At 64.0% G+C, this 56809-nt stretch carries 52 protein-coding genes (1 of these 52 cut by a window edge); 33 read left to right on the top strand and 19 right to left on the bottom strand.

All coding sequences use genetic code 11. The annotated features are described in order from the left end of the window. The 5 genes from ilvD to EHH60_RS34770 all read left to right on the top strand — a co-directional run. Positions 1-1005: the 3' portion of a dihydroxy-acid dehydratase gene (gene ilvD / locus EHH60_RS34790; RefSeq protein WP_124163721.1), read on the top strand. It extends 690 nt beyond the left edge of the window; only the last 1005 of its 1695 coding nucleotides appear in the window; the start codon falls outside the window, past its left edge; its stop codon occupies positions 1003-1005. 94 nt (positions 1006-1099) lie between these two features. Next, complete coding sequence (locus tag EHH60_RS34785; RefSeq protein ID WP_124163720.1) at positions 1100-1945, top strand: ABC transporter ATP-binding protein; 846 nt, start codon at positions 1100-1102, stop codon at positions 1943-1945. Next, complete coding sequence (locus tag EHH60_RS34780; RefSeq protein WP_124163719.1) at positions 1942-2727, top strand: ABC transporter permease; 786 nt, start codon at positions 1942-1944, stop codon at positions 2725-2727. Before EHH60_RS34785 ends, EHH60_RS34780 begins: the two co-directional genes overlap by 4 nt. Then, positions 2724-3491: an ABC transporter permease gene (locus tag EHH60_RS34775; protein WP_124163718.1), complete on the top strand. Its 768-nt coding sequence runs from the start codon at positions 2724-2726 to the stop codon at positions 3489-3491. Before EHH60_RS34780 ends, EHH60_RS34775 begins: the two co-directional genes overlap by 4 nt. A gap of 33 nt (positions 3492-3524) precedes the next feature. After that, positions 3525-4571 carry a 2,5-dihydroxypyridine 5,6-dioxygenase NicX family protein gene (locus tag EHH60_RS34770; RefSeq protein ID WP_124163717.1) on the top strand — a complete coding sequence of 349 codons (1047 nt, stop codon included), beginning with the start codon at positions 3525-3527 and terminating at the stop codon, positions 4569-4571. On the opposite strand, the gene EHH60_RS34765 is transcribed toward EHH60_RS34770, so the two are convergent. Genes EHH60_RS34765 through EHH60_RS34745 form a run of 5 tightly spaced genes read right to left on the bottom strand, consistent with a single transcriptional unit; the run spans position 4568 to position 10304 of the window. After that, positions 4568-5560, bottom strand: coding sequence for a 3-hydroxybutyryl-CoA dehydrogenase (locus EHH60_RS34765; RefSeq protein ID WP_124163716.1), 993 nt, complete (start codon positions 5558-5560; stop codon positions 4568-4570). The genes EHH60_RS34770 and EHH60_RS34765 overlap by 4 nt on opposite strands. A gap of 3 nt (positions 5561-5563) precedes the next feature. Beyond that, positions 5564-6652, bottom strand: a complete 1089-nt coding sequence (locus EHH60_RS34760) for an NAD/NADP-dependent octopine/nopaline dehydrogenase family protein (protein WP_124163715.1) — start codon at positions 6650-6652, stop codon at positions 5564-5566. Then, a complete protein-coding gene (locus EHH60_RS34755; protein WP_124163714.1) occupies positions 6649-8184 on the bottom strand; it encodes a class I adenylate-forming enzyme family protein in 1536 nt (511 codons plus the stop codon). Before EHH60_RS34755 ends, EHH60_RS34760 begins: the two co-directional genes overlap by 4 nt. 2 nt (positions 8185-8186) lie before the next feature. After that, entirely contained in the window at positions 8187-9476 is a 1290-nt protein-coding gene (locus EHH60_RS34750) for an acyl-CoA dehydrogenase family protein (protein WP_124163713.1), read from the bottom strand. Positions 9477-9488: 12 nt separating this feature from the next. Next, positions 9489-10304, bottom strand: coding sequence for an alpha/beta fold hydrolase (locus EHH60_RS34745; protein ID WP_124163712.1), 816 nt, complete (start codon positions 10302-10304; stop codon positions 9489-9491). A 195-nt stretch (positions 10305-10499) separates the two neighbouring features. Between EHH60_RS34745 and EHH60_RS34740 the strand changes: the two genes are divergently transcribed. The 4 genes from EHH60_RS34740 (at position 10500) to EHH60_RS34725 (ending at position 15892) form a co-directional block, all read left to right on the top strand. After that, positions 10500-11261: an SDR family NAD(P)-dependent oxidoreductase gene (locus tag EHH60_RS34740; RefSeq protein ID WP_124163711.1), complete on the top strand. Its 762-nt coding sequence runs from the start codon at positions 10500-10502 to the stop codon at positions 11259-11261. 43 nt (positions 11262-11304) lie between these two features. Then, complete coding sequence (locus EHH60_RS34735) at positions 11305-12141, top strand: enoyl-CoA hydratase family protein (protein ID WP_124163710.1); 837 nt, start codon at positions 11305-11307, stop codon at positions 12139-12141. Positions 12142-12238: 97 nt separating this feature from the next. Further along, complete coding sequence (locus EHH60_RS34730; RefSeq protein WP_124163709.1) at positions 12239-14590, top strand: bifunctional salicylyl-CoA 5-hydroxylase/oxidoreductase; 2352 nt, start codon at positions 12239-12241, stop codon at positions 14588-14590. Positions 14591-14641: 51 nt separating this feature from the next. After that, the gene (locus EHH60_RS34725; protein ID WP_124163708.1) at positions 14642-15892 is read left to right on the top strand and encodes a flavin-dependent oxidoreductase; all 1251 of its coding nucleotides are present in this window, start codon (positions 14642-14644) and stop codon (positions 15890-15892) included. A 9-nt stretch (positions 15893-15901) separates the two neighbouring features. Here the strand turns inward: EHH60_RS34725 and EHH60_RS34720 are convergent, their stop codons facing one another. Next, complete coding sequence (locus tag EHH60_RS34720) at positions 15902-16357, bottom strand: cupin domain-containing protein (protein ID WP_124163707.1); 456 nt, start codon at positions 16355-16357, stop codon at positions 15902-15904. A 30-nt stretch (positions 16358-16387) separates the two neighbouring features. Further along, positions 16388-17563, bottom strand: a complete 1176-nt coding sequence (locus tag EHH60_RS34715) for an ABC transporter substrate-binding protein (RefSeq protein WP_124163706.1) — start codon at positions 17561-17563, stop codon at positions 16388-16390. 251 nt (positions 17564-17814) lie between these two features. Between EHH60_RS34715 and EHH60_RS34710 the strand changes: the two genes are divergently transcribed. From EHH60_RS34710 to EHH60_RS34700, 3 genes are all read left to right on the top strand, one after another. After that, positions 17815-18333: a MarR family winged helix-turn-helix transcriptional regulator gene (locus EHH60_RS34710; protein ID WP_199752412.1), complete on the top strand. Its 519-nt coding sequence runs from the start codon at positions 17815-17817 to the stop codon at positions 18331-18333. Positions 18334-18478: 145 nt separating this feature from the next. Next, positions 18479-20170 carry a benzoate-CoA ligase family protein gene (locus tag EHH60_RS34705; protein WP_124163705.1) on the top strand — a complete coding sequence of 564 codons (1692 nt, stop codon included), beginning with the start codon at positions 18479-18481 and terminating at the stop codon, positions 20168-20170. A gap of 15 nt (positions 20171-20185) precedes the next feature. Next, on the top strand, positions 20186-20650 hold the full coding sequence (locus EHH60_RS34700) for a RidA family protein (RefSeq protein WP_199752410.1): 465 nt from the start codon (positions 20186-20188) through the stop codon (positions 20648-20650). Positions 20651-20703: 53 nt separating this feature from the next. Here the strand turns inward: EHH60_RS34700 and EHH60_RS34695 are convergent, their stop codons facing one another. Both EHH60_RS34695 and EHH60_RS38365 read right to left on the bottom strand, forming a co-directional pair. Next, the gene (locus EHH60_RS34695) at positions 20704-21432 is read right to left on the bottom strand and encodes a CBS domain-containing protein (protein WP_124163704.1); all 729 of its coding nucleotides are present in this window, start codon (positions 21430-21432) and stop codon (positions 20704-20706) included. Between the two features lie 75 nt (positions 21433-21507). Continuing rightward, positions 21508-21837: a hypothetical protein gene (locus EHH60_RS38365; protein ID WP_245454668.1), complete on the bottom strand. Its 330-nt coding sequence runs from the start codon at positions 21835-21837 to the stop codon at positions 21508-21510. On the opposite strand from EHH60_RS38365, the gene EHH60_RS34690 reads away from it, so the two are divergent. Beyond that, positions 21821-23494, top strand: coding sequence for a PHA/PHB synthase family protein (locus tag EHH60_RS34690; protein ID WP_245454667.1), 1674 nt, complete (start codon positions 21821-21823; stop codon positions 23492-23494). The two genes, EHH60_RS38365 and EHH60_RS34690, sit on opposite strands and share 17 nt — an antisense overlap. Here EHH60_RS34690 and EHH60_RS34685 read toward each other — a convergent pair. From EHH60_RS34685 to EHH60_RS34675, 3 genes are read right to left on the bottom strand one after another with little or no spacing between them, the layout of a single operon-like run. Beyond that, entirely contained in the window at positions 23491-24465 is a 975-nt protein-coding gene (locus EHH60_RS34685) for a CHAD domain-containing protein (protein ID WP_124163702.1), read from the bottom strand. The genes EHH60_RS34690 and EHH60_RS34685 overlap by 4 nt on opposite strands. Positions 24466-24476: 11 nt before the next feature. Then, positions 24477-26027 carry a bifunctional aminoglycoside phosphotransferase/ATP-binding protein gene (locus tag EHH60_RS34680; RefSeq protein ID WP_502697432.1) on the bottom strand — a complete coding sequence of 517 codons (1551 nt, stop codon included), beginning with the start codon at positions 26025-26027 and terminating at the stop codon, positions 24477-24479. An 11-nt stretch (positions 26028-26038) separates the two neighbouring features. Next, positions 26039-27022 (bottom strand): zinc-dependent alcohol dehydrogenase family protein, encoded by a 984-nt coding sequence (locus EHH60_RS34675; protein ID WP_124163701.1) that lies wholly within the window; start codon positions 27020-27022, stop codon positions 26039-26041. Between the two features lie 171 nt (positions 27023-27193). On the opposite strand from EHH60_RS34675, the gene EHH60_RS34670 reads away from it, so the two are divergent. Together EHH60_RS34670 and EHH60_RS34665 are read left to right on the top strand one after the other, a co-directional pair. Beyond that, the gene (locus EHH60_RS34670) at positions 27194-28027 is read left to right on the top strand and encodes a universal stress protein (protein WP_124163700.1); all 834 of its coding nucleotides are present in this window, start codon (positions 27194-27196) and stop codon (positions 28025-28027) included. 63 nt (positions 28028-28090) lie between these two features. Next, positions 28091-30784: a bifunctional acetate--CoA ligase family protein/GNAT family N-acetyltransferase gene (locus EHH60_RS34665; RefSeq protein WP_124163699.1), complete on the top strand. Its 2694-nt coding sequence runs from the start codon at positions 28091-28093 to the stop codon at positions 30782-30784. Positions 30785-30836: 52 nt separating this feature from the next. Here the strand turns inward: EHH60_RS34665 and EHH60_RS34660 are convergent, their stop codons facing one another. Continuing rightward, complete coding sequence (locus tag EHH60_RS34660) at positions 30837-31325, bottom strand: phage holin family protein (RefSeq protein ID WP_124163698.1); 489 nt, start codon at positions 31323-31325, stop codon at positions 30837-30839. Beyond that, positions 31326-31595, bottom strand: a complete 270-nt coding sequence (locus EHH60_RS34655) for a hypothetical protein (RefSeq protein WP_124163697.1) — start codon at positions 31593-31595, stop codon at positions 31326-31328. A gap of 175 nt (positions 31596-31770) precedes the next feature. Between EHH60_RS34655 and EHH60_RS34650 the strand changes: the two genes are divergently transcribed. From EHH60_RS34650 to EHH60_RS34640, 3 genes are read left to right on the top strand one after another with little or no spacing between them, the layout of a single operon-like run. Then, entirely contained in the window at positions 31771-32907 is a 1137-nt protein-coding gene (locus EHH60_RS34650) for an ABC transporter permease (RefSeq protein ID WP_124163696.1), read from the top strand. Positions 32908-32909: 2 nt separating this feature from the next. Then, the gene (locus EHH60_RS34645) at positions 32910-33677 is read left to right on the top strand and encodes an ABC transporter ATP-binding protein (protein WP_199752408.1); all 768 of its coding nucleotides are present in this window, start codon (positions 32910-32912) and stop codon (positions 33675-33677) included. Between the two features lie 3 nt (positions 33678-33680). Next, positions 33681-34784 carry an ABC-type transport auxiliary lipoprotein family protein gene (locus tag EHH60_RS34640; protein ID WP_124163694.1) on the top strand — a complete coding sequence of 368 codons (1104 nt, stop codon included), beginning with the start codon at positions 33681-33683 and terminating at the stop codon, positions 34782-34784. A gap of 6 nt (positions 34785-34790) precedes the next feature. Here the strand turns inward: EHH60_RS34640 and EHH60_RS34635 are convergent, their stop codons facing one another. Then, positions 34791-35108 carry a c-type cytochrome gene (locus tag EHH60_RS34635; RefSeq protein ID WP_124163693.1) on the bottom strand — a complete coding sequence of 106 codons (318 nt, stop codon included), beginning with the start codon at positions 35106-35108 and terminating at the stop codon, positions 34791-34793. Between the two features lie 154 nt (positions 35109-35262). Here EHH60_RS34635 and EHH60_RS34630 point away from each other — a divergent pair, with 154 nt between their 5' ends. The 3 genes from EHH60_RS34630 to EHH60_RS34625 all read left to right on the top strand — a co-directional run bounded on the left by EHH60_RS34630 (position 35263) and on the right by EHH60_RS34625 (position 37161). After that, complete coding sequence (locus EHH60_RS34630; RefSeq protein ID WP_124163692.1) at positions 35263-35976, top strand: helix-turn-helix domain-containing protein; 714 nt, start codon at positions 35263-35265, stop codon at positions 35974-35976. 93 nt (positions 35977-36069) lie between these two features. Further along, positions 36070-36198: a hypothetical protein gene (locus EHH60_RS38615; RefSeq protein ID WP_283811879.1), complete on the top strand. Its 129-nt coding sequence runs from the start codon at positions 36070-36072 to the stop codon at positions 36196-36198. Positions 36199-36432: 234 nt separating this feature from the next. After that, positions 36433-37161 carry a Crp/Fnr family transcriptional regulator gene (locus EHH60_RS34625; protein ID WP_124163691.1) on the top strand — a complete coding sequence of 243 codons (729 nt, stop codon included), beginning with the start codon at positions 36433-36435 and terminating at the stop codon, positions 37159-37161. A gap of 10 nt (positions 37162-37171) precedes the next feature. On the opposite strand, the gene EHH60_RS34620 is transcribed toward EHH60_RS34625, so the two are convergent. After that, positions 37172-37948, bottom strand: a complete 777-nt coding sequence (locus EHH60_RS34620; RefSeq protein ID WP_124163690.1) for a cyclase family protein — start codon at positions 37946-37948, stop codon at positions 37172-37174. Positions 37949-38231: 283 nt separating this feature from the next. On the opposite strand from EHH60_RS34620, the gene EHH60_RS34615 reads away from it, so the two are divergent. The 6 genes from EHH60_RS34615 to EHH60_RS34590 all read left to right on the top strand — a co-directional run bounded on the left by EHH60_RS34615 (position 38232) and on the right by EHH60_RS34590 (position 45137). Continuing rightward, positions 38232-39203: a TRAP transporter substrate-binding protein gene (locus EHH60_RS34615; RefSeq protein WP_124163689.1), complete on the top strand. Its 972-nt coding sequence runs from the start codon at positions 38232-38234 to the stop codon at positions 39201-39203. Positions 39204-39269: 66 nt separating this feature from the next. Next, positions 39270-39821 (top strand): TRAP transporter small permease, encoded by a 552-nt coding sequence (locus EHH60_RS34610; protein WP_124163688.1) that lies wholly within the window; start codon positions 39270-39272, stop codon positions 39819-39821. Next, complete coding sequence (locus EHH60_RS34605) at positions 39812-41104, top strand: TRAP transporter large permease (protein ID WP_100232777.1); 1293 nt, start codon at positions 39812-39814, stop codon at positions 41102-41104. The genes EHH60_RS34610 and EHH60_RS34605 overlap by 10 nt, the downstream gene beginning before the upstream one ends. A 22-nt stretch (positions 41105-41126) precedes the next feature. Next, positions 41127-41933 carry an SDR family NAD(P)-dependent oxidoreductase gene (locus EHH60_RS34600; protein WP_124163687.1) on the top strand — a complete coding sequence of 269 codons (807 nt, stop codon included), beginning with the start codon at positions 41127-41129 and terminating at the stop codon, positions 41931-41933. Positions 41934-42136: 203 nt separating this feature from the next. After that, a complete protein-coding gene (locus tag EHH60_RS34595; protein ID WP_124163686.1) occupies positions 42137-44224 on the top strand; it encodes a molybdopterin-dependent oxidoreductase in 2088 nt (695 codons plus the stop codon). A 130-nt stretch (positions 44225-44354) separates the two neighbouring features. Further along, complete coding sequence (locus tag EHH60_RS34590) at positions 44355-45137, top strand: enoyl-CoA hydratase/isomerase family protein (protein WP_124163685.1); 783 nt, start codon at positions 44355-44357, stop codon at positions 45135-45137. 315 nt (positions 45138-45452) lie between these two features. On the opposite strand, the gene EHH60_RS34585 is transcribed toward EHH60_RS34590, so the two are convergent. The 3 genes from EHH60_RS34585 to EHH60_RS34575 all read right to left on the bottom strand — a co-directional run bounded on the left by EHH60_RS34585 (position 45453) and on the right by EHH60_RS34575 (position 49702). Further along, positions 45453-45881 carry a GlcG/HbpS family heme-binding protein gene (locus tag EHH60_RS34585; RefSeq protein WP_036007469.1) on the bottom strand — a complete coding sequence of 143 codons (429 nt, stop codon included), beginning with the start codon at positions 45879-45881 and terminating at the stop codon, positions 45453-45455. Further along, positions 45874-48849, bottom strand: a complete 2976-nt coding sequence (locus EHH60_RS34580) for an FAD-binding and (Fe-S)-binding domain-containing protein (RefSeq protein WP_124163684.1) — start codon at positions 48847-48849, stop codon at positions 45874-45876. The genes EHH60_RS34585 and EHH60_RS34580 overlap by 8 nt, the downstream gene beginning before the upstream one ends. A 103-nt stretch (positions 48850-48952) precedes the next feature. After that, positions 48953-49702 (bottom strand): GntR family transcriptional regulator, encoded by a 750-nt coding sequence (locus EHH60_RS34575; protein ID WP_124163683.1) that lies wholly within the window; start codon positions 49700-49702, stop codon positions 48953-48955. Positions 49703-49835: 133 nt separating this feature from the next. On the opposite strand from EHH60_RS34575, the gene EHH60_RS34570 reads away from it, so the two are divergent. The 6 genes from EHH60_RS34570 to EHH60_RS34545 all read left to right on the top strand — a co-directional run bounded on the left by EHH60_RS34570 (position 49836) and on the right by EHH60_RS34545 (position 56599). Beyond that, entirely contained in the window at positions 49836-51038 is a 1203-nt protein-coding gene (locus EHH60_RS34570) for a pyridoxal-phosphate-dependent aminotransferase family protein (protein ID WP_124163682.1), read from the top strand. Between the two features lie 138 nt (positions 51039-51176). Then, positions 51177-52376 (top strand): pyridoxal-phosphate-dependent aminotransferase family protein, encoded by a 1200-nt coding sequence (locus EHH60_RS34565; RefSeq protein WP_199752399.1) that lies wholly within the window; start codon positions 51177-51179, stop codon positions 52374-52376. Between the two features lie 30 nt (positions 52377-52406). Next, the gene (locus EHH60_RS34560) at positions 52407-53204 is read left to right on the top strand and encodes an enoyl-CoA hydratase/isomerase family protein (RefSeq protein ID WP_124163680.1); all 798 of its coding nucleotides are present in this window, start codon (positions 52407-52409) and stop codon (positions 53202-53204) included. A 146-nt stretch (positions 53205-53350) separates the two neighbouring features. After that, positions 53351-54337 (top strand): Bug family tripartite tricarboxylate transporter substrate binding protein, encoded by a 987-nt coding sequence (locus EHH60_RS34555; protein ID WP_124163679.1) that lies wholly within the window; start codon positions 53351-53353, stop codon positions 54335-54337. Positions 54338-54525: 188 nt separating this feature from the next. Next, positions 54526-55068: a tripartite tricarboxylate transporter TctB family protein gene (locus EHH60_RS34550; RefSeq protein WP_124163678.1), complete on the top strand. Its 543-nt coding sequence runs from the start codon at positions 54526-54528 to the stop codon at positions 55066-55068. Positions 55069-55081: 13 nt separating this feature from the next. Next, positions 55082-56599, top strand: a complete 1518-nt coding sequence (locus EHH60_RS34545) for a tripartite tricarboxylate transporter permease (protein WP_124163677.1) — start codon at positions 55082-55084, stop codon at positions 56597-56599. The last annotated feature ends 210 nt before the right edge of the window (positions 56600-56809 follow it).

Here is a 56809-nt window from a genome sequence, read left to right as displayed (position 1 = left end):
TCGCGTCGCGCCGGACGGCTGATCATGGAGATGCTGGAGCGTGGTGGACCGCTGCCGCGCGACATCGTGACGCGCAGATCCCTTGAAAACGGCGCGGCGATCGTGGCCGCGACGGGCGGCTCGACAAACGCCGCGCTGCACCTTCCTGCCATCGCGAACGAGGCCGGCATTGCATTCACGATCGACGATGTGGGCGAGGTATTTGCCAGGACGCCGCTGATCGGAAATCTACGGCCTGGGGGCAAATACACTGCGAAAGATGTCTACGACATCGGCGGAGCGGCGGTGCTGATCCGCGAGCTCATTCAGAGCGGGCATATCGATGGCAGCTGCATCACCATCACGGGCCGGACGCTTGCCGAAGAATATGGTGCGGCCAATGCTCCCGATGGCGAGGTCGTTTACGCGTCTCGTGCGCCTATCATGCCAGATGGGGGCGTTGCAGTTCTGAAGGGCAACCTCTGTCCGGACGGTGCGGTGATCAAGGTTGCCGGTTTGAAGAGCCAGTTCTTCGAGGGCGTCGCGCGCGTTTTCGAGGATGAGGAGGCCTGCGTCAAAGCGGTCCGTGACCGCAGCTACAAGGCGGGCGAGGTTCTCGTGATTCGCAACGAAGGGCCGGTCGGCGGTCCCGGCATGCGTGAGATGCTCGGCGTCACCGCGCTGATCTACGGACAGCGCATGGGCGAAAAAGTTGCCCTGATCACCGACGGGCGGTTCTCGGGGGCGACCCGCGGCATGTGCATCGGCTACGTGTCTCCCGAGGCGTTTGTTGGCGGTCCATTGGCGCTTGTTCGCGACGGCGACAGGATCCGGATCGATGCGGCGAATCGGCGGATGGATGTGCTGCTCGACGAGCAGGAGTTCACCGCACGGCGGCGTGATTGGAAGCAACGCCCGCCGCGTCACCGTGCAGGTGCGCTCGCAAAATATGCGCGGCTGGTCGGTCAAGCGCCGGGCGGAGCCGTTACGCATGAAGGCCCGGCAGAATGGCCGTGGTTCGAATGACGCACCGCACGTCTGCGAAGGCGACGGTCTGTCTGGCAGGTTTCTTGCTAAGCTCGTGCTGCTGAATGTTCGCGCGAGTGAGACGAGATACGGAATGACGGTAGTGGCTGCGAGATCGAGCGAATGGATGAGACCGGTGACATCACAAGAGCCGGCTTCCGCAATCATCGAGATCGATCGCGTCTCGCAGGTCTTTCAGACCTCGGCGCGCAAGGATCATTTGGCGCTGTCGGACATCTCGCTGACGATCGAGGAGGGCGCCTTCGTCTCAATTCTCGGTCCGTCCGGCTGCGGCAAGTCGACACTGCTCTATATCGTCGGCGGCTTTGTCAGCCCGACCAGCGGCATGGCGAAGATCAAGGGGCATGCGATTACCGGGCCCGGTCCGGATCGCGGACCGGTGTTCCAGGAGTTCGCCTTGTTTCCGTGGAAGACCGTGCTGGGAAATGTGATGTATGGCCCACGCCAGCAAGGTGTGCGCGCTGCCGAAGCCGAAGCGCAGAGCCGGGCCTTGATCGAGATGGTCGGCCTCAAGGGGTACGAGAATTTCTACCCCAAGGAATTGTCGGGCGGCATGAAGCAACGCGTGGCGCTGGCGCGGACGCTTGCTTATCATCCCGAAGTTCTGCTGATGGACGAGCCGTTCGGAGCGCTCGACGCGCATACCCGGACTCGTCTGCAGAACGATCTTCTGACCATCTGGGAGCGCGACCGCAAGACAGTGCTGTTCGTCACCCATTCGGTCGACGAAGCTGTCTTCCTCTCCGACAAGGTCATCATGATGTCGAAATCGCCTGGTCGGATCCGGCAGGTCATCGACATCGATCTGCCGCGGCCGCGCCGCCGCAACGAGCTGTTGCTCGACCCGCGTTATCAGAAGTACGTGGTCGATATCGAGCGCATGTTCGACGACAGCGATGAAGCCGGGCCCGCCCTATGACGTCGTCGGCTGCCATGGCCAAGCGCGCGGCCCCGGTGTTCGCCTGCATCGGATTGCTGGCGATGTGGCAGGTCGCGTCACTGGTGTTGAAGAACGATAGCTTTCCGACGGCGATCGAAGCGATCAGGGCAGTCCCGAGCATCCTCGGCGACAAGGAATCCCTGATCAACATTTTTGCTTCGCTCCGGCGCATGGCGACGGGATTTGGCGCGGCCATGCTCGTGTCGATCCCACTTGGGCTGTTGATGGGACGTAGTGCTGCGGTGGCAGCCTTTTTCAATCCGCTCCTGATGGTGATCTACCCGGTACCCAAGGCAGCGTTGATGCCGATCATCATGCTGTGGCTGGGGGTTGGCGATCTCACGAAGACACTCGTGATCTTCCTCGGGGTCAGCCTGCCCGTGATCTACCACAGCTTCCAAGGCGCCAAGGCGGTCCAGGAGAAGATGCTGTGGTCGGGTGCTGCGATGGGGCTCTCGCCGCTGCAACGCCTGGTGCGCATCGTGCTGCCGGCCGCGCTGCCGGAGATTCTGACAGGGTGCCGCACTGGATTGGTGCTGGCGCTGATCACAATGATCACCAGCGAGATGATTGCCCGTCAGTCGGGCGCCGGGAACATCCTGTTCAACGCGCTCGACATGGGCCAATACGACACGGTCTTTGCGATGATCATCATCGTGGGAGCGATGGGAATCTGCCTCGATGCGATCTTCGAGCGGGTCCGCGCAAGGCTGGTGCGCTGGTCCGAACCTCAGTTCGACATACCGCTGAGTTTCTCATGATGTCACGGTTTCTCTCCCCAAATGTCGCTCTTGGGATCGCCCCGATCGCACTGGTGATCGCGCTGTGGCAAGGCTTGGTGTCTTTCGGCTTCGCGCCGGCAGTTCTGCTGCCGCCGCCGGCCTTCGTCTTCGGCCGGCTGCTCCAGCAGCTTGTGACTTCAACATTCCAGCAGGAGATCGCGGCAACCCTGATCAGGCTGTTTGCCGGTTTCGCGATTGCTGTCGTGGTCGGTGTCAGTGTCGGCATCGCCGCTGCCGCCAGCCCAGCGATCAACGCCGTTGTCCGGCCGATCGTGCGGGTCTTGGCCCCTTTGCCCAAGGTCGCGCTCTATCCGGCATTGCTGCTCCTGCTTGGATTTGGCCACGGATCGAAGATCACCCTGGTGGCTGCCGATGCTCTTTTCCCCATCCTGCTGTCGACATATTACGGTGCATCGACTGTCGAGCAGAAGCTGATCTGGTCGGCCATGGCGGCGGGAACGCCGCGCCGTGAAATCCTCTTCAAAGTGGTGCTGCCGGCAGCCATGCCATCGATCCTGACTGGGTGCCGGATCGGCCTTGTCATTTCCTGCATCGTGGTGTTTCTCGCCGAAATGATCACGTCGACGGATGGACTTGGGCACGAGCTGGTGACGGCCGCCAGAACCTTTCAGGCCGTAGACATGTTCGTGCCGCTGATCACGATCTCGTTGCTGGGATTGATCCTGAACGGGCTGCTGGGAGTGGTGCGCTCTTACCTGCTCCGGGGCTTCCCCGAAGCGTAACAAACAAGAACCTAGAAGACCGGGGAGTAGACCATGCTGGCTGATCGCATCGAAGCAAAATGGATCGACGCGTTTTGCGAGATTTTTGAACGTTGCGCCGTCAAGGCTGGTGATACCGCCGCGATCCTCTCGGAAACCCAGTCGCGCGCCCTGAACGTACATCTTGCGGAGCTGGCCCTGCTGCGGATGGGCGCGCGCCCGTTTCACGTGGTGATGCCGACCCCGCGTAACCGCAATATCGTCCCGGTACGCTCGACCGGGGCGAGCGAGGCGATCCAGCGCCTTGGACCGGTGATCAGCGCGCTGCAGCAAGCCGGTTTCGTGGTGGATTGCACCGTCGAGGGCTTGATGCATGCCGTTGAGACGCCCGAGATATTAAAGGCCGGGGCGCGGATTTTGGTGATTTCCAACGAGCATCCCGAAGCGCTTGAGCGCATGGTGCCGGATTCCGCGCTCGAGAAGCGCGTTCGCGCGGCGGCCAAGATGTTGCGCGCGACCAAGCGGATGCGGGTCACCTCAAAGGCCGGCACAGCGCTGGACGTCGACATGGTCGGCGCGTCCACGGTCGGCGTGTGGGGCTGGACCGACAAGCCCGGCACGCTGGCACATTGGCCCGGTGGAATTGTCGTCAGTTTCCCCAAGAGCGGGACCATCAATGGCACGCTGGTGATGGCGCCCGGCGACATCAATCTCACTTTCAAGCGCTATCTGACGTCGCCTGTGAAGATGACGTTGAAGGACGACTATGTCGTCGAGCTGGAAGGCGAGGGCACGGATGCCGCGATGATGCGCGCCTATCTCGCGGCCTGGGGCGACCGCGAGGCCTACGCGGTCTCGCATGTCGGCTTCGGCATGAACCCCGGCGCCCGCTACGAGGCGCTCTCGATGTACGATCAGCGTGACACCAATGGCACGGAAATTCGCGCCGTCTCCGGCAATTTCCTGTTCTCGACCGGAGCGAATGAATTCGCAGGCCGCTACACGGCAGGACATTTCGACCTGCCGATGATGGGAACGACCATCGAGCTCGACGGCGTTGCGGTGGTCCGGGAGGGCGTGCTCCAGGACGTCTTCGGCTAGTTGCGATCCAGCACCGGCGGGCGCGCCAGTCCGAAGTGCCGGAGCAGGTCGACCATGGCCTGGAGCCGCTTGGCGCGATACGCGTCGACGTCCAGCCCGGAATAATCGAGAAAGCCTGCGCCCGTACGCAGGCCGATCCGTCCTTCATTCATGTTGCGTGAAATGACCTCCGGCGCCCGATAGCGCTCGTTGCCGAGCGCGCCTTCCAGATACCTGCTCGCGTAGTACAGGATTTCGCCGCCGCCCCAATCGATGAATTCGAGCAGCCCAAGCACGGCGTAGCGGAAGCCGAAGCCGTAGCGGATTGCCTTGTCGATCTCTTCCGCGCTGGCGACACCTTCTTCGACCATACGAGCGGCTTCGTTCATTGCCAGCGCCTGGATGCGCGGGACGATGAAACCGGGTGTGGCCGCGCAGACCACGGGCACCTTGCCGATGCCTTCGAGCAGAGCCTTGACGTCCTCGATGATGGCGGGGTCGGTCGCCTTGCCCGGGGAAATTTCGACCAACGGGATCAGATAGGCCGGATTGAGCCAATGCACATTGAGGAATCGATGAGGGTTCACCATTGCGCCCGAGAGATCGTCCACGAGAATGGTCGATGTCGTCGATGCAATGATCGTGTCCGGGCCGACTTGACTTGAGGCGGCCGCCAGCACCTCCCGCTTGAGTTCGACGACCTCAGGAACGCCCTCGAAGACCATGCCGGCCTCAGAGAGCGCTGGACCGCTTTCGCCTGCCGAGACCACCGAGACCCGCGCGATGAGCTGCTCGACATCTGCTTCGCTCAGTAGCCCAAGCTTCGACAGGCTGGCAAAGGTCTTCCTGACTTCGTCGAGCGCGTCCGCTTCCAGCTTGGTGAAATCCTCGGCGGAGCGCACCTTGACATCGATCATCGTGGTCCTGTGGCCGGCATAGGCGAACGCGACGGCGATGCCGCGCCCCATGCGGCCGGCCCCCAAACAGACGATATTGACGCGATTGGTCATCAATCAGAATCCATTGCGAAGCAGCGTCAGCAATTCGGCCTTGCCGAGGTTGTCGAGCCCGAGTGTCCCGAGCGTTCGGCCGCCCCGCGCGAAATCCTCGCCGCAGATCGCGCCGCCGATCGACAGGAAGGCTTTGGCCAGCGGCGTAGCGACGCCGGCCAACCCGGCAACGGACACCAGCAGCGATAGCCCAAGCCGCAGATCCTCGCGCATGTAGCGGTGCTCTGTCAGCACGATCCGCTCGCGCCAGTCGCCCGAATCGGTCAGCCGGTCGTGCGAGCCGCGACCATACATCCAGATCTCGCCCTCCTTCGCATAATGGTGAGCCAGCGGGAAATGCGGTGCATCATAGCCGAGTGCCTCGCGCACCGCGATCCGCTCGGCATCGAGCGCGTCGGTGACCCGCCGGATCGCAGCTTGCGTGCCTTCCTTGTGAATGTCCCAGCGCTCGAAATGTTCGATCGGCCCTGCGTTCATCACGATCAGCGGCGGATGGATAATGGGTCCTGCATTCATCAGCGCGCCGGACAGCGCATCCCCGCATGGCTCGATCACGCCCGGGAAAGCGCGCCCAATGACGTCGAGCGCGTGCGGTGCTTGGTCGAGTGGGAACACGCCCACCGGAAGTCGCTTGGCGCGGATGGTGATCGCGACCTCGAACGGTCCGTGCTTACGGGTGAGCCAGGGCAGCGTGCCGGTTTCGGCAAAGCTTGCCTTGGCATGGTTACTGGCATCCCGCGCCGCTTGGGCGAAGACCATCGAGCCGAACGTCGCCGGCGGCAGAAACACGACCTGGCCGTCTCGCAGATGCGGGGCGAGCAGGCGGGCGATATCTGCTTGCGCGAACGCAGGAGCCGGGCACAGGATCAACTCCGTGCCATCGACGGCGTCCGCCATGTCGGTCGTGACCAGCGCCAGCTTCACATCGTGGCGGCCGTTGTGATCCTTGATCAAAATGCGCGTCCCCGCGGCACGATGCGCCGCGACCTGATCGGCATCGCGGCGCCAGAGCCGCACCTCATGCCCCGACAGCGCAAAATCGCCCGCGGCCGCGAAAGAGCCGTTCCCCCCACCCAGAACCGCAATTTTCAAGATGCCTCTCCTTTCGTGCGGCACTGCGCATCAAGCTGCTTCAGCAGGAAATGCTGGACCTTGCCCAGCGCAGTCCGCGGCAGATCGGTGACGAAAACGATCTCGCGCGGAACCTTGTAGCGCGCGAGTTGCGCTTGAACATGCGTCCTCAATTCGTCCGCCTCGAGCCGGCAGCCGGATCTCGCAATGACATAGGCAATCGGCACCTCGTCCCAGCGCGGGTCCGGCCGGCCGATCACCGCGCATTCGCTGACATCAGGATGTTCGAGCAGGACGCGCTCAACCTCGGCCGGGTAGACGTTTTCCCCGCCGGATATGATCATGTTCTTCTTGCGGTCGCGGACCCAGAAATAGCCGTCTGCATCGCACAGGCCGATATCACCGGTGCGATACCAGCCGTCGTGCAACGCGTCGCGCGTTGCGGCCTCGTTGCCCCAATATTCGAAGAACACGTTGGGCCCGCGCACCGCGATCTCCCCCGGTGTGCCCACGGGCAGTTCGTTGCCGGCCTGATCGATCACCTTTGCCTCACAGCACAAGCCGGCAAGGCCGGTCGATCCCGCGCGCGAAAGGTCGCCACCAAGCCGCGTGTAGACGGCGATGGGACAGGTCTCGGTCGAGCCGTAGACCTGAAGCACCGGGACATTCCGGGCAACGAAATGCTCAATCAGGTGCGGTGGCACGATCGTCGAGCCGGTGGCGATCGCTTTCAGCGAGGAGAGATCGGTCGTCGCCCAGGCGGGATGCTCGCTCACGGCCTGAATGATCGCCGGCACCATCACGGTGAGCGTCGGCCGCTCCCGTTCGATAGCGGCAAGCGCGGTATCCGGCGCGAAGCGGGCGTGGATCGTGACGGTTGCGCCGAGCTGGAGCGCAGGCGTAGTCTGGATGTTGAGGCCGCCGACGTGGAAGAATGGCAGCACAGTCAGAACGTGGTCGTCGGATGTCATGTTGTGCATGTGCTGGCTCATGACGCCGTTCCAGAACAATGCCTCCTGACGCAGCACTGCGCCTTTTGGTCGTCCAGTCGTTCCTGACGTGTAGACGATCAGGAGCGGGCAGGAGAGGTCGGTGTGCGGGTTGCGGTCGCTCCCCTGGCTGCGGTACAGCAGCCGTTCGAATGTCACCCCGCGGGGCGGCTCGAAATCAAGGCCAACGACAGATGTTCCCGGCGCGGTCTGCGCCAGTTCTGGAAGAACTCCCCCAAAAGTCTGCTCCAGCACCAGGACCTTGGCGCCGGCATCGCTGAGAATGAACAGCTGCTCGGCGACAGCCAGCCGCCAGTTCAGCGGCACCAGGATAGCCCCGAGCCGCGCGCACGCGTAGAGCAGAACCAGATAATCGGGCCGGTTCAGGCTCAGGATCGCGACGCGGTCGCCACGGCCGACGCCAAGCTCCTGCTTCAAGGCAGTTGCGGTCCGTTCGATGCGTGCGGCGAACGCCGCATAGCTCAGCCGCTTTCCTTCGAAGGAAATAGCCGTCTTGTCTGGCGCGAACGCCGCGTGACGGTCGATCAGGCTACAGAGGTCCACGGTCAGTCGTCCGTTTCGCCGGCCTCATACAGCGCTTCGCGCCCGATCCGGTCGAGGCAGAGCTCGGCGGTCCAGGGCAGCATCAGCGAGCCGCAACGGCTGTCGCGATAGATCCGCTCCAGCGGCAGCGACCTGAGCATGGCCTGACCGCCGCAGGTGCGGATCGCGAGCGCGGCGAGCTCATTGGCGCCTTCCATCACCGAATATTGCGCTGCGTAGGCGCGCAGCACCTGCTCCTTGCTCGGATTGGCGCGGGCCTCGGTCACCGCCTGGAACCAGATCCCCTTGATCTGCTCCAGCTTGATCTGCATCTGCGCCACCGCGATCTGCTTGGTCGGGTACATGCGGCGCTTCACCGGCGGCATACCCGGTACCTCGCCGCGCAGGTACCGCACGGTGAAATCATAGGCAGCTTGCGCCAGGCCCATATAGGTCGGCGACAGCGTCAGGAACATGTGCGGCCAGCGCATCGCGGCCTGGAAATAGACGCCACGCGGCATCAGCGCGGAATCCTCCGGCACGAACACGTCCTTGAACAGCAGCGTCCGCGAGACCGTGCCGCGCATGCCCAGCGGATCCCAGTCGCCGACGACCGAGACGCCTTCCGATTTGGCGGAGATCGCAAGGTAAAGGGTGTTGCGGCGCGATGCCTTCTCGCCTTCCTCGATCTCGGTGCAAAGCACGCCGTAATAGTCGGCGTGGCCGGAGAGCGAGGCAAAGATTTTCTTGCCGTTGACGATCCAGCCGCCCGCGACCGGCCGCGCTTCTGTACCGAACGCAACGCCACCCGCAGCGGCAGCTCCGCCTTCGGAGAAGGGTTGCGAATAGATCGCGCCCTCCTCGACGATGCGCGTGTAGTGGACCGCGCGCCGCCGCTCGTGCTCGGCACGGGTGTCTGCGTCCATGTCGAGATCGTCGGCGAGCGGACCCGACCACAGGGTCGAGCAGACATGCATGTTCCAGGTCAGCGCGGTCGCGCCGCAATAGCGGCCGATCTCGGCGGCCGCCAAGGCATAGGTCTGGTAGTTCGCGCCGAGTCCGCCGTGCTTCTTGGGAACGGCGATGCCAAGCAGCCCGACGCGATGGAGGTCGCGATAGTTTTCGGTCGGGAAGATCGCCTCGCGATCGTAGGTAGCGGCGCGACCGGCAAACACGGTCTGGCCGATCTCTCTTGCACGGGCGATGATGCCGGCCTGTTCGTCGCTCAAGCGGAACGCGATGGGATCGAAGATCGGTGCATCCAGCGCGACCTTGTCGGTTGCGCTGATGGTCTTGCTCACTTGCATGGTCATTACGCAATCACCTTACGCTTTGGTCGTAACGGAGTTCAGGAAACGGCCGAGAGCTTCGTTGAAGGCATCAGGACGTTCCAGGTTGGCGAGATGGCCGACGCCGGCGAGTTCGACATATTCAGCCCCAGGGATATAGGTCGCCGTCTTTGCCATCATCGGCGCAGGCGCGTTGTTGTCCTTGGAGCCGGACAGCAGCAGCGTCGGGACGGAAATATCCGCGAGTGTGCTGCGCTGATCGAAGCCGATGAGAGCCAGCATCATGGCGCGATAGCTTGCCTCAGGCACGCGTCCCATGCATTCGCGGGCAAGCACCATCCCGTCCGGATCGGGATCGTCGCCGACGAGCTCCTTCACCAGGGAAGGGGCCAGCGACTTCATCGTCTCCCCGCGATCGAGCGGCCCGAGCCGCGCCGCGATGAATGTTTTTTGCCAGTCGCCATCGGTCTTGCCGAAGGCAGGGCTGGTCTGCGCCAGCACGACCGCACGTGCCAGTTTGGAGGACTGCACCAGCCACTTCTGGACGATCATGCCGCCGATGGAATGGCCGACTAGAATAGGCTTAGCCGCACCAAGCTGCTCGATGAATTGCTGAAGCGCATCGGCCAGGGCAGCGATGCTGACGTTGGCGAGTGGCGCCGATCCGCCATAGCCCGGCATGTCCCATGCGATTGCGCGGAAGCGGTCGCCGAATGCGGCAAGCTGCCGCCTCCAGCTTCGCGCCGCGCCGCCAATGCCATGCAGGAAAATCAGGGGTATCGCGCCCGGATCGCCCGCGGCTTCATAGGCGAAGCGACCGTCCTTTGTTATCATCGGCGCAGGCTGCGACACGTGACATCCTTTTGCTAGGCCATTCGATGCTAACAGGCCCGTGGGGGATGGGAAGCGATAATTTTATACTTAAAGCAATTTTCGGGCCGCCTCTCGCACGGCGTCGTTCGCGCGGGCAAGCTCCGCTTTCGTTGCAAAAATTTGAAGGTTAAAATATATCGGATGGACGATCACAAGATCCGAGGGAGTCAGCGCATGTCCGGATTGACGCACTCGCCGCACGCGCTGGTGACCGGCGGCGGTCGCGGCATCGGCCGTGCGATAGCTGCTTCTCTCGTCGGCGCTGGTGCGACGGTAACCGTGCTTGGCCGGAATCCGGCGGTTCTCGAAGAGGCGGTCAATGCAGGTTCCGCGCACTTTGCGGCTGTCGCTGATGTCTCGAACGAAGCGTCGCTGAAAGCTGCCATTGCCGGAGCGAGTGCGCGCAAGCCGATCGACATCCTGATTGCCAACGCGGGCAGCGCCGAATCGGCGCCGTTTGCCAAATCGGACGCCGCCCTTTTTGCGCGCATGATGGATGTCAATTTCATGGGCGTCGTGCATGCCGTCCAGGCTGTGCTGCCGGGCATGAAGGATCGCCCCTATGGCCGTATCGTCGCGGTCGCGTCGACGGCCGGGCTCAAGGGTTATGCCTATGTCAGTGCGTACGCCGCTGCAAAGCACGCCGTGGTCGGTCTCGTGCGTTCGCTTGCCCTCGAGATGGCTGGAAGCAATGTGACCGTGAATGCGGTGTGTCCCGGCTTCACCGACACGGATCTCGTTGCCGGAAGCATCGAGAACATCATCAGGAAGACAGGCCGAACCCGGGAGCAGGCGGTCGCAGAGCTCGCGAAACACAATCCGCAAGGACGCTTGATCACGCCCCAGGAGGTAGCAGACGCGGTTCTTTGGCTGTGCGGTGACGGCGCGAGCGCAATCACTGGGCAGGCGATTGCCGTGGCTGGAGGCGAGGTCTAGCGTACCTGGTGCAGTCGCGGAAATAAGAAGCCAAGGAGATCCCATGAGCAGACCAGCCAACCCCGTCACCGTGCCGCTTGCAGATTACTCGCCGCAGCACTTCCTGCTGGCTGTGGTCGACGGCGTTGCGACGGTCACGCTCAACCGCCCCGAACGAAAGAATCCGCTGACGTTTGAAAGCTACCGGGAGCTGACCGATTTCTTCCGTGCCTGCGCCTTTGACGACGCCGTCAAATCCATCGTCGTTACTGGTGCCGGCGGCAATTTCTCGTCGGGCGGCGACGTGTTCGAGATCATCGGTCCGCTCGTGAAGATGGATACCAAGGGGTTGACTGCCTTCACGCGGATGACCGGCGATCTCGTCAAGGCCATGCGGGCCTGCCCGCAGCCGATCGTGGCCGCGGTCGAGGGTATTTGTGCCGGGGCCGGGGCGATCGTCGCCATGGCATCTGACATGCGCCTTGCGGCGAGCGGGGCCAAGGTGGCGTTCCTGTTCAACAAGGTGGGGCTGGCCGGCTGCGACATGGGCGCCTGCGCGATCCTGCCGCGGATCATCGGGCAGTCGCGCGCCTCGGAGTTGCTCTACACCGGCCGGTTCATGACCGCGGAAGAGGGCGAGCGCTGGGGCTTCTTCAGCCGCATCGTCACGCCGGAGCAGGTGCTGACCCAGGCGCAAATTCTGGCGAAGCAGGTTGCGGAAGGACCGACCTTCGCCAATACCATGACCAAGCGGATGCTGGCCATGGAATGGGCCATGTCGGTGGAGGAGGCGATCGAGGCAGAGGCTGTTGCCCAAGCGTTGTGCATGACCACGGCGGACTTCGAGCGCGCCTTCGAGGCTTTCGCCAACAAGGTCAAGCCGGTCTTCCGGGGCGACTAGGCTGATCGCCTTGACGCCAGGCCGGCAACGAGGACTTGCGCCAAATTATTTTAGGCTTAAAATAGTTTCCATGACCGGGTGAATTGGCGAGGCTCCCATGAAAGTCGCGATCATCGGTGGCGGACCTGCGGGTCTCTATGCTGCGATCCTGCTCAAGAAGCAGCGCCCGGCCGCCGACATCACGGTGTACGAGCGTAATCGAGCCGACGACACGTTCGGCTTCGGCGTGGTGTTCTCGGATGCGACGCTCGATAATTTCGAGAAGCACGATCTTCCGAGCTATCGCCGCATCACCCAGGAGTTCGCCTACTGGGATGACATCGCAGTGCATTTCCGCGGCACGGTGCACCGGGTGGGCGGCAACGGCTTCTGCGGCTGCTCACGGCAGAAGCTGCTGCTGATCCTTCAGGAGCGCGCTCGCGAGCTGGGCGTTACCCTGCATTTCGAAGTGGATATCGACGACGAATCCCGCATCTCTCATGCTGACCTCATTCTGCTGGCGGACGGCATCAACAGCCGCTTCCGCGAGAAGTATGTCGATCATTTCCAGCCCGAGGTCGACGTCCGCTCGAACAAGTTCGCCTGGATGGGGTCGACCAGGCCGCTCGATGCTTTCACCTTCATCTTCCAGGAAACCGAGTGGGGCCCGTTCATCGCCCATGCCTATCAATACGAGGCCGGGCATTCGACCTGGATATTCGAGACCGATCCAGAGACGTTCGAGCGAGCGGGGTTGACGGGGCTGGACGAGGCTCAGTCCGCCGCGCGGATGGCAGACATCTTCGGCTGGTTCCTCGGTGAGCATCGGTTGCTGACCAATCGCTCGATGTGGCGCAATTTCCCCATGATCCGCAGCAAGCGCTGGGTCAAGGACAACATGGTCCTGCTCGGCGACGCCAAGGCGAGCGCGCATTTCTCGATCGGCTCGGGCACCAAGCTCGCGATGGAGGATGCGATCGCGCTGGCCGAGGCAATGGAGAAGGCGCCCAGCATCAAGGCGGCGCTCGAGGTTTATGAGCATGGCCGCCGTGAGGAGGTTGAGAAGACGCAGCATGCCGCCGACGTCTCGCTGGTCTGGTTTGAGCACGTCGACCGCTTCTGGGATTTTGACCCGGTGCAGTTCGCCTTCGGCGTCATGACACGCTCGAAGGCGATCACCTATGACAATCTGAAGCTTCGTGCGCCGGATTTCGTGGCCGAGGTCGAGAAGACGTTCGCGAGGCAGGTGCGCAGCAGCGGCTTCGATGTCGACGCCGACCGGCCGATGGTGCCGCTGTTCCAGCCGTTCCGCTTGCGCGAGATGGAGCTCGCCAATCGCGCGGTGATGTCGCCGATGTGCATGTATTCGGCCAAGGAGGGCGTGCCGACCGACTTTCACCTCGTGCATTACGGCTCGCGCGCGATCGGCGGCGCCGGGCTGATCTTCACCGAGATGACCTGCGTCAGCCGCGATGCCCGGATCACGCCGGGCTGTGCCGGCCTTTGGAACGACGAGCAGGAGACTTCCTGGCGGCGCATCGTGGATTTCGTCCACGGCAATTCGGCCGCGAAGATCTGCCTGCAACTGGGGCACGCCGGTCGCAAGGGCGCGACCAAGTTGATGTGGGACGGCATGGACCGTCCCTTGGAGCAGGGCGGCTGGGATATCTTTTCGGCATCGCCGCTGCCCTATTTCCCGAACAGTCAGGTGCCGCGCGAGCTCGATCGCGCCGGCATGAATGCGGTGAAAGACGTTTTCGTCGCCGCGGCCGAGCGCGGCGAGCGCTGCGGCTTCGACATGCTCGAATTGCACTGCGCCCACGGCTATCTGCTCGCGAGCTTCGTCTCGCCCCTGACAAATACCCGTAACGACGAGTATGGCGGTTCGCTCGAAAACCGTCTGCGGTTCCCGCTCGAGATCTTCGAGGCGCTGCGCGCGGTGTGGCCGTCGCACAAGCCGATGTCGGTGCGCATCTCCGCCACCGACTGGGCGGATGGCGGCATCACCGGCGATGATGCGGTCGCCATCGCGCGGGCCTTTGCCGAGGCGGGAGTCGATCTCGTCGACGTCTCGACCGGCCAGACCGTGCGCGACGCGCAGCCGGTCTACGGGCGCATGTTCCAAACGCCCTTCTCGGACCAGGTTCGCAACGAGGCGCGCGTCGCCACCATGTGCGTCGGCAACATCACGACGGCGGACCAGGCCAACACCATTCTGGCGGCCGGCCGGGCGGATCTCGTCGCACTGGGACGTCCGCATCTCGTCGACCCCTTCTTCACCATGAAGGCGGCGGCCTGGTACGGGGCGAACGACGCCTTCTGTCCGCCGCAATATCTGCCCGGAAAAGAGCAGATTTTCCGCAACAGCGTGCGCGACCGGCAGGATCTCGAGGAGCTGAGAATTAAGGCTAAGCCCAAGACCCGGGCCGAGCTCAAGGCGGAGGCGACAAAGCCGCTTGCGGCGGAGTGACAGCCCGTGCAACGTTGACCCATTGCCTGTGTTTCGAGTGGAGTTAGGGCGATGAAGGCGATTATCGTCGGTGGCGGTATTGGTGGTCTCACCATGGCATTGATGCTGCGCTCGCGCGGCCTGGATTGTGAGATCTTCGAGCAGGCCGACACCATTCGCGAGCTCGGCGTCGGCATCAACACGCTGCCGCATGCAATGCGCGAGCTGGCCGGCCTCGGCCTGCTTCAGAGGCTCGACGACGTCGCTGTTCGCACCGACCAGCTCTATTATCTCAACCGCCACGGCCAGGAGGTCTGGCGCGAAGCGCGCGGCATCGACGCCGGCCACGACGTGCCGCAATTCTCGATCCACCGCGGCCGCCTTCAGGGCGTCATTCATCGTGCGGTCGAGGAACGGCTCGGGCCGGACGCAATTCACACCGGCTGCCGGCTCGGTGCTTTCACACAGGACGAGGGCGGCGTGTCCGCTTATTTCTTCGATCGCGCCGGCGCGCACGTCCACACCGCGCGCGGCGATATCCTCATCGGCGCCGACGGCATCCATTCGCGCGTCCGCGAGACGTTGTTCCCGAGCGAGGGGCCGCCGTGCTGGAACGGCCTGATGCTGTGGCGCGGCGCCCGCGACTGGCCGCTGTTCCTCACCGGCAGATCCATGATCGTGGCCGGCGGTCTCAATGCCAAGGTCGTGATCTACCCGATCGCGGAAGGATCGAGCCCTGCGAGCCGTCTAACCAATTGGGCGGTGCTGGTGAAGGTGGGCGAAGGCAATGCGCCGCCGCCGCGGAAAGAAGACTGGTCGCGCCCGGGCCGCCGCGAGGAGCTGATGCCGCATGTCGCGCGTTTCTCGGTCCCCTATATCGACGTCAAGAGCCTGATCTCGGCGACGCCGGAGTTCTACGAATATCCGACCTGCGACCGCGATCCCTTGCCCTATTGGTCGTCGGGGCGCGTGACGTTGCTTGGCGACGCCGCGCACCCCATGTATCCCGTCGGCTCGAACGGCGCCTCGCAGGCGATTCTCGATGCGCGCTGCCTCGCCGATGCATTGGTGCGTGCCGAGCATCCGCGCCAGGCGCTGCTCGAATACGAGAAGAAGCGCCTGCCGATGACGGCCGAGATCGTCCGCTCCAACCGGCGCGGCGGCCCCGAAGGCGTCATCGACGCCGTCGAGCAGCTCGCGCCCGATGGTTTCGACAATGTCGACAACGTGCTGAGCTATTCCCAGCGCGAAGCCATCGTGCGCGGCTATGCGACAAAGGCAGGCTTCGCCGCGGTGCCGGGACTTGCGGCGGTGCGCGCCTGAAGCTGGGCGCTAGCCGCCGGGCGGCGGCGGCAGGAAGTGGATGTTGAACTCGGCGGCCATCGCCACCACGTCCTCCGGCTTCTGCTCCTTCATGTTGTGAAGGCCCCAGAACAGATCGAACAGCTTGCGGCTTGGCGAGACCCAGAACAGCACTTTTGCGGTCTGCTCCGACTTGTTGAAGATGCCGTGCGGCACGCCCATGCCGAGGCGGATTAGGTCGCCGGCGGTTGCCTGCGCTTCCGAATTGCCGAGCATGAAATCGAGCTTGCCCTCCAGCATGTAGAGATACTCATCCTGGTCGGGGTGAATATGCGGCGGGACGAACGTGCCCGGCGGCAGTGTCGCGTGCCAGGAGAAGCTGTGCTCGGCGTAGCTCTTCGGCACATAGGTCTGGCCGAGTATGTTCCAGGAAATGCCCTGGATGCCCTCATTGGCCCGGGTGATGCCGGTGATTTCACTCTTCATTGCAGTCCTCCCGTAACGCAATATACTGCCTCAGTTCGCCGCCTTGCAGTCCTTGGCATAGCGGTCGCCGTAATTCTCGAACACCTTCTGCACGATCTCGGTCTGGAACTTGCCGTCCGGACGCTTGGCGACCTTGGTCAGGTAGAAATCTTGGATCGGATAGCCGTTGGTGTTGAACTTGAAGGCGCCGCGCAGCGAGGTGAAGTCGGCTTTCTTGAGCGCTGCGCGAACGGCGTCCTTGTTCGACAGATCGCCCTTCACCGCCTTGACCGCACTGTCGATCAGCATCGCTGCGTCATAGGCCTGGAAGGCATAGGTGCCGGGCACGATGTTGTAAGCCGCCTCATAGGCAGCCACGAACTTCTTGTTCTGGGGATTATCGAGATTGGGCGCCCAGTTCGCACCGCCGAACATGCCGACCGCGGCGTCCTGCTGCGCCGGCAAGGTCGATTCATCCACGGTGAACGCCGAGAGCACCGGGATGGTGTCGGCAAGGCCCGCCTGCCGGTATTGCTTGACGAGATTAACACCGAGGCCGCCCGGCATGAACGTGAAGAGAGCATCGGGCTTTTGCGAGGAGATCTTGGACAGCTCCGGCTGGAAGTCCAGCGTGTTCAGCGGCATGTAGGATTCCTCGACGATCTCGCCCTTGTAGTCGAGCTTGAAGCCCGCCACCGAATCCTTGCCGGCCTGATAGTTCGGGACCATCAGGTACATGCGCTTGTAGCCGCGATCCTGCGCGACCTTGCCGAGGATCTCGTGAACCTGATCGTTCTGATACGACGTCACGTAGAAGAATGGGTTGCAGTCCTTGCCGGCAAAGGTAGACGGCCCGGCATTGGGGCTGATCAGGAAGGTCTTCGATTCCGTGATGGGCCGGTGGATCGCCTGGAGGATGTTGGAGAAGATCGGTCCGACCACGAAGTCGACCTTCTCGCGCTCAAGAAGGCCCTTGACCTTGGTCACGGCTGCATCCGGCTTCAACTCGTCGTCGACGACGACGACATCGACATCGCGGCCGCCCATCTTGTTGCCGAGATCCTTCACTGCGAGCGTGAAACCGTCGCGAACCTGTTGGCCAAGCGCGGCGGCAGGTCCCGACAGGGTCACGATCACACCCAGCTTGATTTTTTCCTGGGCGAGGGCAGGGGTCGCCACGGTACCGAGCAGCACGGCGGCTGCGGCCAAGGTCATTTGCGTCTTCATGATCTGTCCCTCGTAACGATCGGCTTGCGCTGCAAGCCTCGTACTTCAATCCAAGCTTATGCCGATGATGACCGCCGCGGCAAGCCGAGCTCGAGGCGTCGCATCCTCCGGGCAGCTGCGCATGCAAGCGGCGCGCCAATTGTTTGAAGCCTAAAGAAATTGGTGGTGCGGTCGATTGTTGCAGCTTTGGACTTGCAGCCGGCTCCGATTTACTTGAAGCTCAAAACGTTGGGGAATCCGTTCCGGCGGCAATGCCGGTCGTGAGTGACTGCATCAACATGCTCGATTCCGAGACGAAGGCCGTCGAAACGCCGGAGGACCACGCCGAAGAGCTTCGGCTGTGGCTGCGTCTCCTGACCTGTACGACGTTGATCGAGGGCGAGGTTCGCGGTCGGCTGCGGCAGCGGTTCGACGTCACTTTGCCGCGTTTCGACCTGATGGCTCAGCTCGACAAGGCTCCGGACGGCATGACGCTGTCCGATGTCTCCAAGCGCATGATGGTGTCGAACGGCAACGTGACTGGCCTGGTCGAGCGTCTGGTGGAATCCGGCCATCTCGACCGGAGGACCTCGGAGACGGACCGCCGCGTCCAGGTGATCCGCCTCACCAAGCTCGGACGTGCCGAGTTTCGCAGGATGGCTGCGGAGCATGAAACCTGGATCGCCGATCTCTTCGCCGACCTGACGCCGAAGGATGTGCGCGAATTGATGCGGCTGCTGGCCAAGACCAAGGCCTCGGCGCAGAAGTCGGCCGCGCGCCGTCGGCCATAAGGCCGCCTGAACAGGCCGCCAATCTCCTTTGCCGCACGAAAAAGCACGGCATGCCCAAAATCCGCTATTGCGCCGAATTGTTTTAAGCATAAAATGATTGCCAGATCGTGCTGCCGGGTGCAATCCATGCTGAAAGGAGCGTGCGATGGCCAACGCCGCCAAGATTCAAGTGACGGGCTCGCATGACGGCAACGCCGCGACGGCCCATGTCGATACGTTCGCGCGGCAGAATCTGCCGCCGCGCGAGCTCTGGCCCGAATTCGTTTTCGCGCGGCCGGAGTTGCGCTATCCGTCGCGACTGAATTGCGTCAGCTACTTCCTCGACCGCTGGGTGGAGCAGGGCCATGGCGACGCCCCTTGCATCATCAGCCCCGCCGTCAGCTACACTTATCGCGAGCTGCAAGCACTCGTGAACCGCATCGCCAATCTGCTGGTCGGCAAGCTGGGTCTCGTTACCGGCGGGCGCGTGCTGCTGCGCTCGGCCAACAATCCGATGATGGTTGCGACCTATCTGGCTGTGATCAAGGCAGGCGGAATTTGCGTCGCGACGATGCCGCTGTTGCGTGCGAAGGAGCTATCCTATCCGATTCAGAAGGCGGAGATCACGCTGGCGCTGTGCGACGGAAAGCTTTCCGAGGAGATGGAAAAGGCGAAAGCTGGGGCGCCCAATCTCGCCCGAGTCGTGTATTGGGGCAACGGCGCGACCGACTCGCTCGAGGCGCTCATCGCCGACGTCAGTCCGGAGTTCAAGGCCGTCGATACCGCCGCTGACGACGTCTGCCTGATCGCATTCACGTCGGGCACAACAGGCGACCCCAAGGGCACCATGCATTTCCACCGCGACATGCTCGCGGTCTGCGACGGCTATGCGCGCAACATCTTGCGCGCCGACCAGAAGGATCGTTTCATCGGCTCGGCCCCGCTTGCCTTCACCTTCGGCTTCGGCGGCGTGCTGTTTCCGATGCATATCGGCGCCTCCTTCGTCGTGCTTGAGAAGACGACGCCGGACGATTTGCTGTCGGCGATCGAGCAATACAAGACCACGGTCTGTTTCACGGCGCCGACCGCATACCGTGCCATGATCGGTAAGCTTGCGGGCCGGGACATTTCTTCGTTACGCAAATGCGTCTCCGCGGGCGAGACACTGCCCAAGCCGACATTCGATGCCTGGCTCAAGGCCACCGGCATCAAGCTGATGGATGGCATCGGTTCGACCGAGATGCTGCACATCTTCATCAGCGCGACCGAGGACGAGATCCGCCCCGGCGCCACCGGAAAGCCCGTGCCGGGCTATGAAGCCAAGATCGTCGACGATGAGGGCCGCGACGTGCCGGCTGGAACGATGGGCCGTCTCGCCGTGCGCGGGCCGACCGGTTGCCGCTATCTGGCCGACGAGCGGCAGCGGAAATATGTCCAGGACGGCTGGAACATCACTGGCGACACCTATCTGATGGATAGCGACGGTTATTTCTGGTACCAGTCGCGGTCCGACGACATGATCGTGTCTGCCGGTTACAACATCGCGGGCACGGATGTCGAAGCGGCGCTGCTCACGCATCCGGCGGTCGCCGAGTGCGGTGTGGTCGGCGCTCCGGACGAGGCGCGCGGCATGATCGTGAAGGCCTATGTCATCGCCGCACCTGGCGTGACGCCTGATGCTCAGCTCGTGGCGGAGCTGCAGGAGCATGTCAAACGCGAGATCGCGCCTTACAAATATCCGCGCGCCATCGAGTTCGTGACGCAATTGCCGAAGACCGAAACCGGCAAGTTGAAGCGCTTTGCGCTGCGGCAACTGGCGCAGGCCGCGGCGACGTCCTCAGGCGTCGCTGCGGAATGAGAGAAGGATAGAGAATTGTCTGTGACGACGCCGAATGGCCCGCAACTCGCGGTACTGCCGACAGCAGCCGAGGACGGAGCGCCCACCAAGGCGCAGATCCTCCAGCCGTCAGGCTGGCCGGTGCCGAAAGGCTATGCCAACGGCATGGCTGCCGAAGGGCGCATCGTCGTCACCGGCGGGGTGATCGGCTGGGACGCGGAAGAGCGCCTCGCGCAAGGCTTCGTCGCGCAGGTGCGTCAGACCTTGAGCAACATCGCCGCGATCCTGGTCGAGGCCGGTGCCCGGCCCGAGCACCTCGTGCGCCTGACCTGGTACGTCGTCGACATGGACGAGTACCTGGCCAATCTGAAGGAACTGGGCAGAGTCTATCGCGACGTCTTCGGAACGCACTATCCTGCGATGGCGCTGGTTCAGGTGGTACGCCTCGTGGAGAAGGCGGCGCGCGTCGAGATCGAAGCCACCGCCGTCATTCCTCGCTGAGCTCCGCCGCGAGCGGCTCGCCTTGGTCAGCTCGCCTCGGTCAACTCGCCTGGTTAGCTTGCTTTGGCGAGCTCATCGTCCTCGGGCGAGTTCAGATAGACGCCGGACATGGTGTCGACCCAGCACAGATGGTCGTGCACCTTCTTCACGCCCTCGACGTTCTCTGCGGCGACGATCGCGGCCTGCCGTGCGCGCTCTTCGGTGATGACGCCGCTGAGGTGAACGATACCGTCGCGCACGATCACGTTCAGTCCGAACGGGCACCAGTCGTTCTTCTCCATGGTATCGATGATGCGGCTGCGAATGTGGTCGTCGTCCGCGGTCGGATCCGGCACTTCTCGGGCGAGCCCCGCCACCGCCTGCAGCAGATTGGCGCGGGATACGATCCCGACGACCTTGTCGCCACGCACGACGGGCAGCCGCTTGATGTTGTTCCGCTCCATGAGGTCGACGATCTCCGCGAGCGCCGTATCCTCCGTGATCGTCACGGGCGAGTCGGTCATCACTTCCGAGACCTTGCGTCCGTGCTCATGGACGAAGTCGCTCGCGGATTTGCCGGGACCGAGGATGAATCGCAGCCAGCGCCCGCGCTTGCGCCCGGTTCCGATTTCGCTGCGGCGGATGAAATCTCCTTCCGACACGACACCGACCAGCTTGCCGGTCTCGTCGACCACCGTGAGTCCGCTGACATGCCGCTTCAGCATGATATTTGCCGCTTCGACGATGCTGGTGTCGGGGGTGACCGAGATGACCGACCGGGTCATGATCTGGTGGGCGCGCATGGATAACTCCGCTGGCTTGTTGGGATTGCGATGCACGAATCCTAGCTCGGGTATCACAGTGCGGTTTGACTCAAGTCAATCGGCGAACATGGTTCGATCCCGATGCAGCAATTGTGATCCGGAGGCGGATTTGATGCAGCTCAACACGTAGTCGAGGCCGGGCCGTATCCTGCTGCCGACGTTGAACTGAGCCCGCAGGAATTTGACCATGAGCGTCGTGCAGATATTTCCACGGGCAGAAGAGCCGTCGGTTGAGGTTCTCCCCACCCATCCCATCGCTGGTCCGGAAGCTTCGACCGCGAACACCGAAAGGCCCGAACACATGCCGGTCGCCGCCGGTGCTCGGCCTGGATCTGAGCCATATCCTTTTGACCGCGCTTTGCACGCGATGCTGGCGCGGTTCACGGGCGGGATTTCGCCGCTTGCCCTGTCGCTCGCCTGGCTCGATTGGAGCTCGCATCTGGCCGCGGCGCCGCAGCGCCGGATGGAGATTTCCCGCAACATCGTTCGTGACACCGGCCGGCTCGCGGAAGCCGCTGCGCACGCGATGTCACCGGGGCAAAAGCCGTGGTCCGTGATCCAGCCGCAGGAACGCGATCGCCGCTTCAGGGGACCGCAATGGGAGCTCGCGCCGTTCAACCTGCTGGCGCAGGCGTTTCTGCTCGGAGAGCGCTGGTGGCGCGATGCTGCGACGGGTGTACGCGGCGTTTCGCACGGAACTGAAGCTATCGTCGAGTTCTCGATGCGCCAGATGCTCGACATGCTGGCGCCGTCGAACTTTGCTGCGACCAATCCGAAGGTGCTGGAGAAGGCGTTCCAGAGCGGCGGGGAGAATTTCGTCTTCGGCTGGCAGAACTGGTGCAGCGACCTGATGCGCCTGCTCTCCAACTCGAAATTGGCCGACGACGGGCAGTTCGTGGTCGGCAAGACGGTGGCGGTCTCACCTGGCAAGGTCGTCTACCGCAACGAGCTGATCGAGCTGATTCAGTACTATCCGACGACTGCGCAGGTGCGGCCCGAGCCGATCCTGATCGTGCCGGCCTGGATCATGAAATACTACATCCTCGATCTGTCGCCGCAGAACTCGCTGGTCAAATTTCTGACCGGTCAAGGCCTCACCGTATTCGCGATCTCCTGGCGCAACCCGGATGCGAGGGATCGGGATCTCGCCTTTGATGATTATCGCAGGCTGGGCGTCATGGCGGCCCTGGACGTGATTGGTCTGATCATGCCGGGTCGGAAGACCCATGCGCTCGGATATTGTCTGGGAGGCACATTGCTGTCCATCGCCGCCGCCGCGATGGAGCGGGACGGTGATAGCCGCTTCGGCACCGTCACTCTCCTGGCAGCCCAGACCGACTTCACCGAGGCCGGAGAGCTGACGCTCTTCATCAATGAGAGCCAAGTGGCCTTTCTCGAAGACATGATGTGGCAGCGCGGTTATCTCGACACGACCCAGATGGCCGGCGCGTTCCAGTTGCTGCGCTCAAACGAGCTGATCTGGTCGCGGCTGTCACATGACTATCTGATGGGCGAGAGCGCACCGCCGAGCGACCTGATGGCCTGGAACGCCGACGCCACGCGGCTACCCTATCGCATGCACTCGGAGTATTTGCGCAAGCTGTTCCTCGACAACGATCTGGCGGGAGGGCGCTATCTCGTCGGAGGCAGGAGCATTTCGCTCTCCGATATCCACGCGCCGATGTTCGTGGTCGGCACGCTCGCCGATCACGTGGCGCCATGGCGATCCGTCTACAAGGTCCACTATCAGGTCGATGCCGACGTGACGTTCCTGTTGACCAGCGGCGGTCACAATGCCGGTGTCGTTGCGCCTCCGCAGGAGTCCGGCCACAGTTATCAGGTGCTGACCAAGGCTGCTGATGCGCCCTATGTTGGTGCGGATGAATGGCTGAAGTTGGCTCCGCGAGTTGAAGGGTCGTGGTGGCCGGAATGGGCCAAATGGCTGGCGGCGCGCTCCGGCGCACCCTGCAATCCGCCGCAGATCGGGCTTGGAGACGTCCCCGGCCTCCCGGATGCGCCGGGAGACTACGTCCACACCTAAACCTTCGGCTCGGAGCTCGGCGCGAGGTCCGAGGAGCGGAAGGGCTTGGCCTTGTCCAGCTTCCGATACGCCTCCGAGGCCGTTCGCAGCAGCCTCTTTTCCCTCTTGCGATCGTGGAAGCGACTACCGATATCGAGGCCGGCGCCGTTCAAAGACGCTGCCAGCGCTTGTCCTCGTGCATCGTCGTTCAATTGTCCGAGCGACCGCTGCGCCCTGCGCAGTTGCTTGAGAATGGACTTCTGTTGCGCCAGCGTTTCCTCGACGAACAGGTCCTGGAGCGACTCGATCGAATAGGTCAGCCGCTTGTTGAGAAGCCTCAGCTTGTGGCGTTTCTCGGTGTCGAGCTTGCGGAGCTTTCGTGCCTTCTTGAGCAGCGTCGTCTCCCACTCGGTCAGCCGCTCCGTCGCGTGGTCGGCGAGCGTGCAGCGGCGCAATCGAACGGCTTCCTTGCTGCGCCGGGTCGACCAGGGGCCGCTTTCGATCCATGTCGAGGTCAGCTCGATCAGGCGGCGGTACCGTGCCGATTGCAGCGCACGCGCCAGCAGCCGATGGCTCTCGGCGCGTTTCTCGTCCCATTGCTGAAGCTCGGCGACCACGGCGAGTTCGTCACTACTCCCGGCGACGACCCGCTCGATCGCGACGTCGAGGTCCCGCACCATGCCGAGCTGACTGTTCAGCCATTTCAGTTCGGCCCAGACGTTCGGCCGCAGGGCATCGTCGACCATCGGTGAGAAGAAGCGGATGGCAGTACGCAGATGCGTCAATGCGATCCGGATCTGGTGCAGGGCTTCGGGATCGCCGCGGCACGTGCCGTCGTGCTGAGCGATCACGGCATCGAGGTGACGACGGGCGATGATCCGGAAGGCCGTGTCGCAGGCCATGCCGGGGCTGAGGCGGCCGGGCAGGGCATTGCGTCGCGTTGCCGGCTTTGCATGCGTGGTCGCCCTCGAGCTTGTGGTGGGTCGCGACATCCTTGCCCGCGTCAATCAGATTGCGTTGTTTGTTCCTCAGCGATCGCGTTCCGGCAGTTCTGGAGCGTCTGCTCTTCTGTCCCGGATGCATCGATGGTCGCCCAGCCGACATGGCCGATATTATAGTGCTCTTGCAGCGCGGCAACCTCTTGCGTGGCGTCCGACGCGTCTCCCCTGCGACTTCCGATCCGCGCCTGCCGGGTCGCGAGGTCTGCGACCAGGAATAGACCGTTCAGCGACACGTTGCGCTCGCGCGCCAGCGCGGCGATCGCGTCGCGCTCGTCCTCGCGGGCGAATACGCCGTCGATAATTGCCGAATGGCCTTGCGCGAGCACTCGCCGGGCGTGCTGAGCCAGGGTGTCGTAGACGCGGGCCGTGACCTCCGGCGTATAGGCGGATGGCGGCAGGCGGTGCGTGTCCTCGACCGCGAACATCTGCTTGCGGACGAGATCGCTGCGCAGCACGACGGCTCCCGGCTGCGGCGCGACGAACGGCGCGAGCGCGTACGCCAAAACGGACTTTCCGGTGCCGGACAGTCCCCCGACCGCAATCAGACGCGGAGCAGGAGGACGGATCAGCATCCCGGAGAGGTCAAAATAGCGCTGTGCCTGGTCGAGAATGCCTGCGCCATCGGAATGCGGCCGCTTCAGCCGCGCCAGGGCCACCTGGGCGCGGATCGCCGCACGCATGGACATGCACAGCGGCAGGGCCGAGAGCGCGTCGAGATTGTCGGCCGGTGTCGTGGCGAGATAGCGGTTCAGGGCGATATTTGCCGCGCGTGGCTGATCGTACTGCAACAAGTCCATGAGGGTGAACGCGAAATCGTAGAGTACGTCGACCGTTGCCATCTGCGCATCGAACTCGATGGCGTCGAACAGCACGGGCCGATCATCGATCAGAACGATGTTTGCAAGATGCAGATCGCCATGACAGCGGCGCACGAAGCCCTGCCTGCCGCGCTCTGCAAGCAGGGGGCGGATACGTAGAAACGCCTCGTGCGAGGCCTTGCCGAGCTTTTCGATGTCTTCCGCGTTGAGATGTCCGCCGGCCCGCAGACCGTCACTGTTGCCTTCGATCAGGGCCGGGATCGATGAGACCCAGGCTTTTCCATCGGCGCGTGTCGCTGCCGCGTGCGACGCCACGATTGCGTCAGCGGCAGCCGAGGCGAGCTTCGCCTCCAACGGGCCGGCCTTTGCCAGATGATCCAGCGTCCTGTTCTCGTCGAAGCGCGACATGTCGACCGCATACTCGATCGGCCGGCCGGCGCCATCGATTTTGAGAGATCCATCCGGCTCTTCCGTGATCGCCACGACGCCGTGATAGATCTGCGGCGCCAGCGGCCGGTTGATCCTGATCTCCTCCTCGCAGGCCGCCTTGCGCTTCTCGAGTGTCGAATAATCGAGGAAGGGAAACCGGACGGCGCGCTTGATCTTCAGCGCGCGCTTTGCGTCCAGGAACACCGAGGCTCCGTGCGTGTCGATCCGCGTCACGCCGGGATGGCTCGTCAGCATCTGGAAGATGCGCTCCTGGGCCGCCGTTTCATCATTGATCGAAGCGGGCATCCGAAGCACCATCACGGCGTCAGCACGGCTGCGCCGAGGATCTGGCCATTCCGCAGCATGGCCAGAACCTCGTTGGCCTGATCGAGCGAAAACGCCGTCGTCTCAGTGCGCACGCCGGCCTGCGGGGCGACCTTTAGAAAATCGAGGCCATCCTGCCGGGTCAGATTGGCGACCGAGACCAACTGCCGTTCCTGCCAGAGCAAGTCATACGGAAAGCTTGGAATGTCGCTCATGTGGATGCCGGCGCATACGACGCGCCCGCCTTTGCGGACGGCGCGCAACGCGGCCGGGACAAGCTCGCCGGCTGGTGCGTAGATGATGGCTGCGTCGAGCGGCTCGTCGGGCGCTTCGTCCGATGACCCCGCCCAGACCGCGCCGAGACGACGTGCGAGGCCTTGTGCAGCGGCGTCGCCGCGTCGCGTGAATGCATGGACGGATCGTCCCTGCCAAACCGCGACCTGCGCAATGATGTGGCCGGCCGCGCCAAAGCCGTAGAGACCGAGCCGGTCGGCCGGGCCGGCCAGGACCAGCGATCGCCAGCCGATCAGCCCTGCGCACAGCAGCGGTGCAATCTCCACGTCGCTCCCGGCCTCACCGAGCGGAAAAGCGTAGCGTGCGTCCGCGATGGTGTGGGTTGCGTAGCCGCCGTCGCGCGTATAGCCCGTGAACAGCGGTGCGTCACACAGGTTTTCCATACCCTCCCGGCAGAACCGACACGTTCCGCAGGTGAAGCCTAGCCAGGGAATGCCGACCCGGTCACCAGGCACATGTGTTGCCACATTCGGGCCGACGAGGTCGACCCGGCCGACGATCTCGTGGCCTGGCACGATCGGATAGCGAATATCGGGCAGCTCGGCATCGACGAGATGAAGATCGGTCCGGCATACGCCGCAGGCACTGATCTTCACCCGGAGCTGGCCCTCGCCCGGAATCGGGTCAGGCCGCTCCTCCATCTGGAGCCGCGCTCGTGGAGCCGGCAACACCATCGCACGCATGAGTCTCTCCGGGGCGAACCGCTCCGATTGAATTATTCATAGAATGACCAAGCGACCAGTCCTTGATGCCGGTCAACGCCTGTTCCCGGGTGACCGGATAGAGTTTGTTCTTGACGAGGATCAAGCGCCTCGACGAGCGCCGGCCTATTGTGGCGGCCTAGGAGAATGCGGATGCCCATCAAGGACGTCTTTCTGCCCCTTGTCGGCCAGCCGCGCGGACCGGCCCTGGTTGCGATAGAGAAATGTGTGGCCGTTGCCGCCGATCTCGGCGCCAGGATCACCGCGCTCGCGCTCGAGGAAGAAGTCTTCGAGCGGCCGGAGGTGATGCTGCCTTACGTTCGCGATTCCGAGCACGCCAGCCCCGAGGCCGGCAACATGCGACAGCTCCTGAATGCTTTCACCGATGCAGCTTCGCGCGCCAACATTCGCGCCCAAAGCCGATCGGGCAGGGTGCCTGCGGATCAGATCGGGGCGATCCTGGCCGAGCATGCCCGCTTCAGCGACCTCACGCTGGTTCCCGTGAGGCCGCACGACAGCCGGACAGAAGGCGTTGTCGAAGCCTTCTTGTTCGGATCGGGCCGGCCGCTTCTGCTTTGTCCCGAACATCTCGCGGACGAACTTCGGCCTGAATTCGAGAACGTCATGATTGCCTGGGATCACTCTGCTCGCGCCGCGCGCGCCGTCGGCGACGCGTTGCCCATTCTTCGGGCTGCCACCTCGGTTCACGTGGTGACCGTGGCGGAGGATAAGACTGGGGCGGTCGTGCAATCCGGCACGGCTCTCGTCGATCATTTGAGGGAACATGGGATCTATGCCTCGTTCGAAACGGCGAAGGGCGGCGGCAGATCGATCGGCAAGGTACTGGGAAGCTGGGCCAATTCCCACGGCATCGATGCAATCGTGATGGGCGCCTATCATCATTCGCGCCTGAACGAGATCGTCTGGGGCGGTGTGACGAAGACCGTCATTGGCCAGCCACCGTGCTGGGTTATGATCTCATACTAGGCTCCTTCTTTCGGCTTGATCGTCAACCATCGGAACCGCTGCTGACCGGGCGCATTTTCTTTCATGTCAATCTATCGTCTGAACAATCTGCTGTCGCCGCGCTCGGTTGCGCTTGTCGGGGCGAGCGCCCGTCCGGCGTCCGTGGGACGCGCCGTCCTGGAGAATATTCGCAAGGCCGGATTCAAGGGGCGGTTTGGCCTCGTCAATCCGCGCCATGCCGAGATCGGCGGCTTTGCGGCGGTGAAGAGCCTGGACAGGCTGGACTTCGTGCCGGAGCTCGTGGTCATCACCGCCCCTGCGGGCGAGATTCCAGGCATTGTCGACCAAGCCGGGCGTCGCGGGTCTGCGGGCGCGCTGATCGTCTCGGCCGGGCTCGGCCAGGGACCGGGATCGCTGCACGAGGCGACGAGCAGTGCTGCCCGAAAATACGGCATGCGGCTGATCGGGCCGAACTGCCTCGGCATCATGATGCCCGGCGTCAGCCTGAATGCCAGTTTCGCCGCGCACATGCCAAGGGCGGGTAACCTCGCGCTGATCTCGCAATCGGGCGCAATTGCCGCCGGCATGGTGGATTGGGCCGCGCCGCGGGGCGTCGGCTTCTCTGGCATCGTCTCGATCGGCGATCAGATCGACGTCGATATCGGCGATCTGCTCGACTATTTCGCGATGGATCACAAGACCCGTGCGATCCTGCTCTACATCGAGGCCATCAAGGACGCGCGCAAGTTCATTTCGGCGGCGCGCGCCGCTGCGCGCGTGAAGCCCGTCGTCGTGGTGAAGTCCGGCCGCATGGCGCAGGGCGCGAAGGCGGCTGCCACCCACACCGGTGCGCTCGCCGGCGCCGACGCTGTCTACGACGCAGCGTTCCGCCGCGCGGGTGTCCTGCGGGTCTCTGATCTGCGTGAGCTGTTCGATTGTGCCGAGACACTCGGCCGTGTCGAGTCGCCTGCGGGAAAACGTCTCGCCATCCTCACGAATGGTGGCGGCATCGGCGTCCTTGCTATCGATCGATTGGTCGAGCTCGGAGGAATTCCGGCAACAATCTCGGCCGAGGCGCGCAAGAAGCTCGATGCAGCGCTGCCTGCGACCTGGTCCGGTGCAAATCCCGTTGACATCGTCGGCGATGCCGATGCCTCGCGCTACGCGGTGGCGCTGGAGGAACTGCTGGCCGACCGTGACAACGACGCAATCCTTGTCCTCAACGTGCAAACGGCGATCGCCTCGGCCGCCGAGATCGCCACGACCGTGACGGAGCTCGTCAAAAAATACCGCGAGCAGCACCGCAGCTGGGCGAAGCCCGTATTGGCGGCCTGGGTTGGAGCCGATCAGCACATCATTCAGACACTCTCCAGCGCCGGTGTGCCGAACTATCCGACCGAGGACGACGCCGTGCGCGGCTTCATGCATCTGGTCCGGCACCGCGAAGTGGTGGAGGAGCTGAGTCAGGTTCCTCCCGCGATGCCTGATACTTTCGTTCCGGACGCCCGGGGAGCGAGGCAGATCGTCACCGCCGCGGTCGCGGATGGCCGCGAATGGCTCGAGCCGGTCGAGATCAAGCGCCTGCTCGAAGCCTATGACATCGCGATGGTGCCGACCTATGCGGCGACCGATGTCGAGCAGGCGGTGGCCTATGCGAACGACATCTTCGCACAGGGCGACACCGTCGTGCTGAAGATCATGTCGCGGGACATCGTCCACAAATCCGACGTCGGCGGCGTCGTTCTCAACCTGACCACGCCTGAAGCAGTCCGAGGGGCTGCCACAGGCATTATCGCGCGGGCGAAAAAGCTGCGTCCGGAGGCGCGCATCGGCGGCGTCATCGTCCAGGCGATGGTCGTCAAGGCAAAAGCGCGCGAGCTCATCCTGGGCCTCGCCGACGATCCGACCTTCGGCACGGTGGTCGTTTTCGGCCGGGGCGGGACGGCGGTGGAGATCATCAACGACAAGGCGCTTGCGCTGCCGCCGCTGGATCTGCAGCTGGCCCGCGACCTGATCGAGCGCACGCGCGTCTCGCGGCTGCTCCGCGCTTACCGGGACGTGCCGGCAGTGAAGCCGGATGCCGTCGCCATGGTGCTGGTCAAGCTGGCGCAGATGGCGGCCGACATTCCCGAGATCCACGAATTCGACATCAATCCGCTGCTCGCAGATGAAACCGGCGTGACCGCGGTCGATGCCCGCGTCGCCGTCGGGCCGCCGCAGCGGAAGTTTGCCGGTTCCGGCGCGGCCAATTTCGCCGTTCGCGCCTATCCGTCGCAATGGGAGCGCCGCCTCAAGCTCAAGGACGATTGGCGCATCTTCGCGCGGCCCATGCGGCCCGAGGACGAGCCGACCATCCACGAATTCCTGCGCCACGTCACGCCGCATGACCTTCGTCTGCGGTTCTTCGCACCGATGAAGGAATTCACCCACGAGTTCATCGCACGCCTGACCCAGCTCGACTATGCGCGCGCGATGGCCTTCATCGCATACGACGAGTCCACCGGCGAAATGGTCGGCGCGGTCCGGCTCCATTCGGACTCGATCTACGAGAGCGGCGAATACGCGATCATGCTGCGGTCCGATCTCAAGGGCAGGGGGCTTGGCTGGGCCCTCATGCAGCTGATCATCGACTATGCGCGGTCGGAAGGATTGAAGACGATCGCGGGCGACGTGCTCCAGGAGAATATCGTGATGCTCGACATGTGCCGGCAGCTCGGCTTCGAGGTCAAGCCGGATCCGGCCGAACCTGATATTTGCCACGTCAAGTTGAAGCTCTGAGTGGACGCTGGAGCATGATCCGGAGGGCTGCGTCAGCGCAAGGTGCGGGGCTTCAGGAGCGCACCTCAGCCGATGTCGCATTGACGGACGTCTTGGCGGTCGCCCTCAAGTTCTTGATGATGATCGCGATCAGCGGCAGCAGCACCGGCACGATCGTGCTGAGCGGATGATGCACCGCGCCCGAAACCTGGGCCTGGAGCGCGCGCGCCTCGAGCTGGAGGGCTTCGATCGAGGCGCCGTGAATTTCGTTGGCAAGCTCGATGTCACGTCCTGACGGAGCGCGGCCGGCGATCACGAAGAGAACGGCCGCGATGACAAAATTGACGGTGCCGAGGATGGCAGCTGCGGCAATTGCGCTCCAGATCTGCACCAGCGCGAAATAGGCAGACAGCTCCAGCATCAGGAGCCCGAACGCCGCGATCAGCGCCGCGAAGGCGCGCAGGCCGAGACCGATCAGCAGATGGCGCAGCCTGATGTCCGCGATGATCCTGTCGGTGCGCCACAGCACGCGCAAATGTTTGACGATATTCTCGGTATTCACCTAGTGTCTCCTCAACATGAAGCCGACAACCACGCCCAGCGCGAAGGCGGAGGCGAGCGATGTGATCGGACGCTCCGCAACGAGACCCTGGAGCTGCTCTTGTTCGACGGTCTCGCCGAGTTCGGTGAGCGCTGCCCTGATCTGATCGGCGAGTGCCTCGGCGCGGTCTTTCGAGCTCTCGAACATCTCCTCGCCGGCGGTGCTCAGCAGGCGTGTGACGTCGACCTTCAACGCCCGCAGTTCTTCGCCCATCCTGTCATTGTCGAACATGGATCTGGTATCCTTGTTGAATCGGGGTGAGTCTAAGACCCGGCCGTGCGATCGCGCTTGATTTGCGTCAAGAGGCGGGGCGTGTTCGGGTCTTGAGACAGGTCAAACCGGCCGCCACATGCTGGCCTAGAAATGCCGGCTGAATGGGGACCGATTGTCCCGATGAGGTGGAAGCGTGAACCACGAACCGCTGTTGCTCGCGACGCCGTCCGGCGACGAACTGAAATTGCGCCCTGAAGGGCCCTGGACTGCCGCCAATGTGGTGATGCTCGAAACCTTGTCCCGGTCGGTCGTAGCCGACGTCGATCGGTCGCGGGCCGTCACCCTGGACATGTCGGGCGTCAGCGCGCTCGACACGCTCGGCGCCTGGGTCCTGGAGAAGTTGTCGCGCAGGGCCACATCATCCGGCCGATCGGCCGAGTTCGTCGGCGTCGCCGATCATTTCAGCGGGCTGTTGGACGAGGTGCGCCAGGTCAACCGCCACACGCCGGCCCCGGCGGCCGCGCCCAATCCGGTTCTGGCGAGGCTGGGCGATCTCGGCAAGTCCACGGTAGGGGCGCGGGAAGACATCACGATCTTTCTCCAGATGCTCGGCGCATTGTTCATGGCCGTGATCGGCGTGCTGCGCCGGCCGCGTTCGCTGCGGCTGACGTCACTGGTCTATCAGCTCTACCGCATCGGGTGGCAGGCGATCCCCATCGTCGCGCTGATCACCTTCCTGATCGGCGCCATCATCGCGCAGCAGGGCTTTTTCCACTTCCGCAGATTCGGCGCGGAGTCGTATACCGTCGACATGGTCGGCATCCTGGTGCTGCGCGAGCTCGGCGTGCTGATCGTCGCCATCATGGTCGCGGGACGGTCGGGAAGCGCCTACACCGCCGAGCTCGGCTCGATGAAGATGCGCGAGGAGATCGACGCGCTTTCAACCATGGGGCTCGATCCGGTCGACGTCCTGATCCTGCCGCGCGTTGCAGCCCTGGTCATCGCCCTGCCGATCCTCACCTTCATCGGATCCATTGCCGCGCTCTATGGCGGCGGCCTCGTTGCCCAGTTCTATGGCGACATGGGGCCGGCCATCTACATCGCGCGGCTGCATGAGGCCATTTCGGTCACCCACTTCCAGGTGGGCATCCTGAAGGCGCCGTTCATGGCGCTGGTGATCGGGATCGTGGCCTGCAGCGAGGGATTGCGCGTCAAGGGCAGCGCGGAGTCGCTGGGGCGGCAGACCACGACATCGGTCGTGAAGTCGATTTTCCTGGTGATCGTGCTCGACGGCCTGTTCGCCGTCTTCTTTGCCTCGATCGGAATGTGACGATGGACGGACCGCAAGACGAGTTTGCGATTCGCGTCCGTGACCTCGTGGTCGGCTTCGGTCGTCAGACCGTGCTCGACCATCTGTCGCTCGACGTTCGCCGGGGCGAGATCCTCGGGCTTGTGGGGGCATCCGGCGGCGGCAAGTCGGTGCTGATGCGGACCATCATCGGCCTCATCCCGCGCCGTGGCGGGACCATCGAGGTCATGGGGCAATCCGCGGGCGGCGACGGTCGAGGCGCAGCGATGGCATGGGGCATCCTGTTCCAGCAAGGCGCGCTGTTCTCCTCGCTGACGGTGCGCCAGAACGTCCAGTTTCCGCTCCGCGAGAATCTCGTCCTGTCGCAGGAGCTGATGGACGAGATCGCGATCGCCAAGCTCGAAATGGTCGGCCTGCGCGCCGAGGACGCCGACAAATATCCGGCGGAGCTGTCCGGCGGCATGACCAAGCGCGTGGCGCTGGCGCGTGCGCTCGCGCTCGATCCGCCGATCCTGTTCCTGGACGAGCCGACGTCGGGCCTCGATCCGATCGCCGCCGGCGAATTCGACGTGCTGATCAAGACGCTACAAAGGACGCTGGAGCTGACCGTGTTCATGGTGACCCATGACCTCGCGAGCCTGACCACGGTCTGCGACCGCGTCGCCGCGCTCGCCGACGGCAAGATCGTGGCGATCGGGCCGATGCGCCAATTGCTGCAATCCGAGCATCCCTGGGTGCGCGCCTATTTCCACGGCAAGCGCTCGCAGATGCTGCAACACGAGATGAGATGAGAGATGGAAACCCGCGCTCCCTACGTGCTGATCGGCAGTTTCGTGCTGGCCGCGATCCTCGCGGTGTTCGGCTTCGTCTATTGGCTGAACAACACCGGCGGCATCGGGCCGCGCACGAACTACCACGTGCAATTCCAGGGGCCGGTGCCCGGCCTCCTGGTCGGCGCCGGCGTGCTGTTCAACGGCATTCGCGTTGGTGAGGTGACCCAGCTCGGGCTCGCGCCGGACAATCCGCGCTTCGTCAATGCGACGATCTCGGTTGCCACTGCGACGCCGGTCCGTTCCGACACCAAGGTCGGCCTCGAATTCCAGGGCCTCACCGGCGTGCCCGTGGTGACGTTGGAGGGCGGCGTGATCGTCGCCAGATCCGGCGAGCCCTTGACCTTGATTGCGGAGGCGGGCGCCGGCCAGAGCATGACGCAGGCGGCGCGCGACGCGCTGCGGCGGGTCGACACGGTGCTTCAGGACAATTCCGGTCCCCTGAAGGACACCATTGCGAATTTCAAGACCTTCTCCGACGGGCTCGCGCGCAACACCGGCAAGATCGACGGCATTCTGGCGGGACTCGAGAAGATGACCGGCGGCGGCACGCCCGCGCAGAAGGTCACCTACGACCTGCACACACCGCGGAGCCTCGGGCCGGCCGGCAAGACGCTGTCCTCCTCACTGGCGATTCCCGAACCGACAGCGGTCGCAATGCTGCAGACCCAGCGGATGCTGTTTGCGCCCGCCGGGGACAGGCCGGGCTTTGGGGATTTCCTCTGGGCTGACAGCATTCCGAAATTGGTGCAGGCGCGCCTGATCGACAGCTTCGAGAACTACGACATCGCTCACGCCCCGCTGCGCACGACGGACCTCGGGCAGGCGGACTACCAGCTTCTGATCGATATCCGGCGCTTCCGGATCGCCACGGAGGGTGAGACTCGGGTCGAGATCGGACTGTCGGCGCGGATCATCGACAAGAACGGCAAGGTGATCGCCTCGCGCCTCATTGAGACCAGCGAAAGGCTCGACAAGGTCGAGCCGGCTGCGGCCGTCGCCGCCTTCGATGCGGCCTTCGCGCGCATCGTCAAGGAACTGATCGGATGGACCGTGCAGACTGTGTGAGGCCGACTATTCCAGCGTTTTCAGGTAGGACAGGAGGTCGTGGATCTGGTCCGGATTGAGCTCGAAGACCGGCATGTCGGCATGACCGGTGTAGATCCCCTCGGCCAGCGCCTCACCAAGGCTGTCGATCGGATAGCGGCGATGCAGGGTCCGTAGCGGAGGCGCGGCCTCGACCGGACTTCTGGAGACGCGGTCGATGGCGTGACAGCGTGCGCAATTGGCCCGTGCAAAAGCCTTGCCGCGTTGTTCGGCGGTCGGGGCCGCAAGCGCAGGCGTAATCAGAAGCAGCCCTATCAGGCCGTGACGCAGTGCGCTTTGCAGCATGGAAAGGTGATCCCGTCGAACTGTGGAGGCAGAATAAGACTGGGATGCCACTCAAATTTGATCTGAGTCAATCGGCTGTGGCGCGATGCAGTAAAATGCAGCCGCGCGGTGGAGTCGGCCTGGTGTCGGGGACAGCCGGCGCGAGGAGCGGTGGATGAAGCCTTCCGTGGTCACGATTGAGCCGAACGGACATTTTTGCGACGATTGCGCCGTCCGCGGAGCTGCGGTTTGTTCGTCGCTGGATGCGGCCGAGCTCAGGGAATTCGAGCATCTCGGCCGCCGCGTCCATTTTAGCTCGGGCGAGACCGTGTTTTCCGAGGAGGACATCACGACCTCGTTCTACAACGTTCTCGAAGGCGTCATGCGGCTGTACAAGCTGCTGCCCGACGGCCGGCGGCAGATCGTCGGTTTTGCCCTGCCCGGTGACTTTCTGGGGATGAATCTATCCGGCCGGCACAACTTCTCGGCCGATGCCATCGGCGCGGTGACCGTGTGCCAATTCGCAAAAGCGCCCTTCACCCGTTTCATCGAGGATCGGCCGCAGCTGCTCAGGCGAATCAATGAGCTGGCCATTCGCGAGTTGAGCCAGGCTCGCGACCATATGGTCCTGCTCGGCCGACGTTCGGCCGACGAGAAGGTCGCGACCTTTCTGCTCGGCTGGCGCGAGCGGCTGGTCGCGCTCAAGGGGCTCTCCGACACGGTGCCGCTTCCGATGAGCCGTCAGGACATCGCCGATTATCTCGGCCTGACCATCGAAACCGTGAGTCGCACCTTCACCAAACTGGAGCGTCAGGGCGTGATCGAGATCATTCAGGGTGGCATCAGCCTGCTCGATCCGGCTCGCGTCGAGGCCATGGCTGCAGCCTGACCTCCTGTCCACGACGCCCTCGGGGCGTTTGATCCCGATCAATGACGCGGGCCCGGCGCCGCAAAATAATGGCACAAACAATCCGGGAGGAGCATGATGCCCGCTGACGCGTTGCTGGTGACCGTTGTCGTCGTCGTGATCTTCGTCGCATTCGCCGTCGTTCTGGCTTGGGCAGACCGGCAAACCAGCGCGGGTCGGCTCGATCCCGATTCCAAGCGCTGACACGCCTCAGGTCCGCTGGCCCTCGGCGGCAGCTCAACGCAATCACAGCTTGCGCTGCCTGCAACTCTGCATGGATCGATACACATCCGCGCATCCTTTGGATGTGAATTTTCGGCTGTACCCGGCCTTAACGTGGCATTTGCCTCAAATCGCGCGCGTGCTTTCCGGTTGAAAAGCCTGATAACGTTGACTACGCAGGAACCCAGTGCCTCGTAGTCTTAGGAGCCCCGCGGCGTGCCTCAGGACAAGACCGGCGATCCCCGACAGTCGGCGGGCAGCAAATTATCGGTTCTGCGCAAGCACCCGATCTTCGCGGATCTGGAGCCGGAGGCGCTCGATCAGCTCTGCCGCTACGCCAAGCACACCACCGTCAAGCGCGGCGCAACGATCGCCGCCAAGGGCGATCCCGGCAACAACCTGTTCGCGGTGGTCGCGGGGACAGTGAAGATCTCGTCCTCGTCGCCCGACGGACGGAACGCCATCCTCAATCTGATCGGTCCGGGCGAAATCTTCGGCGAGATCGCGGTGCTCGACGGGGCTCCCAGGTCGGCGGACGCGACCGCCAACACCAATTGCGAGCTCTACGTCATCGACCGCCGGGACTTCCTGCCCTTCGTCAGGAGCCAGCCGGCGCTGGCGATGAAATTCATCGAGCTGCTATGCGCGCGTCTGCGATGGACCAGTCAGCAGGTCGAGCAGGTGATCCTCCAGAATCTGCCGGGCCGGCTCGCGAGTGCGCTGCTCGGTCTCACCGAAGAGCGCAAGCTCGATTCCGGAAGCGGCACGCTCGCCATCACGCAGCAGGAAATCAGCGAGATGGTGGGGATGACGCGCGAGAGCATCAACAAGCAATTGCGCGCCTGGGCCGGACGTCACTGGGTTCGCCTCGAGCACGGCGCCATCGTGGTGCTGGATACGGACGCACTGCGCGAACTCGCCGAGAGCGGCCTTCACGGCGAGTGACGCCCCTGACCTAATTGTCGATGATGGCGACCGCGCGGGTCCAGCCCGCGGACGCGCGCTCGATCTTCACTGGAAAGCACGAGATCGTGAATCCGGTCGACGGCAGCTGGTCGAGATTGTGCAGCTTCTCGAGATGGCAATAGCCGATGTGCCGTCCCGCCTTGTGGCCCTCCCATATCAGGCCGGCATCTTTTGTCTCGGCGTATTTTTTCGCGGTGTAGACGAACGGCGCGTCCCAGCTCCAGCCGTCGGTGCCGGTCAGCCGCACGCCGCGTTCGAGCAGGTACATGGTGGCTTCATAGCCCATGCCGCAGCCGGAATTGACGTACTCGGTCTTGCCGAATTTTGCGCCGGCGCTGGTGTTGACGACGACGATCTCCAGCGGCGACAGCGTGTGCCCGATGCGCTTGAGCTCCTTCTCGACGTCATCCGCACTTGCCACGTAGCCGTCGGGCAGATGCCGGAAGTCGAGTTTCACGCCGGGCTGGAAGCACCAGTCGAGCGGTACCTCGTCGATGGTCCATGATGGCTCGCCACGGTTCATGGTGGGATGGAAGTGCCAGGGCGCATCGAGATGCGTCCCGTTGTGTGTCGAGAGCGAGACCTGCTCGACGGCCCAGCCCTGGCCGTCCGGCAGATCCTGCGCCTTGAGGCCCTCGAAGAACTGCAGCATGCGCGGCAGCCCCTGCTGGTGATCGATATACTGGATCGTCGGGTGATTGCCCGGCGGATCGGCGGTCACGTCGTTTGAGAGCGGCACCGAGATATCGATCAGCTTCCGCGGCATGGGCATTCCTCGAGATGGTCCGGAATCTCCGGTATCTTGAGGGGCCTCCATTGGTTGGGTCAAGTCACGTGCCGGCGACGTCAACCCGGTCCGTCGCCTCCAAGAACTGCGCCAGATCGATGCAACTCCTGCATTGATCGATGCCGGATTTGGCTTGGACAGAGAATGCCGCCCGCCCTAGGGACGACATTGGCGCTTGACTTCACACCAGAAGGGGAGCGACCCAAGGCGGCCTGAGCATCTGCCCCGATAACGACATAATCAATCAAGGAGGAAAGCCCAGATGAGGACACTCACCGGCATCATCACAGCCATTGCACTGGCGGTTTCAGCGCCCCTGGCGGCCGCGCGCGACTTCCGTTCCGCCGACATTCATCCCGCCGACTATCCGACCGTCGAGGCCGTCAAGTTCATGGGCAAGCAGCTCGCGACGGCGAGCGGCGGCAAGCTCGGCGTGAAGGTGTTTCCGAATGGCGCCCTGGGCTCCGAGAAGGACACGATCGAGCAGCTCAAGATCGGCGCGCTCGACATGATGCGGATCAACGCATCGCCGCTCAACAACTTCGTGCCTGAGACCATCGCGTTGTGCCTGCCCTTCGTCTTCAGGGATACGCAGCACATGCGCACCGTCCTCGACGGGCCGATCGGCGACGAGATCCTGGCGGCGATGGAGCCCGCTGGCCTGGTGGGTCTTGCCTATTACGACAGCGGCGCCCGGTCCATTTACACCGTGAAGGCGCCGGTCAAATCGCTCGCGGATCTGAAGGGTTTGAAGATTCGCGTCCAGCAGTCCGACCTGTGGGTCGGCATGATCCAGAGCCTCGGTGCCAACCCGACGCCGATGCCGTATGGCGAGGTCTATACCGCGCTCAAGACCGGTCTTGTCGACGCCGCCGAGAACAACTGGCCGTCCTACGAATCCTCGCGGCACTTCGAGGCCGCCAAGTTCTACAACATTACCGAGCACTCCCTCGCTCCGGAAGTTCTCGTGATCTCGAAGAAGGTCTGGGACACGCTGAGCAAGGACGATCAGGCCATGATCCGCAAGGCGGCCAGGGAATCGGTGCCCGTCATGCGCAAGCTCTGGGACGAGCGTGAGCAGGCATCCCGCAAGACCGTCGAGGCCGCCGGCGTTCAGGTCGTCACGATCGCGAACAAGGCGGAATTCGTCGATGCGATGAAGCCGGTGTACCAGAAGTTCGCCGGCGACGAGAAGCTCCAGAGCCTCGTCAAGCGTATCCAGGACACGAAGTAAACCACGACGGGGAACTCGTCCGGCGTCGCTGCGAGGTGACACCGGACCCTCGCGAGGAGGCGCGGCATGACAGACCCACACGTCGCAAGCCACGAACTGGGGGCCGTGGCGGCACGCCCTTCCACCGGCCTGCTGTCGCGGATCAATGCTCCTGTCGCGCGCACGGGGATGTATCTGTCGGTGACCGGCCTGCTCGTGATCGTCACGATCGTCTTCTACCAGGTGTTCGGACGTTACGTGCTCAACTCCAGTCCGACCTGGACGGAGAACCTGGCGCTGGTCCTGATCCTCTATGTCACGCTGATCGGCGCCGCGGTTGGCGTACGCGATGCCGGCCACATCGGCATGGACAGCCTGCTGGTCATGGTTCCCGATCACATGCGGGAGAAGATCGAGATCGTGATCCACGTGCTGGTGGCCGTGTTCGGCCTGGCGATGGCCTATAACGGCTGGATCTTGGGCGCGTCGGTCGGCACCGTGAAGATCCCCAATCTCGGTCTGCCTGAAGTCATCCGCTACGTGCCGCTGATCGCTTCCGGCGTCCTGATCATCTGCTTCTCGATCGAGCACATTATCGCTCTCCTGCGCGGCGAAGAGGTCGTCCCCTCATGGAACTGATCATCCTCGGCGCCACCTTCTTCGGCTTTCTGATCCTCGGCGTACCGGTCGCCTTCGCGATCGGTCTGTCGGCGATCTGCACCATCCTCTACGAAGGCCTGCCGGTCGCCGTCATCTTCCAGCAGATGATGTCGGGGATGAACATCTTCTCCTTCCTCGCCATTCCGTTCTTCGTCTTCAGCGGTGAGCTGATGCTGCACGGCGGCGTCGCCGACAAGATCGTGCAGCTCGCCAAGAACCTCGTCGGGCACATCCGCGGCGGGCTCGGCATGTCGAACGTGGTCGCCTGCACGCTGTTCGGCGGCGTCTCGGGCTCGCCCGTGGCCGACGTGTCGGCGATGGGCGCGGTGATGATCCCGATGATGAAGAAGGAAGGGTTCGACACCGACTACGCCGTCAACGTCACCACCCATGCTTCGCTGGTCGGAGCCTTGATGCCGACCAGCCATAACATGATCATCTATGCGCTGGCTGCCGGCGGCAAGGTCTCGATCGGCGCGCTGATCGCCGCCGGCCTCCTGCCGGCGCTGGTGTTGATGGTGTGCATGCTGGTCGCCGCCTACGCGGTCGCGGTGAAGCGCGGCTATCCGGCCGGCAAGTTCCCGGGCTGGGCCGAGGTGTTCCGCTCGCTCGCGGCTGCGCTGCCGGGTCTTCTGATCGTCGGCATCATCCTGGCGGGTATCCTCTCCGGCGTCTTCACGGCAACTGAATCGGCGGCCGTCGCAGTCACCTACACGATCCTGCTGACCTTCTTCATCTACCGCACCATGACCTGGGGCAACTTCCTGCGGGCGGCTGCCAAGGCGGTGAAGACGACGGGCGTGGTGCTGCTGCTGATCGGCGTCTCCACCATGTTCCAGTACCTGATGGGGCTTTACGAGGTGGCGGATCTCGCCGGCGCGATGATGAGCAAGGTGTCGACGCAGCCCTGGATGATCTTCCTGCTCATCAACATCATTCTGTTCGTGCTCGGCACGTTCATGGACATGGCGGCGACCATCCTGATCTGCACCCCGATCTTCCTGCCGATCGCGATGAAGGCGGGCATGGATCCGGTGCAGTTCGGCATGCTGATGCTGATCAACTGCGCCCTCGGGCTCAACACGCCGCCGGTCGGAACCACGCAGTTCGTGGGGTGCGCCATCGGCGGCATCTCGGTCGGTGCCGTGATGCGCACCATCCTGCCGTTCTATGCTGCGCTCATCGCAGCACTGATGTTCGTGACCTACGTCCCTGCATTCTCGCTGTGGCTGCCGCGCCTCTTGATGGGCTACAAGGGATAGCAGTACCTGGGAGACACTATCAGTGACGGACTATCGCAAGCTCTTCGATCTCACCGGCAAGACCGCAGTCGTTCTCGGCGCCGCATCCGGCATCGGCAAGTCGTCGGCCGAGGCGCTTGCGGATCTCGGCGCCCGCGTCGTCTGCGCCGATCGCGCGTTAGATGCGGCGGAGGCGACCGCCGCCGGCATTCGTGACAAGGGCGGCTGGGCGGAAGCAGCGAGCTGCGACGCCGCGAGCGCTGCGGACGTCAACGCGCTGGCGAAGACCGTGATGCAGAAGTTTCCGCGGCTTGACATCGCGGTGACGACACCCGGGCTCAACATCCGCAAGACCATCCTCGACTACACCGAGGAGGATCTCGACCGCGTCCTCAACCTCAACGTCAAGGGCACGGTCTTCTTCTTCCAGGCCTTCGGCCGCATCATGGTCGCGCAGAAGGGCGGCAGCATCATCGCCTGTTCCTCGGTGCGCGCGGTCACCATCGAGCCGGGCCTCGGCGTCTACGGCTCGACCAAGGCGGCGATCGGCCTGCTCGTGAAGGGCTTTGCCTCCGAAGTCGGCCACGCAGGCGTGCGCGTCAACGCGATCGCGCCGAGCATCGCCGAGACGGCGCTGACCGGCCCGTTCAAGCAGCGCCCCGACATCTACAATCTCTACGCCGGCCACACCGTATTCAACCGCTGGAGCAGCGCCGACGAGGTCGCCACCGCCGTGGCCTATCTCGCCTCGGATGCCGCAAGCTATGTCAGCGGCAGCACGCTGTTCGTCGATGGCGGCTGGACCGCGGTCGACGGGCCGCCGACCGGGCTTACCCAGCTGCACAGATAGGGAAGACATTCGCATCTGGCCTATAGCTGGCGGTGCGCGTCTGTCGGAAATCGGCCGGCGCTCAACCGCCGCTTCTTTCCCTGACCGAGCCGTCTTCGCGGTTGCAGCAGGAACCCGCGGCGCGTGCGCTTTGAGCAAATCGCATGGCCCTTGCCGGATAAATGCCCTCGGCTGGCAGGTATTTTGGTGTTACGAACGAGGACATGAACCAGCACGCCAAGATCGAAATCCGCCATTCGACCTGTCCGCATGATTGCCCCTCGGCCTGCGCCCTCGACGTCGAGGTCGTCGAGGGCCGCAGCATCGGCCGCGTCCGCGGTTCGAAAAAGCAGACCTACACGGCCGGCGTCGTCTGCGCCAAGGTTGCCCGCTACGCCGAGCGCATCCATCACCCCGAACGGCTGACGTATCCGCTGCGCCGAACGGGGGCGAAGGGCTCCGGGCAATTCGCGCGGATCTCGTGGGACGAGGCGCTGGACGAGATCGCGGTGCGCTTCAACCAGGCCGAGCGCGCGTTTGGCGCGGAATCGATCTGGCCCTATTACTACGCCGGCACCATGGGGCTGGTGATGCGCGACGGCCTCAACCGTCTCACCCATGTGAAGAAATATTCTCGCTTCTATCAGACCATCTGCGCCAACGTCGCGCGCATCGGTTTCGCGATCGGCACAGGCAAGATCGCCGGCGTCGATCCGCGCGAGATGGCGCTGTCCGATCTCGTCGTGATCTGGGGCACCAACCCCGTCAACACCCAGGTCAACGTGATGACGCACGCCTCCCGTGCCCGCAAGGAGCGCGGCGCGAAGATCGCCGCGGTCGACATCTACGACAACGAGACGATGAAGCAGGCTGACATCAAGATCATCCTGCGCCCCGGCACCGACGGCGCCTTCGCCTGCGGCGTCATGCATGTCCTGTTCCGCGACGGCTATTCCGACCGCGCCTATATGGACAAGTATACCGATTGCCCGGCCGAGCTCGAGGCGCATCTGAAGACGCGCACGCCGGAATGGGCTTCCGCGATCTGCGGTGTGCCGGTGGCGGAGATCGAGGCGTTCGCCAAGGCCGTCGGCGAAACCAAGCGGACCTTCCTGCGTCTCGGTTACGGCTTCACACGCTCCCGCAATGGCGCGACGCAGATGCATGCGGCGCTCTGCATTCCCGCGGTGACGGGCGCCTGGCAGTATGAAGGCGGCGGCGCCTTCTTCAACAATTACGCGCTGTGGCATTTCAACGAATCCATCATCGAAGCCCACGAGGCCATCGACAAGTCGACGCGCGCGCTCGACCAGTCGCAGATCGGCCGCATCCTCAGCGGCGATGCCGAAGCCCTGCAGGGCAAGGGCCCGGTCAAGGCGATGCTGATCCAGAACACCAACCCGATGACGGTGGCGCCGGAGCAGGCGCTGGTTCGGCAGGGCTTTGCGCGCGAGGATCTGTTCGTGGCGGTGCACGAGCAGTTCATGACCGAGACGGCGCAAATGGCCGACATCGTGCTGCCGGCGACCATGTTCATGGAGCACGACGATCTCTACTACGGCGGCGGTCACCAGCACATCTCGGTCGGGCCGAAGCTGATCGACCCGCCCGGTGAATGCCGCTCCAACCACGAGGTGTTGCAGGCGCTGGCGCCGCGGCTCGGTGCCAGGCATCCGGGCTTCGAGATGACGCCCCGCGAACTGATCGACGCGACGCTGAAGCTCAGCAACCACGGCGACATTGCCGGCCTCGAAGCCGACATCTGGCGCGACCTGCAACCGGATTTCCGTACCTCGCATTATCTCGACGGCTTCGCCCATGCCGACGGGAAATTCCATTTCAAGGCGGACTGGGCGCATCCGCCGTTCGGCCAGACCATGGGCGATTTCGACAAGATGCCTGATCTGCCGGACCATTGGGCCGTGATCGAGCACACCGACCAGGCCCATCCATTCCGGCTCGCCACCAGTCCCTCGCGCAGCTTCCTCAACACCACCTTCAACGAGACGCCGTCCTCTCAGGCGCGCGAAGGCAAAGCGAGCGTGATGATCCATCCCCTGGATGCGGCCGCGCTCGACATTGCCGACGGCGATGCGGTGACGCTCGGCAACAGCCGCGGCGAGACCACGCTGGCCGCGACGCTGTTCGAGGGCGTGCGGCGCGGTGTGCTGATTGCGGAGTCCGTTCACCCGAACAAGAACCATGTCGGCGGCCGCGGCATCAACATGCTGACGGGTGCGGACACCATCGCCCCGATCGGCGGCGCTGCATTCCACGACAACAAGGTCTGGATCAGGAAAGCGGACGCCTGAGCGCGCCCGGCGATCGCCGCGCAATTTGCGTCGAGGCGCTAAAGCGGCGCCGCGTGACAGTTTGCGCTTGCACCTCTCGCCCGAGCTGCCGCAAATGGCGGCAAACGGAAGCTAAGGAAGCGAGCGTGCCATGACCGACACCACAGCTGTCATCACCGAAAAGCGCGGGCAGGCGTTCTGGATCACCATCAACCGGCCGGAGAAGCGCAACGCGCTGAACGGCGACGTCATCGCCGGCATCAGCAAAGGCTATCGCGATGCGCATGACGACAAGGACGTCCGCGTCATCGTGCTGACGGGCGCGGGCGACAAGGCGTTCTGCGCGGGCGCGGACCTGCAGAACTCCGGCGCGGCGTTCGCGATGGATCATTCCAAGCCGAACGTCGACTATGCCGACCTGCTGCGCCTGTCACAGAACGCGACCAAGCCGGCGATTGCGCGGGTCGGTGGCGTCTGCATGGCCGGCGGCATGGGGCTTTTGTGCATGACCGACATGGCGGTTGCCGCCGACCACGTCGTCTTCGGCCTGCCGGAGGTGAAGGTCGGCGTATTCCCGATGCAGGTGCTGAGTCTGCTCCAGCGCATCGCGCCGCCTCGTCTCGTCAATGAATGGGCGCTGACGGGCGAGCCGTTCGACGCCAAGGCCGCGCAGGCCGCGGGCCTCCTCAACTACGTCGTGCCCACCGCCGAGTTAGATGCCAAGGTCGACTGGCTGATCGGGCGCATCGTGGACAAATCCCCGACCGCGATCCGTCGCGGCAAGTACGCCATGCGCGCGATCGCCTCGATGTCGTTCGACGAGAGCATCGCCTATACCGAAAGCCAGATCGCGCTGCTGGCGATGACCGAAGACGCCAAGGAGGGGTTGAAGGCGTTCAGCGAGAAGCGCAAGCCGGTTTGGACCGGGAGGTAGGGGAGGGCACCGCTCTCGTGTCTCGGACGCGCCGCAACGCGTCAGCGTTGCTGCGCAGAGCCGGGACCCAGGGCGGCACGGGGACATGTAGCGACATGGGCCCCGGCTCTGCAGCCCACCGCTAAGGCGCTGCGCTGCGTCCGGGACACGAGAGCAGGGTTTACCAGCTCAGTCCGATTTCAACGAGAATGTAGCCGCATCCCCCGCCGTCATTCCGGGGCGCGTAGCGCGAACCCGGAATCCATCGTGCAGCACGCGAAATGGAGAAATGGATTCCGGGCTCGCGCCAAGTGGGCGCGCCCCGGAATGACGATCTCAGCCCGCGTTCGCCTTTAGCCCCGCGGCCTGAATACCCGCGACCGCACAGGCCTCGTCATTGTCCGACGTATCGCCCGACACGCCCACCGCGCCGAGCAGCGTCGTGCCGTCCATGATCAGCACGCCGCCGGGGACCGGTACCAGCGCGCCTTTTGCAATCGTGTTCACGGCGTCGATGAAATACGCCTGCTCCTGCGCACGCTGGAACAGGGCCCGCGAACCCATGCCCATGGCGAGCGCGCCATAGGCCTTGCCGTGCGCGATCTCGGCGCGCATCAGGCTGGTGCCGTCCTGCGCGGCTGCGAGCTTGAGCACGCCGCGCGCGTCCAGGATGGTGACGACCAGCGGCTTCAGCTTGAGCTCGCCGGCTTTCGCGAAGGCGGCGTCGAGGATCTTGCGGGCGGTATCGAGCGTGAGGTCAGCCATGGCTGGGTTCCTTTGCAGCTTGAGAGGAGGAATGGGTTTCGGCGCGATCGAGGCTCATCGCCAGCACGCGCGCGACGTGAAGAGCTTCGCGTTGCGCACCATCGTGGATCTGGTGCCGGCACGAGGTGCCGTCGGCGACGACAAGCGTATCCTGGTCCGCGCGCCGCACGGCGGGCAGCAGCGACAGCTCGGCCATCTCGATCGAGGCGTCATAGGTGTCCGCGCCGTAGCCGAAGGCGCCGGCCATGCCGCAGCAACTGGACTCGATGGTCTCGACCTTCAGGCCTGGGACGAGGCGCAGCACCTGCTCGACCGGCTTGAAGGCGCCGAAGGACTTTTGATGGCAATGGCCATGCACAATGGCCTTGTCGGCGACGGTGCCGAGCGGCAGTTGCAGCCGGCCGGCCTCGGCCTCGCGCACCAGAAATTCCTCAAAGGTGAGGGCGTGGGCGCCGACGGCCTTTGCGTCGTTGTCCTTGCGCAACGAAGCGAGCTCGTCGCGCAGCGTCAAGAGGCAGCTCGGCTCGAGGCCGACGATCGGCACGCCGCGCGCCGCGAAAGGAGCGAAGGCGGCCACCAGCCGGTCGAGCTCGGCTTTGGCTTCGTCAACGAGACCGGCTGACAGGAAGGTGCGGCCGCAGCACAGCGGGCGGCTCCCGCTCACCGGCTTCGGCATGTGCACGCGATAGCCGCCGGCCGCGAGCACGCGCAGCGCAGCGTCGAGGTTCTCGCGCTCATAGATGCGGTTGAAAGTATCAGTGAACAGCACGACCTCGCGGCCCCCCTCAGGCCCGACGCTGTCGGCGGGCGGCACGAACACATCGCTGCGGAAGGCGGGCAGGGCGCGGCGCGCGCTGATGCCGGCAAAGTGCTCGAACAGCTTTCGCAAGAGCGGGCTGCGATTGCGCAAATTGGCCAGCGGCGCGAAACGCGAGGCGAGTCCGGCATAGCGCGGGAGGTAGCCCACAAGCCGATCCCGCAACGTCAGGCCGTGCGTGGCAGCGCGCGCGGCCAGCACCTCGATCTTCATCTTGGCCATATCGACGCCCGTCGGGCACTCGTGGCGGCAGGCCTTGCAGGAGACGCAGAGTTTCAGCGTTTCGATCATCTCGTCGGAGGCGAGCGCATTGGCGCCGAGCTGGCCGGAGATCGCGAGGCGCAAAGTGTTCGCACGCCCTCGCGTGACGTCCTTCTCGTTGCGCGTGGCGCGGTAGGACGGACACATCACGCCGCCCTCGAGCTTCCGGCAGGCGCCGTTGTTGTTGCACATCTCGACCGCGCCCTGGAAACCGCCGCCCGCGCCGGGATAGGCCGACCAGTCGAGTTTTGTTTTCAGCTCGGCGACGCGATAGTCGGGCTTGAAGCGGAATAGCGAGCGGTCGTCCATCCTGGGCGCATCGACGATCTTGCCGGGATTGAGCACGCCGCCGGGATCGAAGCGCTGCTTCACTTGCCTGAAATCGGAGACGAGACGCTCGCCGAACATGGTCTCGTGAAATTCCGAGCGCACCAGGCCGTCGCCGTGCTCGCCGGAATGCGAGCCCTTGTATTCGCGCACCAGCGCGAAAGCCTCTTCGGCGATGGCACGCATCGCCTTGACGTCCTTCTCCAGCTTCAGGTTCAGCACGGGGCGCACGTGCAGGCAGCCCTCGGAGGCGTGCGCATACATCGTGCCGCTGGTGCCGTGCTTCGCAAACACCTCATTGAGCCGCGCGGTGTAGTCGGCCAGATGCGGCAGCGGCACGGCGCAGTCTTCGACGAAGGAGACCGGCTTGCCCTCCTGCTTCATCGACATCATGACGTTGAGACCGGCGGCGCGGAAATCGGCGATGCCGCTCTGCAGCGCAGGCTCGGTGATCTCCACCACGCCGCCCCATTTGCGTTTGTCGTTGTTCCAGCCGAAGCCGAGGTCCCCCATCAGTTCGGCGAGCTGCTTGAGCCGCGCCAGATTGTCCGACTGGTCCTCCTCCGCGAATTCGACCACCAGCACGGCATCCGGATCGCCCTTGATGGCGGCCGAGATAATGGGCCGGAACATCGCGATGTCGCGGCCGAGCGCGATCATGGTGCGGTCGACCAGTTCGACCGCGATCGGCTTGAGTTTCACCAAATGCTGGGCCGCATCCATCGCCTCGTAGAAGCTGCCGAAATGACAGACGCCGAGCGCCTTGTTGCGGATCACGGGCCAGAGCTTCAGCTCGACCTTGGTGGTGAAGGCGAGGGTCCCTTCCGAGCCGACCAAGAGATGCGCCATGTTGTTCGGTGCGTTGCGCGGCACCAAGGCGTCGAGATTGTAGCCGCCGACGCGGCGTTGCACCTTGGGAAAACGTGCGGCGATCTCCTCGGCCTCGCGAGTGCCAAGGTCGAGCATGTCGCGGAACAGGGCGCGGGTGCTGTCGCCGGCCTCGAGGTCGGAGAGATCGCGCGCGACCTCGCCAAAACGGCTCAGCGTGCCATCGGCGAGGGCGGCCTCCATCGACAGCGTGTTGTCGCGCATCGTGCCGTAGCGAAGCGAGCGGCCGCCGCAGGAATTGTTGCCGGCCATGCCGCCGATGGTGGCGCGGGAGGCCGTGGAGACGTCGACCGGAAACCACAGGCCGTGCTTTTTGAGCTGGCGGTTGAGGTCGTCGAGCACGATGCCGGGCTCGACCACGCAGGTGCGGGCTTCGATGTCGAGCGACAGGATCCGGTTCAGATGCTTGGAGAGATCGACCACCAGCCCGTCGTTGACGGTCTGGCCGCATTGCGAGGTGCCGCCGCCGCGGGGGGTGACCTTCAGCCCCTCGTCACGGGCGATCGCCAGTGCCCGCAAGGCCTCGTCCATGGTCTTGGGGACGACCACGCCTGTCGGCATGATCTGATAGAACGAGGCGTCGGTGGCGTAGCGGCCGCGGCTGAAGGGGTCGAACAGGACGTCACCGGTCAATTCCGACCGCAGGCGCCGTTCGAGCGAGGAGGCGTTCGTCATCCCTGATCCCGGACTGACCCAGTAAGGCTCAGCCTTGCTGAGTTATTCATTATGGTTCCTGACCGATTATATTGTGAATGCAAAATGAGCAAGCCGGACGCCCTCAGGGCGAGGCCGGCGCGTCCTCTCGGGGCTCGGTCAGGTGCTCGATCGCCGCCGTCCGCTTGTTGCGCAGGTGCTGGAATAGGATGTCGCTGAGCTCGCTTGCGGCGCGGCGGCGCAGCGCATCGAGGATGGCCTCATGCTCGCGCATCGCTTCCGCCCAGCGCTGCCGTTTGCGGGCGAAATTGGCGGAGTAGCGGACGCGGCGAATGCGGCCGGCAAAGTTGGCGTAGGCGGTCTTCAGCGTCTCGTTGCGCGCGGCCGCGACGATGCTCTCATGGATGCGCTGGTTGGTCTGGAAATAGCAGTGCATGTCGCGATGCAGATAATGGCCGTACATCTCGTAATGCAGCTGCTCGATCGCGGTGATTTCCGCATCCGTAATGGCCTCGCAGGCGAGGCGTCCGGCGAGACTCTCCAGCCCTGCCATCATGTCGAACAGCTCTTCGAGGTCGCGCTGGCTGAGCTGGCGCACCCGCGCGCCGCGGTTGGGCAACAGCTCGATCAGCCCCTCGGCGGCGAGCACCTTCAACGCCTCACGTAGGGGCGTGCGGGAGATGCCGAGCATCTCGCAGAGCTGCCGCTCGGGAACGCGCCCGCCCTCGGGAATGTTGCCTTCAACCACGTAGTCGCGCAGCCGCAGCAGGGTCTCGCCATGGAGCGAGGCCTCGTGACGGTTCTCCTGGCGGACGCCGCCGTTGCCGGTTGGCGGGGTGATCGGGACCCCGGTGTCGGGAATCGTGGATTTCATTTGGAGTACAGTAGTTTGCCCGTTTGGTTGCGTCGACGTTCACAATCGAATACCAGATTTCGATTGAATGGACAAAAAATGAATGCAAAATGGCCGGCGGAGCCGGCCATAACCCGCCGACAGGGAGGTTTTCATGCATCAGGGGCGCCATTTCCTTCAGATTCCGGGCCCGAGCCCGGTCCCCGAGCGCGTCCTGCGCGCGATGGATATGCCTGTCATTGATCACCGCAGCGCCGAATTCGGCGAACTCGGTCGGACCGTCCTCGAAGGCAGCCAGAAGATCTTTCAGACCACGGGGCCGGTGGTGATCTTCCCTTCGTCGGGAACCGGCGCCTGGGAAGCTGCGATCGTCAATACGCTGTCGCCAGGCGACAAGGTGCTGATGGTCGAGACTGGCCATTTCGCCACCATGTGGCGCCAGATGGCGGGGCGCTTCGGCGTCGAGGTCGATTTCGTCCCAGGCGACTGGCGCCGCGGCGCCGATCCCGCGGTGATCGAGGCCAAGCTAGCTGAGGATACCGCGTCGGCGATCAAGGCCGTGATGGTCGTGCACAACGAGACCTCGACCGGCGCGACCAGCCGCATCTCCGAGATCCGCGCTGCGATCGACCGCACAGGCCACCCCGCGCTGCTGATGGTCGACACCATCTCCTCGCTCGGCTCGGTCGACTATCGTCACGACGAGTGGAAGGTCGATGTCAGCGTCAGCTGCTCGCAGAAGGGTTTCATGCTGCCGCCCGGCCTCGGCTTCAATGCGATCTCGCGGAAGGCGCTCACCGCGTCCAGGACCAACAAGATGCCGCGCTCCTATTTCGATTGGGAGGAGATGCTCAAGCCCAATGACAAGGGCTTCTTCCCCTATACGCCCGCGACCAACCTCCTCTACGGCCTGCGCGAGGCGATCACGATGCTGCTCGAGGAGGGACTCGACAATGTTTTTGCGCGGCATCAGCGCTTGGCAGCCGCGACGCGGGCCGCCGTCAACCATTGGGGTCTCGAAGTGCTCTGCCAGGAGCCCTCAGAGTTCTCGCCGGTGCTCACCGCGGTGCTAATGCCGCCGGGGCATGACGCCGATCAGTTCCGGAAAGTGGTGCTCGACAATTACAACATGTCGCTCGGCTCGGGCCTGTCGAAGGTCGCCGGCAAGGTCTTTCGCATCGGTCACCTCGGCGAATGCAACGCGCTGACGCTGCTCGGCGCGCTCACCGGCGTCGAGATGGGCCTGTCGGTCGCTGGCGTGCCGCATCGCTCCGGCGGTGTCGACGTCGCGATGAAGCTCCTGGAGCAGCGCCCGCAGGGCAATGCCTCGCCGCATCTGAAAATCGTCGGCACGTAAGGTGGTCGCGACGCGCGGCGGTGGAGGGGGCGGGCCGGCCGTTTTGTGCGGACGGCCCGTTTTGGAGGAGAGGACAAGCCGGTCAAATGGTGCTATTCGGCGCCCACCAAAACCAAGGCTAGACCGGGAAGGACGCCGATGACCGTGCATACTGGAAGGCATTTCCTACAGATTCCAGGACCGACCAACGTGCCCGACCGGGTGCTGCGGGCGATGGACATGCCGACGCTGGACCATCGCGGTCCGGAGTTCGCCGAGCTCGGTTTCGCCGTTCTCGCTGCGATGCAGCGCGTGTTCCGCACCAAGCAGCCCGTGATCATCTTCCCCTCGTCCGGCACCGGCGCCTGGGAAGCGGCGATGGTCAATGTGTTCGCGCCAGGCGACAAGGTCCTGATGTGCGAGACCGGCCAGTTCGCCGTGCTGTGGCGCGGCATCGCCGACAAGTTCAAGCTCGACGTCGACTTCATTCCGAGCGACTGGCGCCATGGCGCCGATCTCGCCGAGATCGAGAAGCGCCTTGCCGCCGACAAGCAGCACACGATCAAGGCGGTCTGCGTCGTCCACAACGAGACCTCGACCGGCTGCGTGACGCCACCGCTGGACGTGCGCAAGCTGCTCGACCGCACGAACCATCCGGCGCTGCTGATGGTCGACACCATCTCCGGCCTCGGCTCGATGGAATATGAGCACGATGCCTGGGGCATCGACGTCTCGGTCGCGGGCTCGCAGAAGGGGCTGATGCTGCCGCCCGGCCTCGGCTTCAACGCCGTCTCCGAGAAGGCGCTTGCCGCGGCCAAGGCCAATCCCGGCATGCGCTCCTATTGGGACTGGCAGGAGGTCATCAACTTCAACAAGCTCGGAACCTTCCCCTACACGCCCGCGACCAACCTGCTCTATGGCCTGCGCGAAGCGGTCAGGATGCTGGAAGAGGAGGGGCTGGAGAACGTCTGGTCCCGCCACAAGCGCCACAGCGCGGCGACGCGCACTGCGGTCAAGGTCTGGGGCCTGGAAACACAGTGCGCCGATCCCGCCGCGCATTCGCCGGCGCTGACCGGTGTGCGCGTGCCGGAAGGTCACGACGCCGACGCCTTCCGCAAGGTCGTGCTGGAGAACTTCGACATGTCGCTCGGCACCGGCCTGAACAAGGTCAAGGGCAAGGTCTTCCGCATCGGTCATATCGGCCATTTCAACGATCTGATGCTGATGGGCACGCTTGCCGGCGTCGAGATGGGCCTGGATCTTGCAAAGATCCCGCACCGGAGCGGCGGCGTGTTGGCGGCTATGGACGTCCTGAAGGGACGCGACGCGGTGCCGATGGCCAAGGCCCAGGTGGCTTGATCCATCTAACTTGAAGAAAGAGATTGCGCGATGAACGCACCGACGACCGCCAATGAAGACCTGCTCTACTCCGTCACGGACGGCATCGCGCGGATCACCTTCAACCGCCCGCAGGCGCGCAACGCGATGACCTTCGCCATGTATGACCGCATGGCGGAGATCTGCCAGGAGATCAACGCCGATCGTTCGATCAAGGCGCTGATCCTGACCGGCTCCGGCGACAAGGCGTTCGCCTCCGGCACCGACATTTCGCAATTTCGCGCCTTCAAGACCGCGCAGGATGCGCTCGACTACGAAGCGCGGATCGACCGCGTGCTCGGCACGCTCGAGCAGTGCCGCGTTCCGGTGATTGCGGCCATTGCCGGAGCCTGCACCGGAGGCGGCGCCGGCATCGCGGCCTGCTGCGACCTGCGCATCGGCACCGAGACGACGCGGATGGGTTTTCCAATCGCGCGCACGCTCGGCAACTGCCTGTCGATGTCCAACATCAGCCGCGTCGTCGCGCTGGTCGGCCCCGCTCGCACCAAGGACATGATCTTCAAGGCGCGCCTCGTCGAGGCGCAGGAAGCGCTGGCGCTCGGCCTGCTCAACGAGGTCGTGCCCGACGTGGAGACGCTGCAACGTCGCGCCGACGAGACCGCAAAGCTCGTTGCCAGCCACGCGCCGCTCACACTGGAAGCGACCAAGGAAGCGGTGCGCCGCATCCGTCGCACGCTATCGCGCGAGGAGGGCGAGGACCTGATCCTGAAGGCCTATATGAGCGAAGATTTCCGCGAAGGCATGGACGCCTTCCTCAACAAGCGGACGCCCATCTGGAAGGGCAGGTAGAAGCGTCATGAGCTTTCGGCTTCGTCAGTCGAAAGTCATATGCGTTGAATTGCCAGTCTGCTTGAACTCGTCAATATTAGTCCGCACAATGCAGGGATAGAATTCTCCGCACTATAAAGCCAAAAAAACATCAGGGGGCGAAACTCGTGCGAATTCCAGTGAAAACCGTCGGCGCCGCGGTGGCGCTGTTGTTGAGCACGCCGGCCGTCGCCGGCTGGGAACCGACGAAGCCCGTCGAGATTGTGGTTGCGGCGGGCGCGGGCGGCGCCTCCGACCAGATGGCGCGGATGATGCAGGCCGCGATCCAGAAGAACAATCTGATGAAGCAGCCGATGGTCGTCTCGCTCAAGGGCGGTGCTTCGGGCGCGGAAGCGCTGATGTACATGAAATCCAGCGAGGGCGACCCGAACAAGGTGCTGATCGCCTATTCGCTCATCTACATGCTGCCGCTATCGGCCAAGATCCCCTTCAACTGGCGTGAGCTGACCCCGGTTTCCGTGGTTGCGCTCGATCAGTTCGTTCTCTGGGACAACAGTGCGGGTCCCAAGACGGTGAAGGAGTTCGTTGCAGCCGCGAAGGCCGCGAGCGCGCCGTTCAAGATGGGCGGCACCGGCTCCAAGCGCGAGGATCACGTGCTGACCGTGTTCCTGGAGCAGAAGACCGGCGCGAAATTCTCCTATCTGCCCTACAAGTCCGGCGGCGAGGCCGCGACCCAGCTGGTCGGCAACCACACCGAAGCAAACGTCAACAATCCATCTGAAAATCTCGAAGTCTGGCGCGCTGGCCAGGTACGCCCGCTCTGCGTGTTCGACAAGGAGCGCATCTCCTACACCAGCAAGGTGACGGACACCCAGTCCTGGGCCGACATTCCGACCTGCAAGGAGGAGGGCGTCGACGTTCAGTATCTGATGCTGCGCGCGATGTTCCTGCCCGGCAAGGTCACGCCGGAGCAGCAGGCGTTCTATGTCGATCTGTTCCATAAGGTGACACAGACCGCGGAATACAGGGAATACATGGAGAAGCAGGCGCTGAAGCCGATCTTCCTCACCGGCAAGGACATGCTGCAGTTCCTCGAGGAGGACGATGCGCTGAACAAGTCGCTGATGACGGAAGCCGGTTTCGTCGCGAAGTAGCGCTCTTTTCTCCCTCTTCGCGTTCTTACGGGGAGAGGGTTGGGGTGAGGGGCTCTCTCCGCGAGTCTGACTTTCACCTCCCTGCGGAGACTTCGACTCACCCCAGCCCTCCCAGCGCGAGTGTCGCTCGTCGCGGCCCCGCAAGCGGCAAGAGGGAGAATTGACGCACTGCGTCCCTTACAGAGCCCATGTCCCAAACCGATATTGAAATCATCGTCGAGGATCCGACCGCTCCCGAGGACGACTCCCCCTCCGTCGTCTCCTCCAGCACGATCGAGATCGTGGTCTGCCTCCTCCTGCTCGCGCTCGCCGTCACGCTCGGCTACGACAATTGGCGCACCGGCGCGTCCTGGGATGCGACCGGGCCAGAGCCCGGTTACTTCCCGTTCTATCTCTCCATCATCCTCGGCGGCGGCAGCCTCTACGGCCTGGTCGCGGCGCTGGTCTCGCACCGCGCCGCGCGCGAGTCCTTCGTCACGCGTGCGCAGGGCCGGCGCGTGCTGGCGGTGTTCGTGCCGACCTTGCTATTCTGCCTGGCGACGCAGTTCCTCGGCCTCTATGTCGCGAGCTTCCTCCTGATCGCGGGCTTCATGCGGCTCGTCGGCAAGATCGCGCTGTGGAAGTCGCTGCTCACCGCTCTTGTGTTCACGGCGATCATGTTCGTCACCTTCGATATCGCCTTCGACGTCATCATGCCGAAAGGGCCGCTCGAAGCGGCCCTCGGCCGCTAGGCGGGCGCGCGCGATGGAAGCTCTCGGGCTCCTGCTCCACGGCTTTGCCGTCCTGCTGACATGGAAGACGCTCGTGTTGATGATGGTCGGGCTGGTGCTCGGCATCTTCGTCGGCGTGCTGCCTGGGCTCGGCGGCCCCAATGGCGTCGCGATCCTGTTGCCGCTCACCTTCACGATGGACCCGACCTCGGCGATCGTGATGCTGTCCTGCATCTATTGGGGCGCGCTGTTCGGCGGCGCGATCACCTCGATCCTGTTCAACATCCCGGGCGAAGCCTGGTCGGTCGCGACCACATTCGACGGCTATCCGATGGCGCAGCAGGGCAGGGCGGCGGAGGCGCTGACTGCGGCGTTCACCTCCTCCTTCATCGGCTCGCTGGTCGCGGTGCTGCTGATCACGTTCCTTGCGCCGATGATCTCGTCCTTTGCGCTGAAGTTCGGCCCGCCGGAGTTTTTCGCAGTCTATCTGTTGACCTTTTGCTCTTTCGTCGGCCTCGGGCGCGAGGCCAAGCACAAGACCGTCATCTCGATGTCGCTGGGGCTGCTGCTCGCCGGCATCGGCATGGATACCGTGTCCGGCAATCTCCGCATGACCTTCGGCTCGCCCGAGTTGCTTCGCGGCATCAACTTCCTGGTCGCCGTCATCGGCCTGTTCGGCATCAGCGAGATCCTGCTGACGATGGAGGAGCGGCTGGCGCTGCGGGGGCATGCGGCGGGCATTTCGCTGCGCGTCGTGCTCGGCGTCTGGAAGGACCTGCCGAAATACTGGGTGACGCTGCTGCGCTCCTCCTTCATCGGCTGCTGGCTCGGCATCACCCCCGGAGGCGCGATCGCGGCCTCGTTCATGGGCTACAACCTCGCCAAGCGCTTCGCCAAGGAGCCCGAAAGCTTCGGCAAGGGCCGCATCGAGGGCGTGTTCGCGCCGGAGACGGCAGCGCACGCCTCCGGCACCTCGGCCCTGCTGCCGATGCTTGCGCTCGGCATCCCCGGCTCGGGCACTGCTGCGATCCTGCTCGGCGGCCTGATGGTGTGGGGGCTCAATCCGGGACCGCTGCTGTTCGTCGAACACAAGGACTTCGTCTGGGGCCTGATCGCTTCGATGTATCTCGGCAACGTCGTCGGTCTCGTCCTTGTGCTGACGACAGTGCCGATCTTCGCCTCGATCCTGCGCGTGCCCTTTGCCGCGGTGGCGCCGATGATCGTGGTGTCCTGCGCGATCGGCGCCTATGCGATCCAGAACGCGATGTTCGACATCTGGCTGATGCTCGGCTTCGGCGTAGTCGGCTACGTCTTCAAGAAGATCGGCATTCCCTTGGCGCCGTTCACCCTCGCGCTCGTGCTGGGCAACCGCGCCGAGGATGCCTTTCGCCTGTCGATGATCGGCTCCGGCGGGACCTTGAAGGTGTTCTGGTCGAACGGTCTGGTCGGTTCGATCACGACGCTGGCGATCGTGCTGCTGTTCTGGCCGGTCATCGACGGTGTGCTTGCTCGTGTCGGACTGACACAGGGGGCGAGAGCGACATCGCAATAAGCCGGACTGCCCTAGGTTGAATTGATTGCGGCGGGTCGTTCACCTCTCTCGCTTGCGAGGGCTTTGCACAAAGGGGAATTTTGCGATTCTCTAGGATCTGTCGTTGGAGGCGGATTGGGATGGCATATCGACAGGTGGGACAACCGAGCTTCGCAGATGCGCTGGTGTCGCGGCGAGGCAAAGGTAGCGCTGTGCTGAGGCGGATTGGCG

Source organism: Bradyrhizobium sp. RP6, assembly GCF_003837805.1.
GTDB lineage: Bacteria > Pseudomonadota > Alphaproteobacteria > Rhizobiales > Xanthobacteraceae > Bradyrhizobium.
This window is presented reverse-complemented; position numbering and strand designations above follow the sequence as displayed.

Excerpts from the sequence above, each read along its gene's own strand:
- EHH60_RS34575 (WP_124163683.1), bottom strand. The coding sequence starts at position 49,702 with ATGAAATCCACGATTCCCGACACCGGGGTCCCGATCACCCCGCCAACC.
- EHH60_RS34715 (WP_124163706.1), bottom strand. The coding sequence starts at position 17,563 with ATGAAGACGCAAATGACCTTGGCCGCAGCCGCCGTGCTGCTCGGTACC.
- EHH60_RS34750 (WP_124163713.1), bottom strand. The coding sequence starts at position 9,476 with ATGACCATGCAAGTGAGCAAGACCATCAGCGCAACCGACAAGGTCGCG.
- EHH60_RS34675 (WP_124163701.1), bottom strand. The coding sequence starts at position 27,022 with ATGCGTGCGATGGTGTTGCCGGCTCCACGAGCGCGGCTCCAGATGGAG.
- EHH60_RS34645 (WP_199752408.1), top strand. The coding sequence starts at position 32,910 with ATGGACGGACCGCAAGACGAGTTTGCGATTCGCGTCCGTGACCTCGTG.
- EHH60_RS34560 (WP_124163680.1), top strand. The coding sequence starts at position 52,407 with ATGAACGCACCGACGACCGCCAATGAAGACCTGCTCTACTCCGTCACG.
- EHH60_RS34725 (WP_124163708.1), top strand. The coding sequence starts at position 14,642 with ATGAAGGCGATTATCGTCGGTGGCGGTATTGGTGGTCTCACCATGGCA.
- EHH60_RS34730 (WP_124163709.1), top strand. The coding sequence starts at position 12,239 with ATGAAAGTCGCGATCATCGGTGGCGGACCTGCGGGTCTCTATGCTGCG.
- EHH60_RS34780 (WP_124163719.1), top strand. The coding sequence starts at position 1,942 with ATGACGTCGTCGGCTGCCATGGCCAAGCGCGCGGCCCCGGTGTTCGCC.
- EHH60_RS34710 (WP_199752412.1), top strand. The coding sequence starts at position 17,815 with ATGCCGGTCGTGAGTGACTGCATCAACATGCTCGATTCCGAGACGAAG.
- EHH60_RS34605 (WP_100232777.1), top strand. The coding sequence starts at position 39,812 with ATGGAACTGATCATCCTCGGCGCCACCTTCTTCGGCTTTCTGATCCTC.
- EHH60_RS34635 (WP_124163693.1), bottom strand. The coding sequence starts at position 35,108 with ATGCTGCAAAGCGCACTGCGTCACGGCCTGATAGGGCTGCTTCTGATT.
- EHH60_RS34680 (WP_502697432.1), bottom strand. The coding sequence starts at position 26,027 with ATGCCCGCTTCGATCAATGATGAAACGGCGGCCCAGGAGCGCATCTTC.
- EHH60_RS34665 (WP_124163699.1), top strand. The coding sequence starts at position 28,091 with ATGTCAATCTATCGTCTGAACAATCTGCTGTCGCCGCGCTCGGTTGCG.
- EHH60_RS34735 (WP_124163710.1), top strand. The coding sequence starts at position 11,305 with ATGAGCAGACCAGCCAACCCCGTCACCGTGCCGCTTGCAGATTACTCG.
- EHH60_RS34620 (WP_124163690.1), bottom strand. The coding sequence starts at position 37,948 with ATGCCGCGGAAGCTGATCGATATCTCGGTGCCGCTCTCAAACGACGTG.
- EHH60_RS34705 (WP_124163705.1), top strand. The coding sequence starts at position 18,479 with ATGGCCAACGCCGCCAAGATTCAAGTGACGGGCTCGCATGACGGCAAC.
- EHH60_RS34640 (WP_124163694.1), top strand. The coding sequence starts at position 33,681 with ATGGAAACCCGCGCTCCCTACGTGCTGATCGGCAGTTTCGTGCTGGCC.
- EHH60_RS34610 (WP_124163688.1), top strand. The coding sequence starts at position 39,270 with ATGACAGACCCACACGTCGCAAGCCACGAACTGGGGGCCGTGGCGGCA.
- EHH60_RS34630 (WP_124163692.1), top strand. The coding sequence starts at position 35,263 with ATGAAGCCTTCCGTGGTCACGATTGAGCCGAACGGACATTTTTGCGAC.
- EHH60_RS34765 (WP_124163716.1), bottom strand. The coding sequence starts at position 5,560 with ATGACCAATCGCGTCAATATCGTCTGTTTGGGGGCCGGCCGCATGGGG.
- EHH60_RS34690 (WP_245454667.1), top strand. The coding sequence starts at position 21,821 with ATGCTGGCGCGGTTCACGGGCGGGATTTCGCCGCTTGCCCTGTCGCTC.
- EHH60_RS34585 (WP_036007469.1), bottom strand. The coding sequence starts at position 45,881 with ATGGCTGACCTCACGCTCGATACCGCCCGCAAGATCCTCGACGCCGCC.
- EHH60_RS34775 (WP_124163718.1), top strand. The coding sequence starts at position 2,724 with ATGATGTCACGGTTTCTCTCCCCAAATGTCGCTCTTGGGATCGCCCCG.
- EHH60_RS34655 (WP_124163697.1), bottom strand. The coding sequence starts at position 31,595 with ATGTTCGACAATGACAGGATGGGCGAAGAACTGCGGGCGTTGAAGGTC.
- EHH60_RS34670 (WP_124163700.1), top strand. The coding sequence starts at position 27,194 with ATGCCCATCAAGGACGTCTTTCTGCCCCTTGTCGGCCAGCCGCGCGGA.
- EHH60_RS34785 (WP_124163720.1), top strand. The coding sequence starts at position 1,100 with ATGACGGTAGTGGCTGCGAGATCGAGCGAATGGATGAGACCGGTGACA.
- EHH60_RS34580 (WP_124163684.1), bottom strand. The coding sequence starts at position 48,849 with ATGACGAACGCCTCCTCGCTCGAACGGCGCCTGCGGTCGGAATTGACC.
- EHH60_RS34545 (WP_124163677.1), top strand. The coding sequence starts at position 55,082 with ATGGAAGCTCTCGGGCTCCTGCTCCACGGCTTTGCCGTCCTGCTGACA.
- EHH60_RS34685 (WP_124163702.1), bottom strand. The coding sequence starts at position 24,465 with ATGTCGCGACCCACCACAAGCTCGAGGGCGACCACGCATGCAAAGCCG.
- EHH60_RS38615 (WP_283811879.1), top strand. The coding sequence starts at position 36,070 with ATGATGCCCGCTGACGCGTTGCTGGTGACCGTTGTCGTCGTCGTGATC.
- EHH60_RS34615 (WP_124163689.1), top strand. The coding sequence starts at position 38,232 with ATGAGGACACTCACCGGCATCATCACAGCCATTGCACTGGCGGTTTCA.
- EHH60_RS34740 (WP_124163711.1), top strand. The coding sequence starts at position 10,500 with ATGTCCGGATTGACGCACTCGCCGCACGCGCTGGTGACCGGCGGCGGT.
- EHH60_RS34570 (WP_124163682.1), top strand. The coding sequence starts at position 49,836 with ATGCATCAGGGGCGCCATTTCCTTCAGATTCCGGGCCCGAGCCCGGTC.
- EHH60_RS34720 (WP_124163707.1), bottom strand. The coding sequence starts at position 16,357 with ATGAAGAGTGAAATCACCGGCATCACCCGGGCCAATGAGGGCATCCAG.
- EHH60_RS34695 (WP_124163704.1), bottom strand. The coding sequence starts at position 21,432 with ATGCGCGCCCACCAGATCATGACCCGGTCGGTCATCTCGGTCACCCCC.
- EHH60_RS34565 (WP_199752399.1), top strand. The coding sequence starts at position 51,177 with ATGACCGTGCATACTGGAAGGCATTTCCTACAGATTCCAGGACCGACC.
- EHH60_RS34770 (WP_124163717.1), top strand. The coding sequence starts at position 3,525 with ATGCTGGCTGATCGCATCGAAGCAAAATGGATCGACGCGTTTTGCGAG.
- EHH60_RS34595 (WP_124163686.1), top strand. The coding sequence starts at position 42,137 with ATGAACCAGCACGCCAAGATCGAAATCCGCCATTCGACCTGTCCGCAT.
- EHH60_RS34590 (WP_124163685.1), top strand. The coding sequence starts at position 44,355 with ATGACCGACACCACAGCTGTCATCACCGAAAAGCGCGGGCAGGCGTTC.
- EHH60_RS34550 (WP_124163678.1), top strand. The coding sequence starts at position 54,526 with ATGTCCCAAACCGATATTGAAATCATCGTCGAGGATCCGACCGCTCCC.